Origin of the sequence: Streptomyces sp. NBC_00271, from assembly GCF_036178845.1 — a bacterium.
Lineage (GTDB): Bacteria > Actinomycetota > Actinomycetes > Streptomycetales > Streptomycetaceae > Streptomyces.
This window is the reverse complement of the sequence record NZ_CP108070.1, coordinates 5,511,432-5,569,102: the sequence shown is the minus strand read 5'-3', so window position 1 is coordinate 5,569,102 and position 57,671 is coordinate 5,511,432. Positions and strand designations below refer to the sequence as shown.

Sequence of the window (57,671 nt, the reverse complement as noted above, 5' to 3'; positions counted from 1 at the left end):
GGGCCACCAGCCCGGCCCGGTTCCGCGAGGACGCCAACGCCGAGGAGGACCTCGTCCTCGGCGGCTACCGGGACCGGCTCGTCGTCGAGCTCGCCCAGAACGCCGCCGACGCGGCAGCCCGCGCCGGCGTCCCCGGCCGTCTCCGCCTCACCCTCCGCGACGGAGTACTCCTCGCGGCCAACACCGGCGCCCCCCTCGACGCGGCCGGCGTCGAATCGCTCGCCACCCTCCGCGCCTCCGCGAAGCGGGACGCGCACGACACCGCCGTCGGCCGCTTCGGCGTCGGCTTCGCGGCCGTCCTCGCGGTGACCGACGAGCCCGCCGTGGTCGGCCGGCACGGCGGCGTGCGCTGGTCCCTCGCCGAGGCCCGCGAACTGGCGGCGGACACCGCCCGCCACAGCCCGGGCCTCGGGGACGAGATCCGTCGGCGCGACGGTCATGTGCCGCTGCTCCGGCTGCCGTTCGCGGCCGAGGGCACCGCCCCGGACCCGTACGACACCGTCGTGATCCTCCCGCTGCGCGACCCCGCCGCCGAGGGCCTCGCCGAGCGCCTCCTGCAGAACATCGACGACGCCCTCCTGCTCGCCCTCCCGGGCCTGGAGGAAGTGATCGTCGAGGTCGGGGAGGGCGGCGAGGACGTACGCACGCTGCGGCGCCGCGGCGACGAGCACGGCGTCACCATCGAGGACTCCCGCCACGGCACCACGCCGTACCGCACCGTCTCCCACCACGGCCCCCTCGACCCCGCCCTCCTCGCCGACCGCCCGGTCGAGGAGCGCCTGCGCCCGCACTGGTCGGTGACCTGGGCCGTCCCGGTGGACGAGGACGGCACGCCCGCCCGGCCCCGTACCAGCCCCGTCGTGCACGCGCCCACGCCCAGCGACGAGCCCCTCGGCGTGCCGGCCCTCCTCATCGCCTCCCTCCCGCTCGACACCACCCGGCGCCACGCCGCGCCCGGCCCGCTCACCGAGTTCCTGGTGGAGCGCGCCGCGGACGCCTACGCCGAACTCCTCGCCGCCTGGCGCCCGGTGGACACCGGGATCATCGACCTCGTGCCCGGCCCCCTCGGCAAGGGTGAGCTGGACGGCACCCTGCGTCAGGCGATCCTGGACCGGCTGCCGCGTACCGCCTTCCTGCCGCCCGCCGTCCCGCAGGCCAAGGACCAGGACGCTCCGGCGGACTGGCCCGAGGGCGAGAGCGACGCAGCCGGGGCCGGGATCGGTCTCGCGGAGATCGCGGAGAACCCGGACGCCCTGCGGCCGCGCGACGCCGAGGTCGTCGAGGGCGCCGGGGCCGACACCGTCCGCGTCCTCGCCGAGGTGATCCCCAGCCTGCTGCCCGCCGGGCTGGAACGCCGGGTGGAGCTGCGGACGCTGGGTGTCGCCCGCGTCCCGCTCACCGAGGCAGTGGACCGGCTGGCCGGCCTCGAGAAGGACCCGGGCTGGTGGCGGCGGCTGTACGACAGCCTCGCCGGCGTCGACCCGGACCGGCTCTCCGGCCTGCCCGTACCGCTCGCCGACGGCCGTACGACCATCGGTCCCCGCCAGGTCCTGCTGCCGCTCCCCGAAGGGCCCACTCCCGACGACACCTGGGCCGCCACCTCCGACGCCCTCGCCCGCATCGGCCTCAAGGTCGCCCACCCCGACGCCGCCCACCCCCTCCTGGAGAAGCTGGGCGCCCTCCCGGCCACCCCCCGCGCCGTCCTCACCACCCCGCAGGTGCGTGCCGCCGTCGCCGCCTCCCTCGACGACGAGGGCGCGGCCTGGGACCAGGAGACCCCGGACAGCGAGGAGTTGGCGGACCTCGTCCTCGCCCTCGTCCGCGACGCCGCCCTCGAACCGGGCGACGAACCCTGGCTCGGGGCCCTCGCCCTGCCCGACGAGGAGGGCGAACTCCTGCCCGCGGGCGAACTCGTACTGCCCGGCAGCCCCTTCGCCCAGGTCATGCGCGAGGACGAACTCGCCTTCGTCGACGGCGAGCTGGCCGACCGCTGGGGCGAACAGCCGCTCGCGGCCTGTGGTGTGCTCGCCAACTTCACCCTCGTCCGCGCCACCGACGTCGTCCTCGACCCGGACGAACTGGAGCCCCGCGACGCGGACTTCGCCGAACCCGACGACGCGGGTCTGCTGGACGCCGTCGACGTGTGGTGCGAGGACGTCCTCGACCGGCTGCCCGACACGCCGGTGCCGCCGGTCGCGACGGAGATCGTCGCCGTACGGGACCTGGACCTGGTCGACGACGACCGCTGGCCGCAGGCACTCGCCCTGCTCTCCCGGCCGCCCCTGCGGGACGCGCTCACCCAGCCGGTGCGGATCCTCCTCCCGGACGGCACGCACGAGATCGTCCGGCCGTACACGGCTTGGTGGCTGCGCGACCACCCCGTCCTCGACGGCCGCCGCCCGGCCGGTCTGCGGGCGGCAGGCGGCGACCCCCTCCTGCACGGCCTGTACGACGCCGCCGACGCCACCGGTTTCGACGACGAGCAGGTCCTGCGGGCGCTGGGCGTACGCACGTCCGTGGCCGCCCTCCTGGGCGAGCCCGGCGGCGCCGCCGAACTCCTCGACCGGCTCGCCGACCCCGACCGCGAGGTCTCCGGAGCGCAACTCCACGCCCTCTACGGGGCCTTGGCCGACCTCGAACCCGAACAGGTGACCCTGCCGGACGAGTTGCGGGCCGTGGTGGACGGCGAGGTGGTCGTGGTGGACGCCGCCGACGCCGTGGTCGTCGACTCGCCCGACCTGCTGCCCTTCACCGGCGGAATGCCGCTGCTCCCCGTACGGCCCGCGCGCGCCGCCGATCTCGCCGAACTGTTCCAGGTGCGGCGGCTCAGCGAGTCGGTGACCGGCGAGGTGACCTCGGAGGGCACCGAGCACGACGTACCGGAGTCCGTGCGGGTCCTGCTGGGCCACTCGACCCCCACCTCGTACGTCGAACACGAGGAACTCGTCGTCGACGGCACCGAATTGGACTGGCGCCGCACACCAGATGGGGTGCTGCACGCCGCCACCCTGGAGGGCGTGGCGGCCGGCCTCGCCTGGGCGGCCGGACAGTGGCCGCGCCGCTTCGAGGTCGCGGCCCTGCTGGAGGACCCGTCCCGCACGGAGGAACTGGCTCGGGACCGCTGGTTCGACTGAGACCTGAACCCGCGCAGGGCGCCACCGGATCCGTCGGTGGCGCCCTCGCGTTCGCCAGGCGGCGTCCCGTTCGGTCAGGAACGTGAGCAGCAGGGCAAAGAGGCGTTCCACCGCATGCTGTTGCTGTTCATGGCCGGTGACTTCGACGGGGACGGCAAGGGCGGACTGGCGGCCGGCAAGAGCATGTGGCCGACGGTCTAGGTGTTGTGTGACGCGAGGGCCGGTTCCGGACTTTCCGGGACCGGCGTTTCGTGTTGCGTCATGCGGAACCGAGGCGTGACGCACGCGTATCCCAAACATTGATCATGTACGGGTAAAATCCGCATCGCCCCTTACAACCCGCCGCGCCCGCCACGGATCAGAGCACGTGAGTCAACAGACTCCTCGATCACTTCTCCCTCTGGGGAACGCACATGCGCATACGCGCCACCGTGGCCGCCGTCTCCGGCGCCCTGGCCCTCTCCGCCTTTGCCGTACCGGCCGCGCACGCCGCCGCCGCGCCCAACGTCACCTTCTCCAACGTGAAGGTGAACAAGGCCAAGGCGATGGTCGTCGGCACCAAGAAGACCGTTGTCACGGTCACGTACACCCTGACGCACCCCGCCAACGTCAGCATCGCCCCCGACAAGCTCGGCACCGGGCCGATCCTCTACCGCGGCTCCTCGCTGACGGAGCGGACCGCGGCCTTCGGCAGTGACGAACCGGGGACCTGCAAGGCCGCTTCGACGACCGTGGCCAACTGCACGGCGACCATGTACTTCCGTCCCACCGTCGCCGACGAGATCGCGAACGCCGACGCCGGGACCTGGAACGTGGGCGGTGTCGCGGTCACGGCCGGCGGCGCCATCAAGTGGCAGGGCGGCCTCGGCACCACCAAGCTCCAGCGCGCCTCCAAGCTGACGGTCAACGCGGCCCCGGAGCCGGTCAAGAAGGGCAAGACCATCACGGTCACCGGTGCCCTGACCCGCGCCGACTGGCAGACCGGCAAGTACACGGGCTACACGGGTCAGTCGGTGAAGCTGCAGTTCAAGAAGAAGGGCGCCAGCGCCTACACCACGGTCAAGACGATCAAGACGACCACGGGTGGCGCGCTGAAGACGACGGTCACGGCGTCCGTCGACGGCACCTTCCGCTACTCCTTCGCGGGCACCACGACCACCCCGGCCGTCAGCGCCACGGGTGACTACGTCGACGTGCGCTGATCCTCGAGGGCCGTAACGCGAAGGCCGGGAGCCGCCCTGTTGACGGGCGGCACCCGGCCTTTTCTCTTCCCGGTGGGCGCCGACCCGTCCGCGTCCTTCTCGTAGCGGGCGACAACGAACCGCATGGCATCACTTTCCGCGTGGTGGGACGGCATGGTTACGCCGGGAATCGGCGGTCCACCCATCTCCACAGGAACTCCAGGGTGGCCGCCGCCACCACCGAGATGCCCACCGCGATCCACGGCATCTGCACGCCCACCAGCTTCAGGGCGAAGAAGTGCTGGAGCCACGGCACGATCAGTACGACGAGGAACGCCAGGCCCATCGAGGCCACCAGGGCGACGCGCCACCAGGTGTACGGGCGGGCGACGATCGCCAGCACCCACATCGAGATCAGGAACAGGGTCAGCGTGGCGGCGCTGGTCTCCGCGTCCAACTCACCCGGCCCGGTGTAGTGCTGACGGGCCACCATGTACGTGATGAAGGTGGCGACCGCCGCGACGACGCCCCCGGGGATCGAGTACCGCATGACCCGCTGGACGAAGTGCGGTCTCGCCCGCTCCGTGTTGGGGGCGAGCGCGAGGAAGAACGCCGGGATGCCGATGGTCAGCGTGGACAGCAGGGTCAGGTGCCGGGGCAGGAAGGGGTATTCGACCCGCCAGCACACCACCAGGATGGCCAGCAGCACCGAGTAGACCGTCTTCACCAGGAAGAGGGTCGCGACGCGGGTGATGTTGCCGATGACCCGGCGGCCCTCCGCGACCACCGAGGGCAGCGTCGAGAAGCTGTTGTTGAGCAGCACGATCTGGGCCACCGCCCGGGTCGCCTCCGAGCCCGAGCCCATGGACACGCCGATGTCGGCGTCCTTCAGGGCGAGCACGTCGTTCACGCCGTCGCCCGTCATCGCCACCGTGTGGCCGCGTGACTGGAGCGCGCCCACCATGTCCCGCTTCTGCTGCGGGGTGACCCGTCCGAACACCGTGCCCTTGTCCAGCGACTTCGCCATCTCCTCCTTCTCGTCGGGAAGGTGGCGCGCGTCCACGACAGTGCCGCTCAGGCCGAGCTTCCCGGCCACCGCGCCCACCGAGACCGCGTTGTCGCCGGAGATGACCTTCGCCTTGACGTCCTGCTCGGCGAAGTAGCGCAGGGTGTCCGCCGCGTCCGGGCGCAGCCGCTGCTCCAGGACCACCAGGGCGGTGGGGCGGGCGCCCTGCGTCACCTTGGGGTCGTCGAGGTCCTTCGAGGCCTTGGCGAGCAGCAGCACCCGCAGCCCGTCCTCGTTCAGCCGCGCGGTCTCGGCGAGCGCCGGGTCGTCGTCGGGCAGCAGGACGTCGGGGGCGCCGAGCAGCCACGTACTCGACTCTCCGTTGCCCTCGCTGAAGGACGCCCCACTGTACTTGCGGGCCGAGGAGAACGGCAGCGACTCGGTGCAGCGCCAGTCCTCGCTGTCCGGGTAGGAGTTGATGATCGCCTGGAGGGAGGCGTTCGGGCGCGGGTCGGACTCGCCGAGCGCCCCGAGGGCCTTGCGTATGTACGTCTCGTCGGCGCCCTGGATCGGCCGCAGCTCGGTGACGTCCATGCCGCCCTCGGTGAGGGTGCCGGTCTTGTCCAGGCAGACGGTGTCGATGCGGGCGAGGCCCTCGATGGCGGGAAGTTCCTGCACGAGGCACTGTTTCCGGCCAAGCCGGATGACGCCGATCGCGAAGGCGACGGAGGTGAGCAGGACCAGGCCCTCGGGGACCATCGGGACGATCCCGCCGACCGTACGGGCGATGGAGTCCTTGAAGCCGTGCTGCTTGACCACGAGCTGGCTGATGACCAGACCGATCGCGGTCGGGATCATCATCCACGTCACGTACTTGAGGATCGTGGAGATACCGCTGCGCAGCTCGGAGTGGACCAGCGTGAACCGGGACGCCTCCTCGGCGAGCTGCGCCGCGTACGCCTCCCGTCCCACCTTCGTCGCGGTGAACGCGCCGCCGCCCGCGACCACGAAGCTGCCGGACATCACCTCGTCGCCGGCGTGCTTGACCACCGGGTCCGCCTCACCGGTGAGCAGTGACTCGTCGATCTCCAGACCGTCGGCCTCGACGCACGAGCCGTCCACGACGATCTTGTCCCCGGGCCCGATCTCGATCATGTCGTCCAGCACGATCTCCGACGTACTGACCTCGCCCGCGACCCCGTCCCTGCGCACCGTCGGCTTCGCCTCGCCGATCACCGCGAGCGAGTCCAGGGTCTTCTTGGCCCGCCACTCCTGGATGATGCCGATCCCGGTGTTGGCGATGATCACGTACCCGAACAGGCTGTCCTGGAACGGCGCCACGAACAGCATGATCAGCCAGAGCACACCGATGATCGCGTTGAACCGGGTGAAGACGTTGGCGCGGACGATCTCGCTGATGGAGCGGCTGCTGCGCACGGGGACGTCGTTCACCTCGCCGCGGGCGACCCGTTCGGCCACTTCGGCGGCGGACAGCCCCGGGGCCCGCTTGGAGGCGGGCAGGGGCACGGGGTGAACAGGATCGAGTTCGGCGCCCGCGTCGATGTGCGTCATGCATCCGACGGTACGTGCGGAAATACGGCTTCACCCGCCGAGTGCCCCAAAGATCCGACCAGGGGAGGACCGGAGCGGCGGCCAGTGATGCCGTGGTTGTAGGGGGAACTGGTTGCTCCGCAGCAGCGGACGGTTACTCCGTAGTGGCGGAGGGCTGTTGCTCCGCTTCGGCGGCGGCCTTCTTGAGGGCGGCGTCGCGCCCACGGACGTACCAGATGCCGATCAGGCCGAGGCCCGCGCCGGCCAGGCAGGTCCACACCCACCACAGGTGCCCGTGGTCGTCGAACCAGCCGTAGAACGGCAGCTGCACCAGGAAGAGGACGAACCAGAGGATCGTGCCGCCCGTGATGGTGGCGACGACGGGCCCCTCCAGGGGCTCCGGCGCCTCGTGCTTGGGGGTCCACTTCGCCATGGACACAGCTTACGAGGCCGTCCGCCCCGGCTCCGCCGGACCCGTGCGGGCCCTTGTATACCAATGGTCTACGCGCGGAGATAGCGATTTCGAACTCATATGTTCATACTGAAACGGTCCGAGTCTGGCTCTTTCTGTTCGTACGAAACTCCAACAGAAACATCTGAGAAACCTGTTGGTGATCGCGCGGCGGCCAGACTCGATCATGTTTCCCCCAGCCCGGCGCCTGTCCCCGCCCGGCGCCAGTCCTGGCCCGCAAGGCCCCGCACGTATGAGGTCACCCATGTCCACCTCGGCCACCACCAAGGCCCCCGCCCCGGACCAGCCGGGACCCGGCCCCGCGCAGGGCGCGCTGGACCGCTACTTCAAGATCTCCGAGCGCGGCAGCTCCCTGCCCCGCGAGATCCGAGGCGGTCTCGCCACCTTCTTCGCGATGGCCTACATCATCGTGCTGAACCCGATCATCCTGGGCAGCGCGAAGGACATGTACGGGCACCACCTGGACAACGGCCAGCTGGTCACCGCGACCGCCCTGACCGCGGCCTTCACCACGCTGCTCATGGGTGTCATCGGCAACGTGCCGATCGCGCTGGCGGCGGGCCTCGGCGTGAACACGGTCGTCGCCCTCCAGCTCGCCCCGCGGATGTCCTGGCCGGACGCCATGGGCATGGTCGTCCTCGCGGGCTTCATCGTGATGCTGCTTGTCGCGACCGGTCTGCGCGAGCGCGTCATGAGCGCTGTGCCGCTGGGCCTGCGCAAGGGCATTGCGATCGGTATCGGGCTGTTCATCATGCTGATCGGCCTGGTCGACTCCGGCTTCGTCACGCGCATCCCGGACATCGCGCAGACGACCGTGCCGCTCCAGCTCGGCGCCGACGGCCACCTCAACGGCTGGCCCGTCCTGGTCTTCATCCTCGGCACGCTGTTCACCCTCGCGCTGATGGTGCGCAAGGTGCCCGGCGCGATCCTGATCTCGATCGTCACGATGACGGTCGTCGCGGTGATCATCAACGCCGTCGCCAAGGTCCCGTCCTGGGGTCTGACCACCCCGAAGTGGCCGGGCAACCCGGTCGCCACCCCGGACTTCGGGCTTGTCGGCAAGGTCAGTCTCTTCGGTGGCTTCGACAAGGTCGGCGTGCTGACCGGCATCCTCTTCGTGTTCACCGTGCTGCTGTCGACCTTCTTCGACGCGATGGGCACGATCATGGGCATCAGCGACGAGGCCAAGCTGACCGACGCGCAGGGCAACATGCCCGGCATCAACAAGGTCCTCTTCGTCGACGGCATCGCGGTTGCCGCGGGCGGCGCGACCTCCTCCTCCGCCACCACCTGCTTCGTGGAGTCCACGGCGGGCGTCGGCGAGGGCGCCCGCACCGGCTTCGCGAACGTCGTCACCGGTGCGCTCTTCGCCGTGGCGCTGTTCCTCACCCCGGTCGCCACGATGGTCCCGTCCCAGGCCGCCACGCCCGCGCTCATCGCGGTCGGTTTCCTGATCATGTCCCACTCGGTCAAGGAGATCGACTGGGCGGACCACACGATCGCCATCCCGGCCTTCGTGACGATGATGATGATGCCGTTCACCTACTCGATCACGAACGGCATCGGCATGGGCTTCATCACCTTCGTGGTACTGCGCCTGGCCGCCGGCCGCGCCCGGGAGATCCCGGTCGCGATGTACGTCGTCTCGGCGGTGTTCGCCTTCTACTATCTGATGCCGGCCCTGGGCCTGACGTAAGCGGCTCCGTGGGGGTCGCGCGAGCGGCCCCACGGGGTCTCACGTGACCCCGTAGAACTTCTCCGTCTCCTCGACCGCGGTCTGGAACCGCTCGTCGAAGTCATCGCGAATGAGCGTCCGGACGACATAGTCCTGGACGCTCATTCCGCGTTTGGCGGCATGGTGTCGGAGCCGGTCGAGCAGCTCCCCGTCTATCCGCAGGCTGAGCACGCTGGTCCCCATGCAGTCGAGGGTCGCGGGAGCAGGAGGGACGCGGGGTCACTTTCTGGCTGCGACTCACTCATATGGGTGACGTGACGGTTCAGTCACCCGTGTCACGGGCACCCCGTGGCTCTTTAGAGAGGGTAATGAGTTACTCTAAAGACATGGCTGACCTTACCCATGGCGACGACGCTGCCGCCGTGAACGCCCTGCGCTCCGCAGTAATGCGCCTGTCGCGTCGACTCAAGCACCAGCGGGTCGACGAGTCGCTGAGCCCGACCGAGATGTCGGTGCTCGGCACCCTCGCCCGCTGTGGCACCGCCACGCCCGGCGAGCTCGCCCGTAAGGAGCATGTGCAGCCACCGTCGATGACCCGCATCGTCGCGTTGCTGGAAGCCAAGGGCCTGGTCAGACTGGAGCCGCACCCCGAGGACCGGCGCCAGAAGGTCGTCACCCAGACCGACAAGGCCGAGGCGATGCTCGAGGAGAGCCGCCGCAAGCGCAACGCGTTCCTGGCCGGACTGGTCGAGGCCCTCGACGAGGACGAGTGGGCGAAGGTCCGCGAGGCCGCGCCCGTCCTCGAAAAGCTCGCGCAACTGTGACAGGGGCGCACACCCGGCCCGGGCCCGCACGCGACAGGCGCGGGTTCGGCGCGGGCGCCGCGCGGCGGTCGCAGCCGCGCACGGCGGACCGCCGGATGTGCGCCGGCCACGGTGCCCCCTGCACCGCCAGGGGCACGCCGTGACGGCCGTGCGCACTGCCCCGCACGCTCCGCCGTGCCCGAACCTCACCGTGACAGACGCGGCCGCGCCCGCGTGCAATGACGTCCCACGCTAGGAGGCGAATCCCTTTGAGTACGGGATCCGGAATACCTTCCGCCCCCGGACCAGCCACCCCCGACTCCCCGCCCACCTCCGAGAGTTCCTCCCGTTCCCCCCGCTCCTCGATGTTCAGCTCGCTGAGGATCAGGAACTACCGGCTGTTCTTCCTCGGCCAGGTTGTCTCCAACACCGGCACTTGGATGCAGCGCATCGCCCAGGACTGGCTGGTCCTGAGCCTCACCGGCTCCTCCGCCGCGGTCGGCATCACCACCGCGCTGCAGTTCCTGCCGATGCTGCTCTTCGGGCTGTACGGCGGCGTCCTCGTCGACCGCCTCCCCAAGCGCCCCACCCTGCTGGCCACCCAGACCGCCATGGGCGTCACCGGCCTCGCGCTCGCCTTCCTGACCCTCTCCGGACATGTCCAGGTCTGGCACGTCTACCTGGCGGCCTTCGCCGTCGGCCTCGCCACGGTCGTCGACAACCCGGCCCGCCAGTCCTTCGTCTCCGAGATGGTCGGCCCGGGCCAGCTGCAGAACGCGGTCAGCCTCAACTCCGCCAACTTCCAGTCCGCCCGCCTGGTCGGCCCCGCCGTCGCGGGCGTCCTGATCACCGGCGTGGGCACGGGCTGGGCGTTCCTCTTCAACGGCCTGTCCTTCGTGGCCCCCCTCGTCGGCCTGCTCCTGATGCGCGCCCGCGACCTGCACCCCATCGAGCGGGCGCCGCGCGGCAAGGGCCAGCTCCGCGAGGGCCTGCGCTATGTCGCCGGCCGCCCCGAGCTGATCTGGCCGATCGTCCTCGTCGGCTTCATCGGCACGTTCGGCTTCAACTTCCCGGTCTGGCTCTCGGCGTACGCGGACGACATCTTCCACGCGGGCGCCGGCGGGTACAGCCTCTTCAACACACTGATGGCGGTCGGCTCGGTGGCCGGCGCGCTGCTCGCCGCCCGCCGCGGCACGGCGAGACTGCGCGTCCTGATCGCGGCGGCCGTGGCCTTCGGCATCCTGGAAGTGGCGGCGGCCCTGGCCCCGTCCTTCTGGCTCTTCGCCCTCCTCATGGTCCCCATCGGGATCTTCGGTCTCACCGTCAACGTCACGGCGAACACCGCGGTCCAGATGGGCACCGACCCGGCCATGCGCGGCCGGGTGATGGCGCTGTTCATGATGGTCTTCATGGGCGGTACGCCCCTGGGGGCGCCCCTGGTCGGCTGGGTCACGGACGCCTACGGCGCCCGGGTCGGCTTCGCCCTCGGCGGCCTGGTCTCGGCCGTCGCCGCGATCACCGTCGGCCTGGTCCTGGCCCGCGTCGGCGGCCTGCGTCTGTCGGTGGGCTGGCATCGCGGCCACCCGCAGGTCAGCTTCGTACCGAGAGAAGCCGGGGAGCAGAAGGAGCGGATGGCCACGGCGGTGTGACGACGACCGCCGTACGGTTGCCCGGCCGACCGCCGTACGGTGGTCGGCCGTCGGCACGGCTCGAGGGTGGCCCGGTGATCCATTCCCTGGAAGGGTGATGGGCATGAGACTCTTTGCGGCCGTGCTGCCACCTCAGGCCGCGGTGCGTGAACTCGGCACGATGGTGGACGAGTTGCACCGCCTGCCGGGCGCGGACGGACTGCGCTGGACGGGCCGCCTCGGCTGGCACTTCACCCTCGCCTTCTACGGCGAGGTGGCGGAAGAGCTCGTCCAGCCCCTGTCGGACCGCCTGGCCCGCGCGGCCCACCGCACGCCCTCCTTTCCCCTCGCCCTCCGCGGCGGCGGCCACTTCGGGGGCCGGGCGCTGTGGACCGGGGTGTCGGGAGACGTCCCTACGATGCGGCTGCTGGCCGACCGGGCGGAGGCGGCGGCGCGCAAGGCGGGCGTCGGGACGGGCGAGCACCGTCGCTACCGCCCGCACCTGACGCTGGCCCGCAGCCGCGACACCGCGGACTTCGCCCCGTACGTGACCGCCCTGGACGCCTTCGCCGGGCGGGACTGGACGGTCCGGGAGCTGTGTCTCGTACGCAGCAATCTGCCGAGGTCAGGACTCTCGGGGGAGCAGCCGCGCTACGAGACGGTGGCGCGCTGGCCGCTGGACGGGGCGGGCGGCTGAAGGTCCTCGGGGGCGGCCGGTTAACCTCGATGGCGTGAACCCGAAGACCCGAAACCAAATCATGGCCGGTGTGCTCGTGCTGATGTTCGTCGTGGTGGCGCTGGCGGCGGCGGTCAAGTAGGGCCGGCCAGGCCGCTTTGCCGGTTCGGCCGGAACTCCGCGCCGCTCGTCCGCCTGCGGGCGGTCGTGGCCGGTCGCGCGGTTCCTCACGCCCCTTGAGGGGCGCCCGGGCGGGCGCCCCCTGGGGAGCGTTACCAGGCGAAGGCCTCCGGGGACGGGCCCGGACCCGGGAAGATCTCGTCCAGGCCGGTCAGCAGCTCGTCCGACAGCTCCAGCTCGACCGCGCGCAGGGCCGAGTCGAGCTGTGCGGCGGTACGGGGGCCGACGATGGGGCCGGTGACGCCGGGGCGGGTCAGCAGCCAGGCCAGGGCGGCCTCGCCGGGCTCGATCCCGTGCTTGTCGAGCAGATCCTCGTACGACTGGACCTGCGCGCGGATGGTGGTGTTCGCGAGGGAGTCGGCGGCCCGGCCGCTCGCCCTGCGCCCGCCCTCGACCTCCTTCTTGATGACACCGCCGAGCAGCCCGCCCTGCAGCGGAGACCAGGGGATGACCCCGAGGCCGTACTCCTGCGCGGCCGGGATGACCTCCATCTCCGCGCGCCGCTCGGCGAGGTTGTAGAGGCACTGCTCGCTGACGAGACCGATGGTGCCGTGGCGCCGGGCGGCGATCTCGTTGGCCTGGGCGATCTTGTACCCGGGGAAGTTGCTGGACCCCACGTAGAGGATCTTGCCCTGCTGCACCAGTACGTCGACGGCCTGCCAGATCTCCTCGAAGGGAGTGCGGCGGTCGACGTGGTGGAACTGGTAGACGTCGATGTAGTCGGTCCGGAGCCGCTTGAGGGAGGCGTCCACGGCCCGTCGGATGTTGAGGGCCGAAAGCTTGTCGTGGTTGGGCCAGGCGTCGCCGTCGGCGGCCATGTTCCCGTACACCTTGGTGGCGAGCACGACCTTGTCGCGCCGCTCACCGCCCTTCGCGAACCAGTTCCCGATGATCTCTTCCGTACGGCCCTTGTTCTCGCCCCAGCCGTACACGTTCGCGGTGTCGAAGTAGTTGATTCCTGCGTCCAGCGCCGCGTCCATGATGGCGTGGCTGTCGGCTTCGTCGGTCTGCGGACCGAAGTTCATGGTGCCGAGGACGAGTCGGCTGACCTTGAGTCCCGTGCGTCCGAGCTGCGTGTACTTCATGACTCCCTAGCCAACGGGGTGGAGTGCGCTCTAGGCAAGGGAGGTGTCCGCGTGGCGGGTCAGTCGCGGGGGAACTCGTCCGTTTTGAGGGTGAGTCCGACGGGGGTGGTGGTGAGGTCGATGTCCACCCCGAAGGCGACGGACAACTCACTGACGTACTCGCCGTCTTTGGGCTGGGTGAAGAGGTGGCACCTGCCCTGGTAGGGGTCGGCGATGAGGTAGACGGGGACCTCCGCGAGTGCGTACGCGGTCTTTTTGGGGCCGTAGTCGTTGGAACCCGTACTCTGCGAGATGACCTCGGCGATGAACTCGACGTTCTTGTAATGCCAGCGGCCCTCGTCGTCCTTCTCGGCGGAGTCGCTGAGTTTGGCCACATCAGGGCAGAAGCCGTTCTCGCGGCCCGGGAAGTCGATGCGGACGTCCGAGAAGACTTTGACGTCCATCCCGAACCTGTCTTCGACGGACCGCACAATCCTGCGGATGATCTCCCAGTGGGTGTCACGCTGCGGCGTCATATGAACGGTGCCCCCGACGATCTCAACCCTGAATCCTTCGGGGACGGGCATACGCTCAAGCCGCTGGAACCATTCGTCCAAGCGCTTGGTGTTGGCGTCGGCCATCTCGATCCTGTCTTCAAGGACGGTCATCGTGGCGCTCCTCCCCGGCCGCAACCCGGTCGAGTGCAGCCGCGCGGTACAACGATACGCACGGTGACGTGGTCACGTGGGGATCAGTTCCCGGCGGTCGCTTGAGTCTCCCGTAGGGGGAGGCGGCAGGGTGGGGGCATGGACGGCGGCATGAATGACCCCCTTGGTCCGCTCTGCTCGATCGGTGAGCTGGCGCGGCGGACCGGGCTGACGGTCAAGGCGATTCGGTTCTACTCCGATCGGGGCATCGTGCCGCCGACCGGTCGAAGCCCGGCCGGCTACCGCCTCTACGGCGCCGACGCCCTCGCGCGTCTGGATCTCGTGCGGACCCTGCGTGAGCTGGGAGTGGGACTTGCGGACATCCGGAAGGTCGTGGCACGCGAGCTCTCGCTCTCCGAGGTCGCGGCAGCGCACGCGGACGCGCTCGCCGTGCAGATCCGTACCCTTCGGCTGCGGCACGCGGTGCTGACGGCGGTGGCCCGGCGCGACTCCAGCCCTGAGGAGATGGATCTCATGCACCGGTTGGCAAGGCTCTCCGCGGACGAACGCCGACGTCTGATCGACGACTTCCTCGACTCCGTCTTCGCCGGGTCGGCCGGGTCCGGCGCGTTCGTCGGGATCCGGCGCTCGTTCACCCCCGAACTGCCCGACAACCCCGAACCCGAACAGATCGCGGCCTGGGTGGAGTTGGCCGAGCTGTCCCAGGACGGGGAGTTCCGGGCCGTCGTGAGGCGGTTGGTCGAGCATCTGGAGGCGGAGCAGGCGGGTGCCCGGGGCGGCGGGCCCCGCCCCGGACTGGTCCCGGCCGTTCGTGAGCTGGTCGGCCCGGTCCTCGCGGCGGGGATCGAGCCGGGAGACGGTGCCGCCGCGCCGGTCGTCGAGGCGCTCCTCGCTCACGACGTACACGTCCTGACCCGGCTCGAAGCCGTCAACGACCCGCGCAGGGAGCGGTACACGGAGCTGCTCGCCGTCATCAACGGCTGGCCGGCCCCGGAGAGTCTGGCGCCCGTGCTGGACTGGGCCGTCGAGGCGCTGCGCGTCCGGGGTTGATGACTCACGTACGCCACGACGACACCGCCGAAGCCGCCGGCCGGCGTCGGCGGTCAGGCCGAGTAGGGCTCGCCCAGGTCCCAGGCCTGGTACATCGCCTCCGCGAAGGCCTCCGCGATCTTGTGCTCGCCGGACGCGTTGGGATGCGTGCCGTCGTACGTGTCGTGGTGGACGTCGTAGCCGGGGGGCGGGGAGGCGAGGAGGACGGGGGAGCGGGGCTCGTCCAGGTCGGCCACCGCCTTCGCCAGGAGTTCGTTGAAGGCGGCGACCTCGGCGGCGAAGGGCGCGTCGGACTCCGCGCGGACGTTCGGTATCACCGGGAGGAGGACCAGGTGGATGCGCGGGTTCGCCGCACGGGCCTCGGCGACGAAGGCGCGGGCGTTCGCCGCCGTCTGTACGGCGTTCGTGTAGAAGCCCAGGTCGATCAGGCCGAGGGAGACCAGGAGCACGTCCGCGCGCTGGGTGCGGACCGCCTCACCGATCAGGGGCACCATGTGCTGCCAGCCCTCGCCCCAGCCCGCGAGGTGGGCGCGCGGGAAGTCCGGGTCCGCGTACTCGTGCGAGTCGGGGGACTCCGTCGCCTTGTCGTACAGCGTCTCGCGCGGGCCGACGATCCGGAACGGGCCCCCGTACGTCGCGCGCAGGTGCTGCCACATTCGGTAACGCCATGTGTGTTCGCCCGCGCTTCCGATCGTCATGGAGTCGCCGACGGGCATGAACCTGAGCATCCGCTCATCATGGATGATCGGGCGGGCGATCAGTAAGGGCCGTGTGGGGTGTGAGGTGTGAGGATGGACACGCCGGGGGCGGCGGCTCCCCGTGGGCTCGCCGGGTCCCGGCGGCCTGGGGATGGCAGGCTTGGGCCATGCGCCGATCGCCCTCGTTCCTCGCCGGAGCCGCCTCCGCCGCTGCCGTTCTCGCCCTAGCGCTGCCGGCACCGGCCCTCGCCGCCGACGGGGACGGGGGGTTCACGATCAAGGATCCCCGGATCACCGAGTCGAGCGGGCTCGCCGCCTCGCACCTCCACCCCGGCATCTACTGGACCCACAACGACAGCGACGACGGTCCCTACCTCTACGCCGTCGACAGCAGGACCGGCGAGACCGTCGCCACCATCACCATGAAGGGGGTGGGCGCGCCGCGTGACGTCGAGGCCATCTCCCTCGGGCCCGACGGCGACCTCTACGTCGGCGACATCGGCGACAACCTCGGCGGCAAGTGGTCCTACGTGTGGATCTACAAGCTGCCCGAGCCGAAGGTGCTCAAGGACCAGACGATCCGGGCGACGCAGTACGTCGTGAAGTACGCGGACGGGCCCCGCAACGCCGAGGCGCTGATGGTCCACCCGAAGACCGGACGGGTCTACATCGCCGACAAGAACGAGGACGGCGGCCACCTGTACGAGGGTCCGGCCCGGCTCTCCACGTCGGGCGCCAACATCTTCCGGTCCGTCGCCACCATCGACCTCTGGGTCACCGACGGCGCCTTCTCGCCGAACGGCGAACAGCTCGTCGTACGCGGGTACTTCGGCGGGATCGCGTACGCCTGGAACGACGGGAAGCTCAAGCGCCAGGGGCGGTTGGACGTGCCGCTCCAGCGGCAGGGGGAGTCGGTCACGTACACCCCCGACGGGTCCAAGCTCATGTACGGCAGCGAGGGCAAGGACAGTCCGGTCCAGACCGGCTCGGTTCCCGGGGGCGGGTCCGACTCCAAGTCGCCTTCGGAGGGCGGGGGTTCGGCGTCGGCCGGCGGGAGCGGCGGCGGCATGAGCTCCGCTGCCAAGGGGGCGCTCGCCCTCGCGGCGGTTCTGGTGGCCGGGTTCGGGCTGAAGAGGGTGTTGCGCAAGTCGTAGTCGCCCCATGGTGACGTGCGCGGCGACGTGAGGATGCGTACGGCATGAGAAAGGGGCGCCCGGCGCGCATGTCCGCGCCGGGCGCCCCCTCTGCGTACGAGTGAGGACTACAGCTTTTCGATCACGTAGTCGATGCACTTCGTGAGCGCCTCGACGTCCGCCGGGGCGATCGCCGGGAACATCGCGACACGGAGCTGGTTGCGGCCGAGCTTGCGGTAGGGCTCGGTGTCGACGATGCCGTTGGCACGCAGGACCTTGGCGACGGCGGCGGCGTCGATCTCGTCGGCGAAGTCGATCGTGCCGATGACCTGCGAGCGCTTGGCGGGGTCGGCGACGAACGGGGTCGCGTACTTGCTCTCCTCGGCCCAGGTGTACAGGCGGGTCGAGGAGTCCTTCGTACGGCCCGTGGACCACTCCAGACCGCCCTGGCCGTTGATCCACTCCAGCTGCTCGTTGAGCAGGAACAGGGTGGCGAGGGCCGGGGTGTTGTACGTCTGGTTCTTGCGGGAGTTGTCGATCGCCGTGGGGAGCGAGAAGAACTCCGGCACGTGACGCCCGCTCGCGTGGATGCGTTCGGCGCGCTCGATGGCGGCGGGGGAGAAGACGCCGATCCACAGGCCGCCGTCGGAGGCGAAGGACTTCTGCGGGGCGAAGTAGTAGACGTCCGTCTCGGTGATGTCGACCGGGAGGCCGCCGGCGCCGGAGGTGGCGTCCACCAGAACGAGGGAACCCTCGTCGGCGCCGTTGACGCGCTTGAGGGGGGCGGCGACGCCGGTGGAGGTCTCGTTGTGGGTGTAGGCGTAGACGTCCACGCCCGCCTCGGCCGCCGGCTCGGGGTGCGTGCCCGGGTCGGAGGAGATGACGGTGGGTTCGGCGAGCCAGGGGGCGAGCTTGGCGGCCTTCGCGAACTTGGAGCTGAACTCGCCGAAGGTGAGGTGCTGGGACTTGTTGTCGATCAGGCCGTGGGTCGCGACGTCCCAGAAGGCGGTGGAGCCGCCGTTGCCGAGGACGACCTCGTAGCCGTCGGGGAGCGAGAACAGGTCGCGCACGCCCTCGCGGACCTTGCCGACCAGGTTCTTGACCGGGGCCTGGCGGTGGGAGGTGCCGAGCAGGGAGGTACCGGTCGCGGCCAGCGCGTCCAGCGCCTCCGTGCGCACCTTGGAGGGGCCCGCGCCGAAACGTCCGTCGGCGGGCTTGATGTCAGCGGGGATCTGGATATCAGCCACGGTGGGAGCGTATCCGTTCTGCGAAACGCGGTGGAAACTTCGTCCGGCCGGTGAGACGGGACGGCGGCCACTTTTCCTCGCCCCCGCCGCCCCTACCCGTCCCATCCCCGGGGGCTGCGCCCCCGGACCCCGTAGGCCGTCTTTTCGGCTGCGGGTGGGTGGGGGCTGGTCGCGCAGCTCCCCGCGCCCCTCAAGGCCTTCAGCCCGTCCGGCGTTTGAGGACGAGGCCGTTCAGGCCGATGCGGGGGTCTGGGGCGGAGCCCCTGGGATGGGACGGGTAGGGGCGACGGGGGCGAGGGAAGACCGGGGCTAGTCGGCGGTCAGGTGTACGGGGAGTTCGTGGAGGTCGTTCTGGGTTACTACCGGCTTGTTGCGGAGTTCCGAGGCGGGGATCGCCAGGTCCAGGGACGGGAAGCGGGCGTACAGGGCCGGGAGGGCGACGGCCGCCTCCAGGCGGGAGAGGGCGGCGCCGGGGCAGACGTGGGGGCCGTGGCCGAAGGAGATGTGGCGGTTCTTGGTGGTGCGGGTGATGTCGAAGTCGCCCGCGCTCGGACCGTGGGCGTTCTCGTCCCGGCCGATCGCACCGTACGAGACGATCAGGGCGTCGCCCGCGGGGATCACCTTGTCCCCGACGGGTACGTCCTCCGTCGCGAAGCGGATCAGGACGTGTGAGGTCGGGGTGGAGTACCGGAGGGTCTCCTCGACGACCGCCGACCAGTCCGCCTCGCCGGAGAGGACGAGGGCGCGCTGCTCGGGGTGGGCGGAGAGGTTGACCACCGCGTTGACGATCAGGGAGATCGTGGTCTCGTGGCCCGCCGCGACCATCAACTGGAGGGTGGAGACGATCTCCTCGTCGGTGAGGTGGTCGCCGTCCTCGGAGGCCAGGATCAGGGCGGAGGTCAGGTCGTCGCCGGGCTCCGCCCGCTTCGCGGCGACCGTCGCCGCCATGATCCCGGCCAGCTCCGTCAGCGTGGCGATGACCTCCGCGGGCGGGGTCTGCGTCGAGAAGAACTTCTCGAAGAGCTCCTTGAGGCGGGGGAGCCGGGACTCCTCGATGCCCATGAGGTCGGCGACGACGTACATGGGGAGGGGGTAGGCGAAGGCGGCCTTCAGGTCGACGACCCCGCCCGGGCCCGGCACGAGGGCGTCCAGCAGACCCTCCGTCAGTTTGGTGATGCGCTCCCGCATCTGCTCCACCCGGCGCGGGGTGAGCGCCTGCGCGACCAGCGTGCGCATCCGGCGGTGGTCCGCGCCGTCCACCGTGAGCATGGACCGGCCGGGGTTGGCGAGCCCGATCAGCGGCCAGTCGGGGGCTATCTCGCCGCGCTGCCAGGCACCCCAGACGTTGATGTCCTTGACCAGCCGGGGGTCGGTGAGCAGGGCGCGTGCCTCGGCGTGGTGGGTGACGGCCCACACCGGGACGCCGCCGGGCAGTTCGACGGCGGCGAGCGGGCCCGCCTCCCTGAGCCGGGCGCTCTCGCCGTCCAGGTCGGACACGAACGGGTCCAGGGCGATACGACTGGTCATGCGGGGGTGCCTCCGAGGGCCGGGGTCGGGGTGAAGCGCACGGGCAGTTCGGTCAGGCCCCGCAGCCACGGTGAGGGGCGCCGGGTCAGGGAGTCGGCCGGGACCGCCAGGTCGATGTCCGGCAGGCGGTCCAGTACGACCTCGATCCCCGTCCGCGCGATGACCTCCGCCACCTCCTGCGCCGGGAACGGGCAGCGGTGCTCCCCGTGACCGAAGGAGAAGTGGGCGTTGTTGCCGCCGGTGAGGGCGGAGCCGTCGGTGCGGACCTGCGGGTCGGAGTTGGCGCCCTGGAGGCCGAGGAGGAGGAGATCGCCCGCGCGGACGCGGTGACCGCCGAGCTGGGCGTCGCGGGAGGCCCAGCGGCCGGCCACGTTCTGGGTGGGGGTGTCCTCCCAGAGGACCTCGTTCATGGCCTCGGCGACGCTGTTGCGGCCGCCGAAGAGCGAGGCGGCGAAGCGTTCGTCGGTCAGCATCAGGCGCAGCGAGTTGCCGATCCAGTCCGCGGTCGGCTGGTGGCCGGCGGCCATCATGACCATCAGGTCCTGGATGATCTCCTCGTCCGTGAAGCCGGCCGTGTTCGCGAGCATGCGGGACACGACATCGCTTGCGGGCGCGGCCTTCCGGTCGGCGATCAACTGGGCCATGGAGCCGGCCAGGTGCTGCTGTCCGGCCAGCGCGTTCTCACGGCCGTTGACCATGTCGTTGAGGGCGGTGACGAGGCCAGGACCCTGTTCCTCGGAGAAGCCGTAGAGCATGGCGAGGACACGGACGGGCAGCAGGGCGGCGTAGCCCCCGATGAGGTCCGCCTCGCCCTTGGCGCACGCCGCGTCGATGAGTTCGTCGGCGAACCTCTCAGCTTGGGCGCGCAGTTCGAAGGGGTCCACGGCTTCGAGGGCGTCGCTGATCATCGCGGCGCGCTCGCGGTGGCGTTCGCCGACGGTGTAGAGGATCGAGGGCTGTTTGCGGCCGATCATCGGCAGCAGTGGCCAGTCGTCGGGGATGCGGTCCCACTGGTTCCACAGCTCGGAGTCGCGGCTGAACAGCACGGGGTCGCCGGTGACCTGGTGCAGTTCGCGGTAGCCGAGCACCAGCCACGCCGGGATGTCGCCGTCCAGGACGACGGGCGTCACGGCACCGTGGTCGCGCCGCATCTCCCGGTACAGCTCGGCGGGTTCGGTCTGGAACCGGGGCCCGCTGAGGGGCACGGGGGCGGGGGTCACAGGGCCAACTCCGGTGTTGTGAGGGCGCTTTCGGCGGCGTGCAAGGTCTTGAGGTGCTCCACCAGCGTGATCAGCACGCGTTTGCTGGACTCCCGCGAACGCGCGTCGCAGTCGATCAGCGGGACCTGCGGATCGAGGTCGAGGGCCTCGCGGATCTGGGCGGGGGTGTGCGCGGAGCCCCCGAAGTCGTTGCAGGCCACGATGAACGGCGTCCCGTGGTGCTCCAGCCGGTCGATCGCGTACCAGGAGTCGTCGATACGGCGGGTGTCGACGAGGACGACGGCCCCGAGCGTGCCGGAGAACAGCCGGTCCCACAGGAACCAGAAACGCTCCTGGCCCGGCGCGCCGAACAGGTACAGCACATTGCGGGCGTCCAGCGTGATGCGCCCGAAGTCGAAGGCGACCGTGGTCGCGGACTTGCCGCGCACCTCGCTGATGTCGTCGACCGCCGCACCGGCCTGCGTCATCGTCTCCTCGGTGTTGAGGGGACGTATCTCGCTCACGGAGCGGACCAGGGTGGTCTTGCCGACGCCGAAGCCGCCCACGACGACGATCTTCAGACCGTTGTCGGCCTGTGCCCCCAGAGGCGTACGGGCGTCGGCCTCCTGGGACGTACGGGCATCAGAGGTTACGGAGTCCAACGAGCACCTGCTCCAGGATGTCGGGATCGGGAAGAGCGGCTTTTTGGGGGTGGCGGGCACTGACGCGGCCCGCGGCGAGCAGGTCGGAGAGCAGGATGCGGGTGATGGACACCGGCAGCTTCAGCACGGCGGCGATCTCCACGACCGCCGTCGGGCGCTCGCACAGCCGCAGGATCGCCGCGTGCTCCGACTGCATGCCCACCGCCGGATCGCACTCGGCGACCACGAGTGTCACCAGGTCGAACGGGGTGTCGGGCGCGGACCGGCTGCGCCCTCCGGTGAGGGTGTAGAGCCGGTCGGGCGCGTCGTCCCTGCCCGGACGGCTCATGACGTCCGGGGCTGCGCGCTCAGGTGTTCGCCGAGTTGTTCCACGAGCTCGCTCATGTTGTGCCCGACCAGACCGGCGTCCGCGTCCTCGGCGGTGACCACGGCGAGGTGGGCACCGTCGCCCGCCTCCACGATGAACAGGACCCCGCCGTAGAACTCGGTCATCGCCGAGCGCACGCCCCCCGTGCCGTCGCCGAACTCCACGGACGCCCCGTGGGACAGCGACTGGATGCCGGCGGCGATCGCGGCGAGCTGGTCGGCGCGGTCGACGGTGAGCTCCGGCGTGCGGCACAGCTTCAGGCCGTCCCGGGAGAGCACGAGCGCGTGCCGGGCGCCCGGGGTGCGCTCGAGGAGGCTCTCGATGAGCCAGGAGAGCTTCTCGTCGGCGGTGGTGGTGCCGGTCATGAAGTGGTGTCGCCTTCCGGATGCGAAGAGGTGTGCGAGGTGGCGTGCGAGGGATGCGCGGGGGCGGGCTCCCGTACGGCTTCTTCGCCGCGTACGGCGTTCCCGGATTCGGCCTGTACGGATTCGACCCGTACGGCGTCGTCCTCGGGCACCGTTCCCTGGACCGCCGCCTGGTCCGGCGCGGTGCCCCGGACGGCCTGGCGGAAGCTGCTGAAGCGGGCGGCGGTGGCCTTGGAGTCGGTCGTACGGGGCTCGGGGTCGGCCTGGTTCGTGAGGTGGGCGCGGCTGCGCTCGGCGTGCGCGAGGGTCCGGCCGCGGCGGCGCTTGGGGAGGCCGCCGGTCGCGGGAGCGCCCGCCGTGGGGGTGCCGTTCGGCGGGGTGTCGGTGTCGGTGGCGTGCCGGGGCGACTCGTGGGTGGGGACCGGGTCCGGGTCGAGGTCCTCGGGGGCGCGGGCGGCGGCGTACGACGCCTGCGGACGTGGCTCGGCGAGCGAGCCGTCCTCGGCGGGCGGGGTCGCCATGGCGGGCTTGACCTGGGGTTCCGTCGCCGCCGGGGCGGCCGGGGCCGGTGCGGAGGGCAGGCTCAGGATGTCCTGGGGGATGAGCACCAGGACGCCCGTGCCGCCGCGCGCGGAGGGCCGGAAGGACACCTTCAGGCCGTGCTTGCGCGCGAGCCGGCCGACCACCGCGAGGCCGAGCCGGGTGCCGGTGAGGCCGCCGAGGTCGGCGGCGTTCTCGGCGTCCGCGGAGACGGCGCGTTCGGCGCGGCGCAGCTGGACGTCGCCCATGACGAGGCCGCTGTCCTCGACGGAGACGATGACACCGGCCGGGACCTCCTCGACGTAGACGTGGACCTCGGCGGTCGGCGGCGAGAAGTTCGCGGCGTTGTCGAGGAGTTCGGCGAGCGCGTGCATCACGCCCTCGGCGGCGTGCCCGGCGACGGCGGCGTCGCTCGCGGAGTGGACGCGCACCCGCTGGTAGCCGCCGATGCGGCCCATGGCGCCGCGCAGGATCGACTCCATGACGATGGGGCGCGCCCAGCGGCGGCCGGACCGGGCGCCCGCGAGGACGGCGACGGAGTCGGCGAGGCGGCCCGCCTGCGCGGTGCGGTGGTCGAGGTGGAGGAGATCGGCGAGGACCTCCTCGTCCGAGTGCTTGTCCTCCATGGCGCGCAGGTCGGCGAGCATGCCGGTGGACAGTGCCTGCATCCGGCCGGCCGCGTTGGCGGTGGCCGAGATCGCGGCGGCCCGGTCACTGCCCGCCCGCCGCATGCGCTCGGTCAGCCGGGTGTTCTCCTCGGCGAGTTCGGCGAACCGCCGCTGCTCCTCGGCGATCTCGGCGGTGAGGCGCTGCCGCTCCTCCTCGAACCCCTTCGTGAGCAGGGCGCGTTCGCGGGCGTCGGCGTCGGCCAGGCGCGCGCGGTCGCGGGCGGACTCCTCCGCGAGCCGGGACCGCTCCTGGTTGAACTCCTCCGCCATGCGGGCCCGTTCCTGCAGGAGCCGTCCGGCGTCCTGGGCCACGGCGTCGAGGCGGCGGCGCGCGAGCTTCGCGGTCTGCAAGGCGCGTGCGGCGACCGCGACGGCGACGCACAGCAGCACGGCGGCGGCGCCCGTGCCCCAGGCGAGGGGGACGCGTGCCGAGTCGGGTGCCAGGGAGACGGCGACGACGACCGCCACCGCCGCCGCGACGGCGGTGAGCAGGGGCGCGGGGGCGCTCGCGCGGAGGGTGGGTCGTTCGCCGGAGGGGATGGGCGCGGTCATGAATCGTGTCCTCGGTCGTGTCCTGGACGAATTTCCTGGGGCGAGGTTCCTGGGAGGAGGTTCCTGGGCGAGAGCCGACACCGATTGCTCAATTTGCCGTCACTATATGAGAGTTCGTGTTCGCATTGGGAAGGTTCCGGATCCGCGCTCCTAATCCGCTGGTGATCGGTCTGTGATCGGTCTGTGATCGCGCCGGTGATCGGTCAGGGATCGGTCAGGGATCGGTCGGCGATCGGCCAGTGATCGGTCGGTGATCGATGCGTCACGGTTACGGACCGTTGTCGGTGCGCGGGGTCATCCTGGAGACATGACGGATCTTGGCGCGAAGGACGGCACCAGCGACGCGGCGGACCCGCCCGACGTGGACGGGCTGCGGGCCGCCCTCGCGGCGGAGATGCGCGGCGAGGTCGCCTTCGACGTGACCGCGCGGGCGCTGACCACCATGGACGCGTCCAACTACCGCCGGGTCCCGCTCGGGGTGGTCCGCCCGCGCGACGCCGACGACGTGGCGGCCGCCCTGTCCGTGTGCCGGACCCACGGGGTGCCGGTCGTGCCGCGCGGCGGCGGCACCTCGATCGCCGGACAGGCGACCGGCACCGGAGTCGTCCTCGACCTCACCCGCCACATGAACCGGATCGTCGCGCTCGACCCCGAGGCACGCACGGCCGTTGTCCAGCCCGGTGTCGTCCTCGACCGCCTCCAGGAGGCCGCGGCCCCGCACGGCCTGCGTTTCGGACCCGACCCCTCCACCCACAGCCGCTGCACCCTCGGCGGCATGATCGGGAACAACTCGTGCGGCTCGCACTCGGTGGCCTGGGGCACGACGGCGGACAGCGTGCGCGAACTGTCGGTGGTCAAGGGAAACGGCTCCGTCGTACGGCTGGGACAGAGCTGGCAGGGCGCCCCGGACGGCCTGCGGACGATGGTCGAGGGGGAGCTGGCCCGCCTGCGCACGGGCTTCCCGCAGCTGCCCCGCCGCATCTCCGGCTACGCGCTCGACGCGCTGCTGCCCGAGAAGGGCGCCGACGTCGCCCGCTCCTTCTGCGGCTCCGAGGGCACGCTCGGGGTGCTCACGGAGGCGGTCGTACGACTGGTCGAGGCACCGCGCGCGCGGGCGCTGGCCGTGCTGGCGTACGCGGACGAGAGCGCGGCGGCCGAGGCGGCGGCCGGGCTGCTGCCGCTGGGGCCGCTCACCGTGGAGGGGATGGCCGCGGACCTCGTACCGCCGGACGCGGGGCTGCCGCGCGGCGGCGCATGGCTGTTCGTGGAGACGGGGGGCGCGGACCCGGCGGAAGCACGCGCGCGTGCGGACGCGATCGTCCGGGCCGCCGACGTCCTCGACGCCCTCGTGGTCACCGATCCGGCCGGACAGCGCGCCCTGTGGCGGCTGCGCGAGGACGCGAGCGGCACGGCGACCCGGATGCCGGACGGGAGCGAGGCATGGCCGGGCTGGGAGGACTGCGCGGTGCCGCCGGCCCGGCTCGGCGCGTACCTGCGCGACTTCCGGCGCCTGCTGAGCGCCCACGCCCTGCGCGGCACCCCGTACGGGCACTTCGGCGACGGCTGCATCCACGTCCGCATCGACTTCGACCTGCTGACCGGTGCGGGCATCGGCCGCTTCCGCCGCTTCTCCGAGGAACTGGCCGAACTGGTGGTCTCCCACGGAGGCTCCCTCTCGGGCGAGCACGGGGACGGGCAGGCACGGGCCGAACTGCTGCCCAGGATGTACGGCACGGAGCTGGTCGGCCTCTTCGAGCGGGCCAAGGACCTCTGGGACCCCGACGACCTGCTCAACCCCGGGATGCTGGTGCGCCCGCACCGGCTGGACGAGAACCTGCGGTTCGCGGTGCTGCCGCGCGAGCCGGTGGACGTGGCGTTCGGATATCCGGCGGACGGCGGGGACTTCTCGGCGGCGGTGCGCAGATGCGTGGGGGTCGCCAAGTGCCGTACGACGGCCGCCGACGCGGGCGTCATGTGCCCGTCGTTCCGGGCGACGGGCGAGGAGGAGCACTCCACGCGGGGGCGGGCCCGGCTGCTGCACGAGATGCTCGCGGGCGAGGTGGTCACCGACGGCTGGCGCTCGACCGAGGTCCGGGACGCGCTCGACCTGTGCCTGTCCTGCAAGGGCTGCCGGTCCGACTGCCCGGTGGGCGTCGACATGGCCACGTACAAGGCGGAGTTCCTGCACCACCACTACGAAGGTAGGAGGCGCCCCGCCGCGCACTGCACGATGGGCCGACTGCCGGCGTGGCTGCGCCTGGTCGACCGCACGGGAACGGCGCCGCTGCTCAACTCCCTGGCGTCCGTAAGGCCGTTCGCGGCGCTCGGCAAACGGCTCGGCGGGATCGCACCCGAGCGGGAGATCCCGCGCCTGGCGCAGGAGACGTTCAGCCGGTGGTGGGGGCGGCGGTTCAAGGAGCGGGTGCGGCGGATGATGCGGGAGGGGGTGTACGACCCCGAGGTGGAGCTCGACGGGTCCCCGAGGGAGGTGGCGATCCTCTGGCCGGACACCTTCACCGAGTACCTGTCGCCCTCCGTCGGGCAGGCGGCCGTACGGGTGTTGGAGGCGGCCGGGGTGGACGTGATGCTCCCGCCGACGGTGGTGATGCGCAAGCGGACGCCGCGGGCCGGGGAGAGCGTGTCCCTCTCGCACCACCCCTGGTCGGTGGGCGCGCGGGGCCACGTCTGCTGCGGACTGACGTACGTCTCCACGGGCCAACTCGACCGCGCCCGCGCGGTGATGCGCCGCACGCTCGACCTGATGGGCGTGTTCCTGGACCCGGACGTCCACCCGCGGCCACCCGCCGTCGTCGTCCTGGAACCGAGCTGCGCCGCCGCCCTGCGCACGGACCTCCCTGAGCTCCTGCACGACGACCCGCGCGCGGCGCGCCTCGCCTCGGCGGTGCTGACGTTCGCCGAGGCCCTGGAGCGCCTCGCCCCGGACTGGTCGCCCCCGCACCTCGACCGTCCGGTGACCGGCCAGACCCACTGCCACCAGCACGCCGTCCTCGGCGACGGCGCAGACCGCCGGCTGCGCGAGGCAGCGGGCCTCACCGGCTCCCTCGCGGGCGGCTGCTGCGGACTCGCGGGCAACTTCGGCTTCGAGAAGGGCCATTACGAGGTGTCGAAGACCTGCGCGGAGGAACAGCTGCTCCCGGCCGTGCGGGCCGCCACGCCCGACACCCTGCTTCTCGCGGACGGTTTCTCCTGCCGTACGCAGCTGGAACAGCTGGCGGGGCGCAAGGGGCGGCATCTGGCGGAGGCGCTGGCCGAGGCGCTGGACCAAGGGGTGGACCCGGAGGTCGACCAGGGGTCGGACTGACGGCGTGGATATCCAATACCCAGGTTTTTTAGGCAACTCTCAGGTTTCATAAGGGGATTCACAGTCGTCATGTGCTGCATTTTGCTGTGCCTTGAGGTGCGGGGCGTGTAGGTTCCTTGATGTCGGGCGGCAGGGAAAACCGAGGTGACGACCAGGAATTCCCGCCCGTTTCCGTAGAGAATTCTCGCACCATCGCACTATTGCGCTCGCTATTGCGTAGCCAGAAACCTCAAGGAGTTGGCATGAGCTTCAAGAAGCTTGCCCCCCTGCCCCCCAAGCCCAAGTCGAAGCAGCTCCCGCCCCCGCCGGCGCCGAAGCCGCGCAAGAAGGCGCACAAGCCGCTCCCCAAGCCGTTCCCCAACGACGAACGCTGATCGAGCGGCTGATCGAGCGGTAGCAGAGAGGCCGACGGTGCGCCGTCGGCCTCTCTCTTTTGAATTCCTCGGCACGGCCTGCAATTCAAATGAGGAGGGCCATGACCCGGCAAAGGCAGAATCAGGGGTACGAGAAACACAAGGAATACGCGGAAACCGGCGCCGGCGCGGTCGCGGACGATCGGTACGAGGATCATGAGTACGAGGACGACGCGTACGAGGACGACGATGAACTCGACCACGACACGCCGACCATCCCCGCCCGTACGGCGTTCCGGCGCTTCTGGCCGCTGACCAAGGGACTGCGGAGCTGGCTGCTGGCCATCTGGCTGTGCACGGTTCTGGCCGCCCTCGCCGAGACCGCCGCCATCCTCCTCTTCAGCGACCTGACCGACCACGCCCTGCAACAGGGCTCACTGGCCGCGTTCTGGGCCCCGGCCGCCGAATGGCTGGCCGTCGCCGTGCTCGGCGCCGCCGTCGCCTACGCGGGCAACTCCCTCGCCACCTGGGTCACCGAGCGCTTCGTGATGCGGCTGCGCGAGCATGTCTTCGACCACGTACAGCAGTTGCCGCCGCACTTCTTCCAACGCCACCGTCAGGGCGACCTGTTGTCCCGGCTGACCAGCGACGTCGAGTCGATCGAGACGATGGTCGTGTCCGGGCTCGTCGGCGCGGCGTCGGCGGCGTTCAGCGCGCTGTTCTACGCGGCCGCCGCCTTCTGGCTGCGCTGGGACCTGGCCGCGGCGACCTTCGTGCTCGCCCCTCTGTTCTGGCCGGCCGCCCGCCGCTTCTCCGGCTCCATCAAGTCCGTCTCGCGCGACGGCCGGGTCGCCGACGGCGCGATCACCTCCGTCGTCGAGGAGTCCCTCGGCAACATCGTCCTCACCCAGGCGTACGACCGCCGCGACGCCGAGCGGCGGCGGCTGAACCAGGAGGCGAACGCCTGGTTCAGGGCCTCCGTACGCTCCGGGCGCCTCAACGAGCTGTACGAGCAGCTCGTCCAGGTCATCGAGACGATCTGCGTGCTCGCGGTCATCGGCCTCGGCGTGTGGGAGATCTCCGGCGGCCGGATGACCCTCGGCCAGCTGCTCGCCTTCGCCGCGTTCCTCGGCTACCTCTACCCGCCCGTGCGCGGCCTGGCCCAGCTCGGTCTGACCATCGCCGCCGCCACCGCCGGCGCCGAACGGCTGATCGAGATTCTCGATGTGCCGCCCGCGGTCGCCGATCCGACGCGTTCGGCGGAGAGCCGGCTCGGCCGCCCCGACGGCGCCGTGGAGGTCCGCGACGCCACCTTCCGCTACCCCGGTGCGGAGAGCGACGCCCTGCGCGGTCTGTCCTTCACGGTCAACCCCGGCGAGCTCGTGATCGTCACCGGCCCGAGCGGCGCGGGCAAGTCCACCGTGTCCAAGCTCCTCCTGCGCTTCTACGACCCGGACGCCGGCTCCGTGCTCCTCGACGGCATCCCGGTGGGCGACTTCCCGCTGGCCCGGCTGCGCGAGTACGTCACGCTGCTGCCGCAGGAGACCCTCGTCCTGCACGACACCGTCCGCGCCAACATCGGCTGCGGTCGCCCCGGCGCGAGCGACGAGGCGCTGGTGGAGGCCGCGCGCGCCGCCGACGCGCACGACTTCATCATGAAGCTGCCGGACGGATACGACACCAAGATCGACCCCAACTCGGCCCGCCTCTCCGGCGGCCAGCTCCAGCGGCTCGCCATCGCCCGCGCCATCCTGCGCGACGCCCCCGTCCTCGTCCTCGACGAGCCGACCACCGGCCTGGACGCGATGGCCGCGCGCCGCGTGATCAAGCCGCTGCGACGTCTGATGCAGGGCCGTACGACGATCATGATCACCCACGACCTCAACCTCGCGCCCGACGCCGACCGCATCCTCGTCGTCGACCGCGGCCGCGTGGTCGAAACCGGCCGCCACGACGAACTCCTGGCCCGCGGCGGCGCGTACGCCCGTCTGCACGGATCGCAGAACAACGCGGTGATGGACACCGGAGAGCTGCGGCTGCCGCTGTTCACGGAGGCGGAGGTTCCGGTGGGTGGCGCGGTGCCGGTGGGGATGCCGACCGGGGTGCCGGTGGGGGTGCCGGCCGGAGACCCGGTGGGGGTGCCGGCCGGGGTGCCGATGGATTACGCGAGGGGCTTCGTGGCGGAAGCGGCTCCGCAGTACGCGTACTACGGGGCCGCCGGGCAGTCCGGGGCCGAGGGAGCCTGGTACCCCGGTGCGTTTCCCGGCCCTTACCCCCTCCCCGACCCCTACCCTCTCCCCGTTCCCGATCCTCTGCGGGACCCCCTTGACGGCTATCTGCCCGACGGCCGGCCCCTCTTCCGCGACGAGACACCCTGGACAGGCGCATAAAGGGTTCACGTGCCTGACTTAGTCCATTACTGTGGACTGAGAAGTGCACCTTGATGCACGACTCCTGAGTCGAGCCCCTGGAAGGCCCCGTGAACACCCCCAGCGCCGCCCCGTCTTCCCCGGCGTCTCCGTCCTCCCCGGCCTCGGCCGCCCCGGCGATGGCGCCCGCGCCCACCCCGGGCGAGGGCGCCCCGAACCGGTGGGGTGCCCTCGGCCCCGTGGGACTGGTCCTGGCCGGAGGCGTCTCGGTGCAGTTCGGCGGCGCGCTGGCGGTCACCCTCATCCCGCGCGCGGGCGCGCTCGGGGTCGTCACCCTGCGCCTCCTGGTGGCCGCGATCGTGCTGATGGCCGTCTGCCGGCCCAAGGTGCGCGGGCACTCGCGGGCGGACTGGCGCACGGTCGTGATCTTCGGTCTCACCATGGCCGCGATGAACGGCCTCTTCTACCAGTCGGTCGCCCGTATCCCGCTGGGCCCCGCCGTCACCCTCGAGGTCCTCGGCCCGCTCGTCCTCTCGGTCCTGACCTCCCGCCGTGTCCTGAACCTCCTCTGGGCGGGCCTCGCCCTCGGCGGCGTCTTCCTGCTCGGCGGCGGAGGCTTCAGCTCCCTCGACCCGGTCGGCGTCGCCTTCGCCCTGTCCGCGGGCGCGATGTGGGCGGCGTACATCGTCTTCAGCGCGCGTACGGGCCGACGCTTCCCGCAGGCGGACGGGCTCGCGCTCGCCATGGTGGTCGCGGCGGTGGCGTTCCTGCCGCTGGGGATCGCCGAGTCCGGGACCCGGCTGATCAACCCGACGACCGTGGCCCTGGGCGGCGCGGTCGCCGTGATGTCGTCCGTGCTGCCATACACCCTCGAACTGCTCGCACTGCGCCGCCTGCCCGCCGCGACCTTCGCCATCCTGATGAGCCTGGAGCCCGCCGTCGCCGCGACCGCCGGCTTCCTCGTCCTGGACCAGGCACTCTCCGCCACCGAGGCCCTCGCGATCGCCCTGGTCATCGCCGCGAGCATGGGGGCGGTACGGACACAGGTGGGGCGGGGCAGGGCGAAGAACGTCGGTTCGGGCGGGTCGGCTGCTTCGGCTGGTTCGGCTGCTCCGGCTGGTTCAGAGGGGTCGTAGCAGCCGGAGGATCATCTCGACCGTCCGCTCGACGGGGCGGGCGCGTGCCGTGGCGCTGAACAGCAGTGTGCGGGTCAGGACGGCGCCCAGCAGCATGTCGAACACGTCGTCCGGGTCCATGGTGGGGTCGACGGTTCCGGGTGGCGCGGCGCGCAGGATGTCCTGGAAGAGCGGTCGCGCCGACATGCGGACGTACACCTCCGGCGGGCCGGTCCGGTCCGACGTCCGGTGGTGCGCGAGCAGCCCCGCGGCGGCCGCGCGGGCCGCGGGAGTGCTGAAGGCCCGTCCCTGCCCCACTCCGTCGCGTCGAACGCGGCTTGTCGGTGCCCTCGTTTAGTGTGCGTGCCGCACATGCAGACGGTGATCCGAGCGGGGGAGTGGGGCTGCGTCATGAGTGATCGAACCGGGCAAGGGGTGGCGGACCGCGACGAGTTCGCGGCGCTGGTCATCAGGACCGACTTCGGCGACGAAGGGGCGTGGACGGCGCTGAGACGCGCGCTGTCCCTGCCCTGGGGCCCCGGAGACTTCGAGCCACGCCTCCATGTTGTCGACGACCCCTCCTGGGCGGGGTTCACGACAGCCGACGTACTCGCCGCGGTCTCCGCCGACGACGAACTGGCCGTCGTCTTCCTCGCGGACGGGGGCGCCCTGCGCACCGGCCAGGGAGCTCTGCTGGCGGTGTCCACGCTGACCAGGGAAGAGTGCGAGAGCGACGAGGAGTTCGAGGCCGAAGGCGGCGAGTTCCGCACGGTCCCGGCCGGGGTCCACGAGATTCACGCCAACCTGATGATCGCCAACCTCGACTTCGCCGATTTCGCCGACGCGGCCGAGGCGGCGCCCGACGGCGTCTTCCGTTCCCTGTAGTCCGCGCGGGACGTCTCTTCCTGCAACCCGCTCGGGGCGTCTCCCTGTAGCCCGCGCGGCACATCAATTAATGCAAGCATGCTTGCTTGTTTCTGTGCCCGCTGCCATGCTCCAGAGCGCACCGCGAAAGACTCCGCACGCCCGCCGCGCATCGCGGCGCATCGCCGCGCGCCGCCGCACACCGTCGTGCCCCGAGGGGAGCTCCATCGTGTCCGACCCGTCGTCAGTGATCGACGATCTGCACCAGGAGAGCGAAGAACTCGACCTGCTGGTAAGGGACTTGGCGGAGAGCCGCTGGGCACTCGCCACCCCCGCCGCCGACTGGACCGTCGCTCACCAGATCGCCCACCTGGCCTGGACGGACCGTTCCGCCCTGCTCGCCGTGACGGACGCCGAGGCCTTCGCCAAGGAGGTCGAGAAGGCGATGGCCTCGCCCGGCGGATTCGTGGACGAGGGCGCGGAGGAGGGGGCCGGGCTGCCGCCCGCCACGCTGCTCGGCGACTGGCGGGCGGGGCGAACGGCGCTGGAAGAGGCCCTCCGCGCGGCCCCCGCCGGCACCCGTTTCCCCTGGTACGGCCCGCCCATGTCGGTCGCCTCCATGGCCACCGGCCGCCTGATGGAGACCTGGGCCCACGGCCAGGACGTGGCGGACGCGCTGGGCGTGGCACGCACTCCCACCGACCGCCTGCGCCACGTCGCACGCATCGGCGTACGGGCCCGGGACTTCGCCTTCCACGTACGGGGGCTCACTCCGCCCGCCACCGAGTTCCGCGTCGAACTGGTCGGCCCCAAGGGCGAGGTGTGGACGTACGGGCCCGAAGAGGCCCCCCAGCGCGTCACCGGCCCCGCCTTCGACTTCTGCCTCCTGGTCACCCAACGGGCCCACCGCGGCGACCTCGCCGTACGGGCGGACGGCCCCGACGCCGACCGCTGGCTGGACATCGCACAGGCCTTCGCGGGTCCACCCGGACAGGGGCGCGCGTCCAAGGGAGACGCCAGGTGAGCGTCGCGCCCCTCCGGATAGGCAACGCCTCAGGCTTCTACGGCGACCGCTTCGACGCGATGCGCGAGATGCTCACCGGCGGCCCCCTGGACGTCCTCACCGGCGACTACCTCGCCGAACTCACCATGCTCATCCTCGGCCGCGACCGCCTCAAGAACCCCTCCGGCGGCTACGCCCGCACCTTCCTGGGCCAGTTGGAGGAGTGCCTCGGCCTCGCGCACGAGCGGGGCGTGCGGATCGTGGCGAACGCGGGCGGCCTCAACCCCGCCGGACTCGCCGACGCCGTACGGCAGTTGGCCGACCGCCTCGGCATACCGGTACGCGTCGCCCACGTCGAGGGCGACGACCTGACCGCCGGCCACCCCAGGAGCCTCGCCGCGCACGCCTACCTCGGCGGTGCCGGGATCGCCGCCTGTCTGCGCGAGGGCGCGGACATCGTGTTGAGCGGGCGGGTCACGGACGCGGCGCTGGTCACCGGGCCCGCCGTCGCCCACTTCGGCTGGGCGCCGGACGCGTACGACCGCCTCGCCGGCGCCGTCGTCGCCGGTCACGTCCTGGAATGCGGCACCCAGGCCACCGGCGGCAACTACGCCTTCTTCACCGACCACGACCCGGCGCGCCTTCGCCGCCCGGGATTCCCGCTCGCCGAACTCCACGAGGACGGCACCAGCGTCATCACCAAGCACGACGGCACCGGCGGCCTCGTGGACCTCGGCACCGTCACCGCGCAACTCCTCTACGAGACCTCCGGCGCCCGGTACGCGGGCCCCGACGTCACCGCCCGCCTCGACTCGGTCCGCCTCACCCAGGAGGCCCCCGACCGTGTCCGCATCTCGGGCGTACGCGGCGAGGCCCCGCCCCCCACTCTCAAGGTCGGTCTCAACCGCCTCGGCGGCTACCGCAACGAAGTCGCCTTCGTCCTCACCGGCCTCGACATCGAGGCGAAGGCCGCCCTCGTCCGGGACCAGATGGAGGCGGCCCTCGACGCGGCCAAGTCGCGCCCCACGGAGGTCCGCTGGGACCTCGCCCGCACCGACCACCCCGACGCCCCCACGGAGGAGACCGCGAGCGCCCTCCTGCGCCTCGTCGTACGTGACCCCGACCAGGACGCGGTGGGCCGCACCCTCAGCGGCGCCGCCATCGAACTGGCCCTGGCCAGCTACCCCGGCTTCCACGTGATCGCGCCCCCGGGAAAGGGCTCCCCGTACGGGGTCTTCGAGGACGTGTACGTCCCCCAGGGCGCCGTGGAGCACGTGGCGGTCCTCCATGACGGGCGGCGGGTGCCGGTCGCTCCGGCCACCGACACCCTCGTACTCGAACCGGCGCTCGAGCCCGCCCTGCCCGAACCGCTCCCTCCGGGGCCGACGCGACGCGCTCCTCTGGGTGTGGTCGCGGGTGCGCGCAGTGGGGACAAGGGAGGGAACGCGAATGTCGGGGTGTGGGTGCGATCGGACGACGCGTGGCGCTGGTTGGTTCATCAACTGACAGATGACAGATTTCAGAATCTGATAACTGAAAGCCGTCATCTGAAAGTTGTCCGTCACACTCTGCCGAACCTCCGCGCCCTCAACTTCGTCGTCGAAGGAATCCTCGGCGAAGGCGTCGCCGCCCAGCACCGCTTCGACCCCCAGGCCAAGGCCCTGGGCGAATGGCTCCGCTCCCGCCACCTCGACATCCCGGAGGCACTGCTGTGACGGTCCTGGCGTCCGCCCTGGACACCGCCGCCCCCGACTACACCACCCACCGCGAGGCCATGCTCGCCAAGCTCGCCGAGCTGGACACCGAGCACGCCAAGGCGCTCGCGGGCGGCGGCGAGAAGTACGTGGCCCGGCACCAAAAGCGCGGCAAGCTGCTCGCCCGTGAGCGCATCGAGCTGCTGCTCGACCCCGACACACCGTTCCTGGAGCTGTCGCCGCTCGCGGCCTGGGGGAGCGAGTACGCGGTCGGCGCGTCGCTGGTGACCGGGATCGGGGTCGTCGAGGGCGTGGAGTGCCTGATCACCGCGAACGACCCGACGGTGCGGGGCGGCGCCAGCAACCCCTGGAGCCTGAAGAAGGCCCTGCGGGCCAACGACATCGCCCTCGCCAACCGGCTGCCCTGCATCAGCTTGGTGGAATCGGGCGGTGCCGATCTGCCGTCGCAGAAGGAGATCTTCATCCCCGGGGGAGCGATTTTCCGCGACCTCACCAGGTTGTCCGCGGCGGGGATCCCGACCGTCGCCGTCGTCTTCGGGAACTCCACCGCCGGAGGCGCGTACATCCCCGGCATGTCCGACCACGTGATCATGGTCAAGGAGCGGGCGAAGGTCTTCCTGGGCGGGCCGCCGCTGGTGAAGATGGCAACCGGGGAGGAGAGCGACGACGAGTCCCTGGGCGGCGCCGAGATGCACGCGCGCGTGTCGGGTCTCGCGGACTACTTCGCCGTCGACGAACAGGACGCCCTCCGCCAGGCCAGGCGCGTCGTCGCCCGGCTCAACCACCGCAAGGCGTTCGGCGATCCCGGTCCGGCCGAGCCCCCCAAGTACGACGAGGACGAGCTCCTGGGGATCGTCCCCGGCGACCTCCGACACCCCTTCGACCCGCGCGAGGTCATCGCCCGTGTGGTCGACGGCTCCGACTTCGACGAGTTCAAGCCCCTCTACGGGACGAGCCTGACGACCGGCTGGGCAACCCTCCACGGCTATCCCGTCGGCATCCTGGCCAACGCCCAGGGAGTGCTGTTCAGCGCCGAGTCCCAGAAGGCCGCCCAGTTCATCCAGCTCGCCAACCAGCGCGACATCCCCCTCCTCTTCCTGCACAACACCACCGGCTACATGGTCGGCAAGGAGTACGAGCAGGGCGGGATCATCAAGCACGGCGCGATGATGATCAACGCCGTCTCCAATTCGAAGGTCCCCCACCTGTCCGTCCTCATGGGGGCCTCCTACGGAGCCGGCCACTACGGCATGTGCGGGCGCGCCTACGACCCGCGCTTCCTGTTCGCCTGGCCCAGCGCCAAGTCCGCCGTCATGGGCCCCCAGCAGCTCGCGGGCGTCCTCTCGATCGTCGCCCGGCAGTCGGCCGCGGCCAAGGGGCAGCCCTACGACGAGGACGCCGACGCGGCCCTGCGCGCCATGGTGGAGCAGCAGATCGAGTCGGAGTCCCTGCCGATGTTCCTGTCCGGGCGGCTGTACGACGACGGGGTCATCGACCCCCGCGACACCCGCACCGTCCTCGGCCTGTGCCTGTCCGCGATCCACACGGCCCCCTATGAGGGGGCGCGCGGTGGCTTCGGCGTCTTCCGGATGTGAGGTCCCATTGATTACTTCTGTCCTCGTGGCCAATCGGGGCGAGATCGCCTGCCGGGTCTTCCGCACCTGTGGTGAGTTGGGGATCCGGACCGTCGCCGTGTACTCGGACGCCGACGAGAACGCCCTCCACACGCGTGTGGCCGACGAGGCGGTACGGCTGCCGGGGGCGGCGCCCTCGGACACGTATCTGCGCGGCGACCTGATCGTGAAGGCCGCCCTGAGCGCCGGCGCGGACGCCGTGCACCCCGGGTACGGCTTCCTCTCCGAGAACGCCGGCTTCGCGCGGGCCGTCCTCGACGCGGGCCTCGTCTGGATCGGGCCGCCGCCCGAGGCCATCGAGGCGATGGCCTCCAAGACGCGCGCCAAGAAACTGATGGGGCTCGAACCGCTGGAGACGGTCACCGCCGCCGATCTCCCGGTGCTCGTCAAGGCGGCCGCGGGTGGCGGCGGACGCGGTATGCGTGTCGTACGCGAGCTCGACGCCCTCGACGCCGAGCTGACCGCCGCCCGCGCCGAGGCCCTCAGCGCCTTCGGTGACGGCGAGGTCTTCGTCGAGCCCTACGTAGAGGGCGGTCGGCATGTGGAAGTGCAGATCCTCGCCGACGCGCACGGCACGGTCTGGGCGCTCGGCACCCGCGACTGCTCCCTCCAGCGCCGCCATCAGAAGGTCGTCGAGGAGGCCCCGGCCCCCGATCTCGGAGACCTCACGGAAACCCTCTACGACCTGTCCGTGCGGGCCGCCCGAGCCGTCGACTACGTGGGCGCGGGAACGGTCGAGTTCCTGGTCGCCGACGGCAAGGCCCACTTCCTGGAGATGAACACCCGCCTCCAGGTCGAACACCCGGTGACGGAGGCGGTCTTCGGCGTCGATCTCGTCGCGCTCCAGATCCAGGTGGCGGAAGGCGCGGCGCTCGCGAACGACCCGCCACGCGCGCGGGGGCACGCCATCGAGGCCCGCCTGTACGCCGAGGACCCGGCACGGTCCTGGGCCCCGCAGACCGGCACCCTGCACCGCCTCGCCGTCGCGGAGGGCGTCCGCCTGGACACCGGATACACCGACGGGGACCCGATCGGCGTCCACTACGACCCGATGCTGGCGAAGGCGATCGCCTACGCGCCCACACGTGCGGAGGCCCTGCGCAAGCTGTCCGGTGCCCTGGAACGTGCCGACATCCACGGCCCGGCGACCAACAGGGATCTGCTCGTACGCTCCTTGCGGCACCCGGAGTTCGCCGAGGCCCGCATGGACACCGGGTTCTACGAGCGCCACCTCGCCGCCCTCACGACGCCGGCCCCGGACCCGTACGCGCCCCTGGCGGCGGCCCTGGCGGACGCGCGGGGCCACGCCCGCTCCCGGTTCGGCGGCTGGCGCAACCTCCCCTCGCAGCCCCAGACCAAGCGCTACGACCTGGCCGGCACCGAGCACGAGGTGCGCTACCGGCACACCCGTGCGGGCCTCACGGCCGACGGGGTGCGCGTGGTGCACGCCGACGCCCGTCTCGTCGTACTCGAAGTGGACGGCGTACGGAGGAAGTTCGAGGTGACGCGGTACGGCGACCAGGTGTTCGTGAACGCCACCGCCCTCACCGCCCTGCCCCGCTTCCCCGACCCCACCGCCCAGCAGGCCCCCGGCTCCCTCCTGGCCCCCATGCCCGGAACCGTCGTCCGCGTCGCCGAGGGACTGGCCACGGGAGCCGCCGTACGGGCCGGAGAGCCCCTCCTGTGGCTGGAGGCGATGAAGATGGAACACAAGATCTCCGCGCCGACGGCAGGCACGCTCAGCGCCCTGCACGCCATCCCCGGCCAGCAGGTAGAAGTCGGGACTCTCCTGGCAGTAGTAGATCCAACTCCGTGAGAAGAGCGCCCCGAAAGGGGCGCGGGGCTGTCACATCATGCGGCTCCGCCGCGTGGGCGCGACCAGCCACAAACAACCCGCACTCTTCGTACTCAGCAGGAGCCCCCATGAGCCCCGCAACAGAAACCGAAGAACACAAGGCCCTCCGATCCGCCGTGGCCGCCCTCGGCAAACGCCACGGCCGCGACTACGACATCAACACCCTCTGGTCCGAGGCCGCCAAGCTCGGCTACCTCGGCGTCAACCTGCCAGAGGCATACGGCGGCGGGGGCGGCGGCATAGCCGAACTCTCCATCGTCCTGGAAGAACTCGGCGCCGCGGGCTGCCCCCTCCTGATGATGGTCGTGTCGCCGGCGATCTGCGGCACGGTGATCGCCCGCTTCGGCACGGAAGCCCAGAAACAGGAGTGGCTCCCGGGCCTGGCCGACGGCACCCGCACCATGGCCTTCGGCATCACCGAACCCGACGCGGGTTCCAACTCGCACCGCATCACCACCACCGCGCGCCGGGACGGTGCCGACTGGCTCCTGAGCGGCCGCAAGGTGTTCATCTCCGGCGTCGACATCGCGGACGCCACCCTCATCGTGGGGCGCACGGAGGACGCGCGCACGGGCAGCCTCAAGCCCTGCCTGTTCATCGTCCCGCGCGACGCCGACGGCTTCGGACGGCGGCGCATCGACATGGAACTCCACAGCGCGGAGAAGCAGTTCGAGCTGACCCTCGACGACGTGCGGCTGCCCGCCGACGCGCTCGTCGGCGACGAGGACGCGGGCCTGCTCCAGCTCTTCGCCGGGCTGAACCCCGAGCGGGTGATGACGGCCGCGTTCGCGATCGGCATGGGCCGCTACGCGCTCTCCAGGGCCGTCGAGTACGCCCGCGAGCGCACCGTCTGGAAGCAGCCCATCGGCGCCCACCAGGCCGTGGCGCATCCCCTCGCGCAGGCCCACATCGACCTCGAACTCGCCCGCCTGATGATGCAGAAGGCGGCGTACCTGTACGACTCCGGGGACGACGTCGCCGCAGGTGAGGCCGCCAACATGGCCAAGTACGCGGCGGGCGAGGCCTGTGTGAGGGCGGTCGACCAGTCCGTGCACACCCTCGGCGGCAACGGCCTCACCCGCGAATTCGGCCTCGCTTCGTTGATAACAGCCTCGCGCGTGGCTCGTATTGCTCCGGTGAGCCGGGAGATGATTCTCAACTACGTCTCCCACCAGACCCTGGGCCTGCCCAAGTCGTACTAGCCCGCCGCTCCACGAGCCGCTCCAGGAGGAACCGTGTTCCGCAGCGAGTACGCCGAAGTCCCGGCCGTAGAGGAACCCATTCACGAGGCGGTCCTCGGCCGCGCCGCCGAGCGCGGCGACACGCCCGCGCTGATCGACGGAGTCGACGGCAGCACGCTCACCTACGGGCAACTGGACCGGTTCCACCGCCGGCTGGCCGCCGCGTTCGCCGACGCGGGTGTCCGCAAGGGTGACGTCCTCGCCCTGCACAGCCCGAACACCATCGCCTTCCCGACGGCGTTCTACGCCGCCACGCGCGCGGGGGCGTCGGTCACGACCGTGCACCCGCTCGCCACGCCCGAGGAGTTCGCCAAGCAGCTGCGGGACAGCGCCGCGAACTGGATCGTGACCGTGTCGCCCCTCCTGGGGGCGGCGCGGCAGGCCGCCGAGCTCGCCGGCGGGGTGCGGGAGATCTTCGTGTGCGACAGCGCGCCGGGGCATCGCTCGCTGATCGACCTGCTCGGTTCGACCGCGCCCGAACCGGAGATCGACATCGACCCGGTGACGGACGTCGCGGCCCTGCCGTACTCCTCCGGGACGACCGGCATACCCAAGGGGGTGATGCTCACCCACCGGTCCATCGCCACCAACCTGGCGCAACTGGTGCCCTTCTTGCCGATGGGCGAGGGCGAGCGCATCCTCGCGGTGCTGCCCTTCTTCCACATCTACGGGCTGACGGCCCTCATGAACGCGCCCCTGAGGCAGGGCGCCACCGTCGTCGTACTGCCCCGCTTCGACCTCGACACCTTCCTCGCGGCCATCGAGAAGCACCGCATCAGCGGCCTCTTCGTGGCGCCCCCGATCGTGCTGGCCCTGGCCAAGCACCCGGCCGTCGCGCGGTACGACCTGTCGTCCCTGAAGTACATCGTCTCCTCCGCCGCGCCCCTGGACGCCAAGCTCGCGCTGGCCTGCGCCGAGCGGCTCGGGCTGCCGCCCATCGGCCAGGGCTACGGGATGACGGAACTGTCTCCCTGCACGCACCTGGTCCCCCTGGACGCCGCCCAGGACGCGCCCCCGGGAACGGTCGGCAGGCTCGTCCCGGGCACCGAGATGCGCATCGTCTCCCTCGACGACCCCGACAAGGACCTCGGCGTCGGGGAGGCGGGCGAGATCGTCATCCGCGGTCCCCAGGTCATGAAGGGCTATCTGGGGCAGCCCGACGCCACCGCCGCGATGATCGACCCGGACGGCTGGCTGCACACCGGAGACGTCGGCCATGTGGACACCGCGGGCTGGCTGTTCGTCGTCGACCGCGTCAAGGAGCTCATCAAGTACAAGGGCTTCCAGGTCGCGCCCGCCGAACTGGAGGCACTGCTCCTCACCCACCCCGGTATCGCGGACGCCGCGGTCATCGGGGTCTACAACGAGGACAACAACGAAGTCCCGCACGCCTTCGTGGTGCGCCAGCCGTCCGCGGCCGGTCCGGCTGGTCCGGCCGGTCCGGCGGCGGACCTCTCCGACGTCCCCGTCCTCTCCGAAGGAGAGGTGATGATGTACGTCGCCGAGCGCGTCGCCCCGTACAAGAGGGTCCGCGGCGTCACCTTCATCGACGCCGTCCCACGGGCGGCCTCAGGAAAGATCCTGCGCCGGGAACTGCGAGGCCTGTCATGACCGTTGAACCGGTTGTCCGCGTGGCGCACGACCGCGCCGTCACCACCCTCACCCTCGACTCGCCCGCCAACCGCAACGCCCTCTCCGCCGCCCTCGTGGGCGAGCTCGCGGACGGGCTCACCCGGTGCGGCAAGGACCGTGACGTCCGCGCGGTCGTCCTCGCCCACACGGGGAACACGTTCTGCGCGGGCGCCGACCTGCGCGATCCCCCGCACCCGGACGCGCTCGTCGCCCTGCTGCGGCAGATCGTCGAGCTGCACAAGCCCGTGGTGGCCCGGGTGACGGGCCATGTGCGGGCGGGCGGACTGGGGCTCCTCGGAGCCTGCGATCTGGCGATCGCCTCCAAGGAGGCCACGTTCGCCTTCACGGAGGTACGCATCGGCGTCGCACCCGCCGTGATCTCCCTTCCCCTGCTGCCCCGTACGGACCCCCGCGCCCTCGCCCGCTACTACCTCACGGGCGAACGTTTCGACGCGGCGGAGGCGGTACGGACGGGACTCCTGACGGCGACCGGCGACGACGTCGACATCACCCTGGAACCCGTCCTGGACGGCCTGCGCCGCGCCTCCCCCCAAGGCCTGGCCGAGACGAAACGGCTGCTCACGGCTAGGGTGCTGGAGGCCTTCGACCGGGACGCGGACGCCCTGACCGCGCTCTCGGCCGAACTGTTCTCCTCCGCGCAGGCCCGCGAGGGGATGACGGCCTTCCTCGAACGACGGGATCCCGCATGGGTGGTGTGAGCACGACGGAAGCCGCGGAGCGCGCGGAGCCCACGGACGCTGCAGACGCGACCACGGACGCCACGGACGCGACCACGGACGCGACAGAGCCCGCCGAAATCGCCCCCCGCAGTCCCCGGCTTCCGCACGTCCCCAAGCAGGACCGCAGCCGCGCCACCCGGCAGCGGCTGCTCGCGGCCGCCGTGGCCTGTCTCGCCGAGCACGGCTGGGCGGGCTCCACGGTCTCCGTCGTCGCCGAGCGCGCGGGAGTGTCCCGGGGGGCCGCCCAGCACCACTTCCGCACCCGCGAGGACCTGTTCACCGCCGCGGTGGAGTACGTCGCCGAGGAGCGCTCCACCGCCCTGCGCGCCCTGTTCCCGGAGGGTGCCGCAGACCGCCGCGAGGTGGTCGCGGCCCTGGTCGACCTCTACACCGGCCCCCTCTTCCGCGCCGCCCTCCACCTCTGGGTCGCCGCCTCCAACGAGGAGCAGCTCCGCCCCAGGGTCACCGAGCTGGAGGCCCGTGTGGGCCGCGAGACCCACCGGATCGCCGTGGAACTCCTCGCCGCCGACGAATCCCGCCCGGGCGTTCGCGAAACGGTCCAGGGCCTGCTGGACATGTCCCGCGGCCTCGGCCTCGCCAACCTCCTCACGAACGACGGGGGGCGACGGGAACGGGTGGTGGCGCAGTGGGGCGCACTGCTGGACGAGGCGCTGGGCTGAGCCCCGCCGAGTCACGGACCGAGCCCCGCCGACGTCACGGACTGAGGCGCTCCGCCCGCCAGCTGCCGTCCGGCTCCACCACGTACAGCAGCCGGTCGTGGAGGCGGTTCTCGCGGCCCTGCCAGAACTCGACCGTCCGTGGGGCGACGCGGAAGCCGCCCCAGTGCGGGGGCACGGGGACCTGCTCGCCCTCCGGGTAGCGGGCGCTCAACTCCTCGTAGGCGGCGTCGAGCTCGTCCCGGGAGGAGATGACCGAGGACTGGGCGCTGGCCCAGGCGCCGAGCTGGGAGCCGTGCGGGCGGGTGCGGAAGTACGCGGCGGTCTCGTCGCGTCCGGTGCGCCGTGCCGTTCCGGTGACGATGACCTGGCGGGCCATCGGGTGCCAGGGGAAGAGCAGCGAGACGTACGGGTTCTCGGACAGCTCGCGGGCCTTGCGGGAGTCGTAGTTGGTGTAGAAGACGAAGCCCTGCTCGTCGTACTGCTTGAGCAGCACCGTGCGTGAGCTGGGCCGGCCCTCCGCGTCCGCCGTGGAGACGACCATCGCGTTCGGCTCGTACACCATGCCCTGCACGGAGGCCTGCGCGGCCTGCTTGAACCAGCGGGCGAACTGGTCCATGGGATGTGCGGCGAGATCGGCCTCGACGAGCCCCTCGGCGCGGTAGTGGGCGCGCATCGCGGCGGGGTCGGCGGCGAGTTCTTCGGCGTCGCCCGTGGCTTCTGCGGCGGCGGCTTCCGCAGCGCGCAGGACGAGGGGCTCGTCGGCGGATTCATCCGGGAGGCGGTCGCGGTCGGTCACGCGGTCATCTTGCCGTATCCCGGTACGGCATTGAGTGTCAGTGGGTGGCACTGAGTGCCGCAGGGCCTCCCCAAAGGTGGCACTCGGAGATATGGTGCTGCCACCGTTCCGGTGGGATGACCGCCGGCCGCACGGGGCATCACCGGGAAGACGTACCGGACCGCGAGTCCAAGAGCCGACCGTGGAGCCGGACGTCGACCACCCATCACCGACGCACGGATTCCCCCTTCCAACCGCAAGACGCGCCCCCCATCGTCACCCCCACCATCACCCCCATAAATCCCCCGTCGTACACATCACGAGGAGCCGCCTGATGTCCGACTTCGTACCCGGACTCGAAGGAGTCGTCGCGTTCGAGACGGAGATCGCCGAACCGGACAAGGAGGGCGGCGCACTCCGGTACCGGGGCGTCGACATCGAGGATCTGGTCGGCCACGTCTCCTTCGGAAACGTGTGGGGCCTTCTCGTGGACGGCGCCTTCAACCCCGGTCTGCCGCCCGCCGAGCCGTTCCCGATCCCCGTCCACTCCGGCGACATCCGCGTCGACGTCCAGTCCGCGCTCGCCATGCTCGCCCCCGTCTGGGGCCTCAAACCCCTCCTCGACATCGACGAGGCCCAGGCCCGCGAGGACCTCGCCCGCGCCGCCGTCATGGCCCTCTCGTACGTCGCCCAGTCCGCCCGCGGCCAGGGCCGGCCCATGGTTCCGCAGAGCGAGATCGACAAGGCGCACTCCGTCGTCGAACGCTTCATGATCCGCTGGCGCGGCGAGCCGGACCCCAAGCACGTCGCGGCCGTGGACGCCTACTGGACGTCCGCCGCCGAGCACGGCATGAACGCGTCCACCTTCACCGCCCGCGTCATCGCCTCGACGGGCGCGGATGTCGCCGCCGCCCTCTCCGGCGCCGTCGGGGCCATGTCCGGGCCGCTGCACGGCGGCGCGCCCTCCCGCGTCCTCGGCATGATCGAGGAGATCGAGCGCACGGGCGACGCGGAGGCCTACGTCAAGAAGGCCCTCGACAAGGGCGAACGCCTGATGGGCTTCGGCCACCGGGTCTACCGCGCCGAGGACCCGCGCGCGCGTGTCCTGCGCCGCACCGCCCGCGAGCTCGGCGCCCCCCGCTTCGAGATCGCCGAGGCGCTGGAGAAGGCGGCCCTGGAGGAGCTCCACGCGCGCCGTCCGGACCGTGTCCTGGCGACGAACGTCGAGTTCTGGGCCGCGATCATGCTCGACTTCGCCGAGGTCCCGGCGCACATGTTCACGTCGATGTTCACCTGCGCCCGTACGGCGGGGTGGTCGGCGCACATCCTGGAGCAGAAGCGCACGGGACGGCTCGTACGGCCGTCCGCGCTCTATGTGGGCCCCGGTCCGCGCAGCCCCCAGGAGATCAAGGGCTACGAGGACATCGCGCACTGAGTCACCGTCGAGCCCAGGAGTGGCCGGTCATCACGCGGGGGTGAGCAGCTCCGCGTGATGACGGGTGGCGACCAGCGGGTGGGCCCGCAGTTTGCCCTTCAGCTCGTTGAAGCCGTACTCCGCGAACAGCGGGTTCGCCGGGTCGTCGGTGACGCCGGGCGCGGCGGAGGCGTGCGGGAAGGGCAACGGCTCCACGCGCGCGTCCAGGCGCGGGTTGTAGAAGAAGGGCACGGAGAACCGCTCGGTGGCCCCGGGCGGACTGACGACCCGGTGGTTGGTGGCGACGAGGTACCCGTTGGTGGCCACTTCCAGCAGCTCGCCCAGGTTGACCACGAAGGCTCCCGGCAGCGGCGGCACCTCGTGGAAGAGGCCGTCCTCGCGCTGCACCTGAAGGCCGCCGACCTGGTCCTGGAGCAGCAGCGTCAGGAATCCGTAGTCCTTGTGCGCGCCCACGCCCTGGTCGGCGCCGTCGCCCGCGCTGCCCGGGTAGCGCACGAGCTTCAGATGCGGATGGGCCCGCTCGCCGAAGATCGGCTCATAGAAGTCGGCGGGCGCCCCGATCGCGGTGAGCAGCTCGCGCAGCAGGCGGGCCGCGACCGAGCTGAGCCGGTCGATCCAGGCCAGTGCGGCGGTCCGCAGCTCCGGCAGCGCGGTCGGCCACTGGTTGGGCCCTTCCAGCCACCAGTAGGCGGGCTCGCCGGGACCGGGCCTGCGCGCGGGCCGCTCGGCCCCTATGTCGAGCTGGTCCCGCCAGTCCCGGCTGCCGCCCGTGCGCTCGTCGCCGGTGCGCGTGTACCCGCGGAAGTGCGGCGAGTTGACGTTGTCGAGGGCGAGCCGCTCGGCCTCGGGCAGCGCGAAGAACCGGTGCATGGCGTCGAGCAGGGCGGCGGTCTCGCCCTCGGTCACCCCGTGCCCGACGAGCTGGAAGAAGCCCACGTCGTGGGCGGCGCTGTGCAACTGCGCGTGCAGCAGGGCGCGGGCCTGGGGGCCGCGGTCGGCCGCGGAGAGATCGATGATCGGAAGCTGCTGGTAGGGCCGGTGCTGTCGGCTCGGCAGGCTCGGCAGGCTCTGAGCAGAAGACGTGTTCGTCGTCATGAGGTGCGTCCGCAGGGTGTACGGGTGCCCGGGCGGCCGCCGGGGATGGGGCGGGGGCCACGGGTGCCAAGGGGAAGAAAGGGGGCCGAGGTCAGGAGGAAGCCCGACAGCCCATGCTCGTGACGCGCAGGAAGTCCACGTGTCGGCGTCGAACGAGCATCGGAAGCATGGTCCAAGAGTACTGCGGACCCCGTGAAATGCATGTGCCCCACCTCACATGCCCTGCGAAACGCAGACGACCCGCGAGCTCGGGTTCCTCCGCCTCACGGCGGAGGAGCCGGCCGGACGTACCGGCGAGCTCGCGGGTCGGGTGACTGCTTGGGATTGGGGCCGGCTGCACGCTCATTTCACGCGCTGGTCCGGCACCGCACTGGATGTGGTGACGGGCCGCTAGCCCGCAGCCACCTCACGCGTCCGGTTCTTATACATCTGCCGAACCACCTCCCTTCTCGTGTAAACCACACCTTAGGAACCGATCGCCGACAGCTCAACCACTTTTTTTCGATCCCTGCGATTCCTGGGGCTGACGGGGCGGAATCCCTGCGTACAACGATTTCGTCCAATCTTTGGGGAACACGATGTGGGCTGGGTCACGTTCGAGTTGAATGAAGGCGAGTGAGCGAACTGTCTCGCCGTACGTGCGGACGCAGCCTGCAGGGGGTCCAGGTGAGTGCTTCCCGGCGTAGTGGGACCACCGACGAGCTGGGGCCGGACGAGCCCGAGCCGGCTGGTTCCGATCTGCTTGCCGCGCTGCTGGACGGGATGGACGCGGCGCTGTGCGCGTTCGACGCCGATGGGGTCGTCACCCATTGGAACCGCGAGGCCGAGCGGATTCTCGGCTGGACCGCGGCCGAGGCCGTGGGGCGGCGCGGGTTCGCCGGATGGGCCGTGCGGACCGCGGACGCCGAGGAGGTCGAGGCGCGGCTGCTGTCCGCCATGGAGGCCCCCGGGCGTCAGGTGCACGAGTTCGCGCTGCTGACCAAGGACGGCGGGCGCGTGCTGGTGCGGACCCAGTCCGCCGCCGTGCGCGGAGCCGACGGGAAGCCCGCCGGGGTGTACTGCGCCTTCAGTGAGGTGCACGCGCAGATCGATCTCGAGCGGTCCATCGCTCTGAGCGAGGCGTTGTTCGAGGACGCCAGCTGGGGCGTGGTCCTGGTCGACGCGGACCTGCGGCCCGCCGTCGTCAACGCGCACGCGGCCCGGGCCCTGGGGACCGGGCGTACGGCGGTGCTCGGACGGCCGCTCGGTGAGCTGCTCTCCCAAGGGGTCGAGGAGCTGGAGAGCGCGCTCACGCACGTGCTCGCCGAGGGCGCGCCGCCCGCGCCCGCCGAGATGTGGGTGAGCGTGCGGTCGGCCGAGGGCGAGAAGCGGCGGTGCTGGCGCAGCGGGTTCCTGCGGCTCGCCTCGCCGCTTGCGGAAGAACCGGTTCCGCTCGGGGTCGGGTGGCTCTTCCAGGACGTGACCGAGGCCAAGCACACCGAGCAGGAGGCGAACCTGCTGCGGTTCCGGGCCAACCAGCTGCACCGGGCGGCACGGGCGGCGGCCGAGTGCGAGGACCCCGGGGAGGCCGCCACCGTCCACCTCGACTTCGCGCTCGCCGGGTTCGCCGACCACGCGCTGATCGACCGGGTCGCGACCGGGTGGCCGGCGGGGGACGACGAAGGGCCCGTACGGCTGGTACGCGCCGTCACCACGCCCGCCGGGGCGCCCGGGCCGAGTCTGCTCACCGGGAAGGCCGGACTGCCCGTGCGGTACGCCGAGGGGCATCCCGCGCTTCAGTGCGTGGAGCGGGCCGGGTCCGTGCGGGCCAGCTCCGGTGAGACCACCCCCGAGCGGAAGCGGGAGTGGGCCACGGCCCGCCAGTGGCCGCCGGACTCGGTGCACGCCTTGTGCGCGGTCCTGCGCAGCCGGGGGCGCACGCTGGGCGTCGTGACGTTTCTGCGCGGGGCGGGGCGCAGCCAGTTCGAGCGCACGGACGCGACATACGCGGAGGACGTGGCGGTACGGATCGCCACGGCGCTGGATCTGGAGGGGCTGGCGGCCCACCCGTAGCACCACCGCACGCACCCACTCCCCACCCGATCGGCTCAGCGGCGGTAGAAGATTCGGTCGCCGTACTCCGTCATCACTCGGCCGTTCCACTCGTGGCCGCCGTCGACGTTGCCCGAGCGGAGCAGGGGCGGCTCGATGCCCCGGTCGGCCAGCGCGCCCGCGGCCGTGGCCATGACGGCCTGGAGGAGGGCCGTCGTGACCACCGTGGAGGCGGGAGCGAAGGGCGCCTCGATCGTCTCCAGGGTCAGTTCCGCGTCGCCGACCGCGATCTTCGAGTCGAGGACGATGTCGCAGTGGTCCTTCAGATACGTCCCCGAGACGTGCCGGGACTTCGTCTCCGAGGCGTAGGCGACCGAGGTGACGCCGATGACCTTCACGCCCAGGGCCCGCGCCTTCGTGGCCATCTCGACCGGGAGCGCGTTGCGGCCGGACAGGGAGATGATCACGAGTACGTCGCCGGCGCGCACCGGGCTGGAGTCCAGGACCGCGCTCGCGAGGCCGTCGACCCGCTCCAGGGCCGAGCCCAGCGTCGCCGGCATGACGTCGACGCCGACCACGCCCGGCACGGCGAGCAGGTTCATCAGGGCGAGGCCACCCGCACGGTAGACGACGTCCTGCGCGGCGAGCGAGGAGTGCCCGGCGCCGAAGGCGAAGAGCCGGCCGCCGTTTGCGACGGTGTCGGCGATCAGGGTGCCGGCCGCCTCGATGTCTCCCGCGTCCTCGTCCCGCACCCGCTGGAGCAGGCCGATCGCCGCGTCGAAGAACTGCCCGGCCAGCTTGCGGTCGCTCATCGGCGAAGCCCCTTAGAAGTCTCGTCGGCGTCGGGTGGGCGCTGGGTCACGCTTTGTGCCGCGGATCACGTTGCGGTCTGGACCAGTGCGCTGTCAATACGGCCTGCGGAGGTGGCCGCGGAGGCACCCGGTGGGGCGTCCACAGGGGCACTCGTAACCCTGCGGTTTCAACGGCGAGGCACGCTTGTCAGTGGTATGCGTCAGAATTGGGTTCAGGGCCAGCGCACACGCCGGTGAGCCACCGAGCCTTCGGCAGAGCTAATCAAGGGGCACGTATGTCCGGACTGATCGACACCACGGAGATGTATCTCCGCACCATCCTCGAGCTGGAGGAGGAAGGCGTGGTCCCCATGCGCGCCCGGATCGCGGAGCGGCTCGATCAGAGCGGTCCGACGGTCAGCCAGACGGTGGCGCGCATGGAGCGCGACGGTCTGGTGGCGGTCGCCACCGACCGGCACCTGGAGCTGACCGAGGAGGGCCGTCGTCTCGCCACCCGAGTGATGCGCAAGCACCGCCTCGCGGAGTGCCTGCTCGTCGACGTGATCGGTCTGGAGTGGGAGCAGGTGCACGCCGAGGCGTGTCGCTGGGAGCACGTGATGAGCGAGGCGGTGGAGCGGCGCGTGCTGGAGCTGCTGCGCCACCCGACCGAGTCGCCGTACGGCAACCCGATCCCCGGCCTGGAGGAGCTCGGCGAGAAGGACGGCGCCGACCCGTTCCTGGACGAGAGCATGGTGTCCCTGGCCGAGCTCGACCCCGGCCTGGACGGCAAGACGGTCGTCGTGCGCCGGATCGGCGAGCCCATCCAGACGGACGCGCAGCTGATGTACACGCTGCGGCGCGCGGGCGTGCAGCCCGGCTCCGTGGTGAGCGTGACGGAGTCGGCGGGCGGCGTGCTCGTCGGCAGCGGTGGTGAGGCGGCGGAGCTGGAGTCGGACGTCGCGTCCCACGTGTTCGTCGCCAAGCGCTGACATCCGGTGATCGTGGGAGGCCTCGCACCCCGGTGCGGGCTTCCCGGCCCTGAGCCCGCGAGGGGCAGCTCCCGGGGGTGGGCCACGGGGTCCGGCATCCGCCGAACCCCGGGTCGGCCTCCGGGCGCCCGCCGACCGTCGTGGGCAGGCGTCGACCCGGCCCGCCCACTGCGCGTCGGTGGCGATCGAGCCCGCGCACGGTGACACCGCCCGTCGGGGCCGACCCGGCGCTCCGTTCAACGCGCCGGGCGCGGGCGTGGGCGCCATGGCGCAGGTCGCTCGCCGTGGAGCGTGTCGTCCGCCCGCGGTGACCCAACGCTCCATCCCCTTCCCGCACCTCCGTCGACTCACCTCGGTCATGTCAACTCCCGCGACCACAGGGGCAGTTGTGATGTTTTCGATAGATGGCCGAAACCAAGATTCAGTGTGCGGAATCGCAGCGCCGCGACCGTTTGCGTGCGAGGCTGACCCGTGAGGCATATGACCTGAGGGCTCTTGACCGTGTCCAAGAGGGATGTCGCACGGTTGGGGAGGGGGCGGGAAGGATGTGCCGTAGATGTGGAGAGGGCCCCGGCACCTTACGGCGCCGGGGCCTGTCCTCCCCTGTGCTGACCCGGAGCCCCGAGCTCCCAGGGTCATCCCCTTCGGACCAATTTCCCCGAGCGGTCCGCCTCCCGCTGAAGATCTCCCCTCGGCGACGGCGGTCAATCCCCGAGGGTGGTCACTCGAACGAGGGGTATTGCCGCCGAGAGGAGTATTTTCGAATGCTCATTCGATAGCCTGGCGGCGTTTCACAGGCAAATCGGGTACATGTAGAGCAATGCATCAGCAGACTCAACGGCACGAAAGCGGCACGAAAGCGGCACGACAGCAGCAGGAAGCGCGGCAGGAAGCGGTACGAGTGGACCGGCCGACTCGAGCGGGAGCGAGCGGTCCGAGCGAGCTAGGGGGGTGCCAGACCTATGGTGCGGCGCATCGACGTGACGGGCGCGGGCGGCCTACGCCTCGCTGCCTGGGAGTTCGCCGATCCTCCCAAGACCGACCCGCCCAGGACCCCGCCGGCCCCCGGCGTGCTGCTTCTGCACGGCCTCATGGGCCGCGCCTCCCACTGGGCGTCCACCGCCCGCTGGCTCTCCGAGCGGCATCGCGCGGTCGCCCTCGACCAGCGCGGCCACGGCCAGAGCGACAAGGCGCCGGAGGGGCAGTACACGCGGGAGGCGTACGTCGAGGACGTCGAGGCCGCTCTCGAGCAGCTGGGTCTCGCCCCGACCGTCCTCATCGGGCACGCGATGGGCGCGCTGACCGGCTGGCAGCTCGCCGCCAAGCGCCCCGACCTCGTCCGCGGGCTGATCATCTGCGACATGCGGGCCTCGGCGTTGGGGGCCGCGTCGCAGCGTGAGTGGGAGGACTGGTTCAAGGCCTGGCCCATGCCCTTCGCCACGCTCGCCGACGTACGGAAGTGGTTCGGCGAGGACGACCCCTGGGTGGAGCGCCCGAACCCCTCCCGCGGCGAGTTCTACGCCGAGGTGATGCACGAGTCCGCCGACGGCTGGCGCCCGGTCTTCGAACCCGAGCAGATGCTCAAGTCCCGCCAGACCTGGGTGTACGACGCCCACTGGGAGGAGCTCGCCCAGGTCCAGTGCCCCGCGCTGGTCGTACGGGGCCTGGACGGCGAGCTCGGCCGGGCCGAGGCCCAGGAGATGGTCCGCGTCCTGCCGCACGGCCAGTACGCGGAGGTGGCCGACGCCGGTCACCTCGTGCACTACGACCAGCCGGAGGCGTGGCGAGCGGCGATCGAGCCCTTCCTCGACGGCGTACTCACCGGCCAGGACCGCTAGGGCCCGTCGTTTGAACCGGACCTGGGCCGCGGGACGCCGACCGGACAGCTCGCCCTCCCCGTCGCCCTGCTCATCGGCCTCCCCGTCGGCTCAGCCCTTGCTGACCGCCGCCAGGATCTCCGGCAGCCGTCGGGCCGTCCGCGGCGCCGCCATCCGCAGCCCGAACGCCGTGATCAGCGCCCCGTATCCGGCCCCCAGCGGCAGCAGCAGCCAGCTCCACCGGTCCCCGTCCGCCGTCACGTTCAGCCAGATCGTGAGGGCGATGACGGGAGCGGTCAGCAGCGCCGCCGAGACCATCCCGCCGAAGATGGCGATCCAGGCGAGGCCCGCCTGCCCGGGGGCCACGTTCTTGTAGCCCTCCTGCGGGATCGAGTACGGGAAGCGGGCCGAGGACCAGGCGCCGGTGGCCAGCATCGCGCCGAGCAGCGCGAAGGACAGGCCGAGCACCTCGGGCAGCTTGGACCAGTCGTCGAGCATCGCCGTCGTCAGCACGGTCACGAGGGTCGCGTACGGCAGGGTGATCACCAGCAGCGCCAGCGCACGCCCGCGCAGTTCGACGTACGCGTCGTGCGGGGACGCGATGGCCATCGCGACCATCCAGAACGCGGAGGTGTCCTGACCGAACTGGTTGTACATCTGGATGCCGAGCATTCCGGTCGCGAAGCACGCGAAGTAGATCGAGCCGGTGCCCTGCAGGGCGTTGAACACGGGCACGATCAGCCCGATCGCCAGCGAGGTCACCCACGCGGCCTTCGTCTTCGGGTCGCGCCACACGTACCGCAGGCTGCGCTCCATCACGGTCCCGGTGCGCCCCGAGGGCAGCAGCCGGCGCAGCCCGCCCGTCGGGATCCGCTCCCGCGCCGCACTTTCGCCCGCCTGCAACGTCGACCCGTCCGGGGAGGTCATCAGCAGGGTCAGGTGCCTCGACCAGAGCGCCAGCAGCCCCACCAGCGCCGCCGCGCTCAGGACGAGTTGGGCGACCCCCACCCCGTACGAGCCCCTGCTCATCGAGTCCACCGCGCCGATCGCCGACCCGGGCGGCACCCAGCGCAGCACGTCCGCCGCCGGGTCGAGCCGGGACAGTCCACCCGCCGAACCGAGCTGCTGTGCGCCGAAGTTGACGAGCTGTGCGCCGATCGCGATGACGAGGCCGCTCAGTACGGCCAGGTCGCGGCCCTTGCGGCTGGACAGCAGCCGGATGTTGGCGGCGGCCACGGCCCGCGCGAGGGCCACACAGACGAGCAGCGCCAACGGCACGGCCACGACACCGGTGACGTATGCCGCCGTGCCGTGCGCCACGGAGATCACGGAACCGACCAGCAGGCACAGGGTGAACAGCGGTCCGATACCGACCAGCGAGGCCACGAGCAGCGCCCGGACCAGCGGGTGCGGTCGCAACGGCAGCATGACGAGCCGGGTCGGGTCGAGGGTCTCGTCGCCGCTGGGGAAGAACAGCGGCATCACGGCCCAGCCGAGCGCCATGACCGCGATCAGCAGGACGGTGACGGACGCGGCGTGCGCGTTGCCGCGCAGGGCGATGAGGCCGAGCAGTTGGAGGGCGGCGAAGAGGAGGACGACGACGACCGAGGTGATGTACGCGGCCCGCCGCCCGGCCGACTGTCGCAGCCCGTTGCGCAGCAGCGACAGCTTCAGCCGTACGACGACGGGGGTGATCGAGGCCTCGGAGGAGACTCCGGAGGTGCTCGTGCTCATCGCGTCGCCCCGCCGCCCAGCCAGTCCAGGTCGGACCCGCGGTCGCGGCCCTGTGCGCCGACCAGTTCAAGGAACGCCTGCTGGAGGGAGGGCGCGTCGCCGCGGACCTCCGCGAGCGGGCCGTGCGCGCGGATGCGCCCCGCGACCATGACGGCCACCCAGTCGCACAGCGATTCGACGAGTTCCATGACGTGGGAGGAGAAGACGACCGTGGCGCCCGATGCCGTGTAGCGCTCCAGGACGCCGCGGATGGTCTGCGCGGAGACGGGGTCGACGCCCTCGAACGGCTCGTCGAGGAAGAGGACCTCGGGGTTGTGGAGGAGAGCGGCGGCGAGGCCGATCTTCTTGCGCATGCCCGTCGAGTAGTCGACGACGAGTTTGTGCTGGGCGCCCGCGAGGTCGAGGACGTCGAGGAGCTGGGTGGTGCGCTTGTCGACCTCGGCGCCGGGCAGGCCGCGCAACCGGCCGGTGTAGGCGAGGAGCTCACGCCCGGAGAGCCGTTCGAAGAGCCGCAGGCCCTCGGGGAGTATGCCGATCCGGGCCTTCACCGCCGCCGGGTCGCGCCAGACGTCATGGCCGACGACCTCGACGCCGCCCTGGTCGGGCCTGAGCAGCCCGGTCACCATTGAGAGAGTGGTCGTCTTGCCCGCGCCGTTGGGCCCTACGAGCCCGATGAACCGCCCCGCCGGCAACTCCAGATCGATCCCGGCGACCGCGACCTGCTCCCCGAACCGCTTCCAGAGCCCTTGCACACGTACGGCGGGAGCGTCTGCCCCTGTTTGCTCGGCCATGTGAGCACCCTAAGGGCGAGTGCCCTGCTTTTAGGCTTTTAGGGGCGCGAGGAACTGCGCGACCAGCCACAGCGAACCCGCAGACGAATACGGCGCAGACCGGCGTCAGCGATCCCGCCCGCACGCGTAGGCGAGCGGCGAGATCAATTCCTCCGCATCCGGCAGCCACCGATTCGCCGGCGTCGGCCGGCAGGCCCACTGCACCGCACCCCGTGAACCGAACCGGGTGGGCGGAGCCGCCACGTACGAGCCTTCGCCCAGGGTGACCAGGTCGAGGGAGGCGGGCGGCCAGCCCAGTCGGCGTACCAGGTCGGGGACCTTCACCGCCGCGCCGGGAAGGACGAAGAAGTGCATGCGCCGGTCCGGCGTGCACGTCACCGGCCCCAGCGTCAGTTCCATCCGCTCCATGCGGGCGAGCGCGAGGAACCCGGCTGTCTCCGGCACATCGATCGCATCGAACGTACGCCCGGTGGGCAGCAGGATCGACGCGTTCGGCTGCTTCGACCACATCCGGCGCGCGGCGGTCGCACTGCCCGTCGCCTGCGTCGCCCAGTCCTCGCGCGTCGCGTGTGCGCCCGGCGTGGGGCAGGTGGCCTCGCCGCAGGAGCAGCGTTGCATCCCTTCGACGGCCTCGAGCCACGTGCCCGGGAACACGTCCCAATGGCGCTCTTCGGCATATCGCACGGCGGTGTCAAGCAGTGATTCGCCACGCTGCTTCGGGATTTGGACGGCCTCGGGCCCCGCGATGGTCTCTTCCACGATGAACACAACTCTAGTCGCCACAGGGGGTTACGGGGGGCCCGTGCGCGGGGGAGGGGCATCGTTCCCGCGTGTGGGGCGCATGGATGCACGGGTGGGGGCGCGCAGGGGGAACGGCAGCGGGTCGTGGGTAACCAGGGGTGGGGTCGAGGCAACCGCCTGTACCCCGGCAATCCTCACATGTCTCGCATCTTCGGTATATCGGCGGGGCATTGATCTTCATGGCCGACTTCCTTCGCTGTGGTTGGCCGATGAGGACACGTCAACTCGGTGCGTGGGCAGGCACCGCAGCCACAGGGGGTACGCCATGGCCGCAAGGCCTCTCGTCGCCAGGCAGCCGAACGAACGGCTGCAGGCGCTCATCCAGGAAGCGGGCTGTTCCAACGCCGGCCTGGCCCGCCGGGTCAACATGTGCGGCGCCGAGCACGGCCTCGATCTGCGCTACGACAAGACCTCGGTGGCGCGCTGGCTGCGCGGTCAGCAGCCGAGGGGGCGCGCTCCCGCGATCATCGCCGAGGCGCTCGGCCGCAAGCTGGGCCGTACGGTCACGATCGACGAGATCGGCATGGCCAACGGCAAGAACCTCGCGTCGGGCGTGGGGTTGCAGTTCTCGCCGACCGTCCTCGGCGCCATCGAGCAGGTGTGCGAGCTGTGGCGCAGTGACGTCGGGCGCAGGGACTTCCTGTCCGGCTCGTCCGTCGCCGCCTCCGCGCTCGTCGAGCCGAGCCGCGACTGGCTGATCTCCGCGCCGGACTCGCAGGTGGCGCGCGCGGCGGGTCCACGGGTCGGGCTCTCGGACGTGGCGGCGGTCCGCGCGATGACCCAGGCGCTCACGGACCTGGACCACCAGTACGGCAGCGGGCACGTGCGCCCGGTCGTCGTGCACTACCTCAACAGCGTGGTCTCCGGCCTGCTCGCGGGTTCGTACCGGGAGGGCGTCGGACGTGAACTCTTCTCGGCGGTCTCGCGGTTGACGGAACTCGCGGGCTACATGGCCATCGACACCGGTCAACCGGGCCTCGCCCAGCGGTACTACATCCAGGCGCTGCGGCTCGCCCAGGCGGCCGGCGACCGTGGATACGGCGGGTACGTGCTGGCCGCGTCCATGAGCCACCTGGCGGCGCAGCTCGGCAACCCGCGGGAGATCGCGCAGTTGGCGCGCGCGGCGCAGGAGGGGGCGCGGGGGCGGGTGACACCCCGCGCGGAGTCGATGTTCCACGCCGCGGAGGCGCGCGGGCACGCCCTGATGGGCGACGCGCGCGCCGCTCAGGTGGCGTCCGGGCGTGCGATCACCGCGCTCGAGGGCGCCGACGATGCCTCGGGGGACGACCCGACGTGGATCGCGCACTTCGACGAGGCCTATCTCGCCGACGAGTTGGCGCACTGCCACCGTGACCTGGGTCAGGCGGAGGCCGCCGCGCGCTGCGCCGAGGAGTCCCTCGCCGGGCATCCGGAGTCGCGGGCCCGCCGCCGGGCCATCGGTTACGTCCTGCTGGCCACCGCGCAGGTCCAGCAGCGCGAGGTGGAACAGGCGTGCCACACGGGTCTGCGCGCGGTCGAACTCCTCGGCACGCTCCGCTCCAACCGCGGCGCCGAGTACCTGGACGACTTCCAGCAGCGCCTGGAGCCGTACCGGGACGAGGCGGTGGTACGGGAGTTCGGGGCGCGGCTGGAGTTGCAGGCGGCGGCGTGAGTGGATCGTGTGCGCGCCGGTGAACACGCGGTGTGCATGGGTGTGAACGCCGGGCTAACGAAGGCGCTGGGAGTGGGAGGAGTCAGATACAGCGCACGGCGGGGCGTATTCGTTACCCCGGTCACAGGGGGCGGGGGTAACGCCCTGTGCTGCGTGGCACGGGTGCGTGGAGACCCGGTAGCGTGAGCCGACGATTCCGAAGGTCCCCCATTAGTAGGAGTCCCGGTGACGCAGAGTGGACAGGGCGAGCAGCCCTCGGCGCGCACGGCGCGCGAAGGCATCGTGCTGCCCTCCGACGGCGGCGAACCGCTGTTGCCGGGCATGACGGGCGACCGGGCCGTTCCGGCGGCCCCGGCCATCCCGGCGGGCGGTCAGACCTGGGACCAGCCGTGGGGACCGGACCCGTCGGCGGCACCGGCCCCGCAGCCGGCCGACGGCTGGGGGGCGCCCGTGAACGGCACCCAGACGTGGAGTGGCTCCGAGCCGCCCCAGTCCGGCGCCCCCACCCCGGACTGGGGCGGCCACGACCCGTCCACCCAGACCTGGGCCGCGCCCGAGCAGCCGGCGCAGGGCTGGGGCGCCGCCCCCGCCCAGCAGCAGGGCTTCCCGGCCCAGCAGGCCCCCGGCGGCCCGCTGCCGGCCGAGGGCACCCAGCCGCCTTCGTACGGGGAGCAGCAGCCGCCGGCGTACGGCGGCCAGGAGACGTCCTCCTACGGCGGCCGGCAGGATCCGGCGTACGGCGGCCACCAGGGTGGTGCCGTACCCCAGCAGCAGCAGCAGCAGCCGCAGGGCGGGCATGCGCACGCCGCCGCGCTGCCGCCCGCCGTCGACGAGGGCGCCACGCAGTACATCCCGCCGGTTCCGGCCGCGGCCGAGGGCGCGACCCAGTTCCTGCCGCCCGTCCCCGCCACGTCCGCCGAGGGCGCCACGCAGTACATCCCGCCGGTGGGCCCGGGTGCGCTGCCGCCCGAGGTGCCTTCGGGGCCGCTGCCCCAGGCCGCGCATCCCGACGCCGAGGCCACGCAGTACATCGCCCCCGTGCCCGCCGAGCATGGTGCGGCGCAGTACGGGATACGTCCGGGCGGGCCGGAGGACCGGCAGCCGCCCGCGGAGTTCGACAGCCTGTTCCGCAGTGCGCCCGGCGCGCCGAGTGCGTCGGAGGGGCCCGCGTCCACGCAGCAGCTGCCGCGGT

At 71.5% G+C, this 57,671-nt stretch carries 48 protein-coding genes (2 of these 48 cut by a window edge); 28 read left to right on the top strand and 20 right to left on the bottom strand.

Going from position 1 to position 57,671, the window contains the following annotated elements; translation table 11 throughout:
- The 3 genes from OG798_RS25415 to OG798_RS25405 all read left to right on the top strand — a co-directional run.
- Positions 1–3,134, top strand: the 3' portion of a protein-coding gene (locus OG798_RS25415; RefSeq protein ID WP_328757724.1) for a sacsin N-terminal ATP-binding-like domain-containing protein. 82 nt of this gene lie to the left of the window's left edge; only the last 3,134 of its 3,216 coding nucleotides appear in the window; its start codon lies off the left edge, out of view; it ends in the stop codon at positions 3,132–3,134.
- Positions 3,135–3,170: 36 nt separating this feature from the next.
- Positions 3,171–3,335, top strand: coding sequence for a hypothetical protein (locus OG798_RS25410; protein ID WP_267062184.1), 165 nt, complete (start codon positions 3,171–3,173; stop codon positions 3,333–3,335).
- 212 nt (positions 3,336–3,547) lie between these two features.
- Positions 3,548–4,336, top strand: a complete 789-nt coding sequence (locus OG798_RS25405) for a hypothetical protein (protein WP_328757723.1) — start codon at positions 3,548–3,550, stop codon at positions 4,334–4,336.
- A 157-nt stretch (positions 4,337–4,493) separates the two neighbouring features.
- On the opposite strand, the gene OG798_RS25400 is transcribed toward OG798_RS25405, so the two are convergent.
- On the bottom strand, positions 4,494–6,893 hold the full coding sequence (locus OG798_RS25400; RefSeq protein ID WP_095853996.1) for a cation-translocating P-type ATPase: 2,400 nt from the start codon (positions 6,891–6,893) through the stop codon (positions 4,494–4,496).
- 133 nt (positions 6,894–7,026) lie between these two features.
- Positions 7,027–7,305, bottom strand: coding sequence for a DUF2530 domain-containing protein (locus OG798_RS25395; protein ID WP_095853997.1), 279 nt, complete (start codon positions 7,303–7,305; stop codon positions 7,027–7,029).
- A 283-nt stretch (positions 7,306–7,588) separates the two neighbouring features.
- Here OG798_RS25395 and OG798_RS25390 point away from each other — a divergent pair, with 283 nt between their 5' ends.
- The gene (locus OG798_RS25390; RefSeq protein ID WP_095853998.1) at positions 7,589–9,040 is read left to right on the top strand and encodes an NCS2 family permease; all 1,452 of its coding nucleotides are present in this window, start codon (positions 7,589–7,591) and stop codon (positions 9,038–9,040) included.
- Between the two features lie 39 nt (positions 9,041–9,079).
- On the opposite strand, the gene OG798_RS25385 is transcribed toward OG798_RS25390, so the two are convergent.
- A complete protein-coding gene (locus OG798_RS25385; protein WP_054235178.1) occupies positions 9,080–9,262 on the bottom strand; it encodes a hypothetical protein in 183 nt (60 codons plus the stop codon).
- A 143-nt stretch (positions 9,263–9,405) separates the two neighbouring features.
- Here OG798_RS25385 and OG798_RS25380 point away from each other — a divergent pair, with 143 nt between their 5' ends.
- From OG798_RS25380 to thpR, 3 genes are all read left to right on the top strand, one after another.
- A complete protein-coding gene (locus OG798_RS25380; RefSeq protein WP_054235179.1) occupies positions 9,406–9,843 on the top strand; it encodes a MarR family winged helix-turn-helix transcriptional regulator in 438 nt (145 codons plus the stop codon).
- Positions 9,844–10,187: 344 nt separating this feature from the next.
- Positions 10,188–11,471, top strand: a complete 1,284-nt coding sequence (locus tag OG798_RS25375; RefSeq protein WP_267062182.1) for an MFS transporter — start codon at positions 10,188–10,190, stop codon at positions 11,469–11,471.
- Positions 11,472–11,574: 103 nt separating this feature from the next.
- Positions 11,575–12,147 carry an RNA 2',3'-cyclic phosphodiesterase gene (gene thpR / locus OG798_RS25370; protein ID WP_267062181.1) on the top strand — a complete coding sequence of 191 codons (573 nt, stop codon included), beginning with the start codon at positions 11,575–11,577 and terminating at the stop codon, positions 12,145–12,147.
- Positions 12,148–12,398: 251 nt separating this feature from the next.
- Here the strand turns inward: thpR and OG798_RS25365 are convergent, their stop codons facing one another.
- A complete protein-coding gene (locus OG798_RS25365) occupies positions 12,399–13,391 on the bottom strand; it encodes an aldo/keto reductase (RefSeq protein WP_121415765.1) in 993 nt (330 codons plus the stop codon).
- 59 nt (positions 13,392–13,450) lie between these two features.
- Positions 13,451–14,038, bottom strand: a complete 588-nt coding sequence (locus OG798_RS25360) for a Uma2 family endonuclease (RefSeq protein ID WP_067371896.1) — start codon at positions 14,036–14,038, stop codon at positions 13,451–13,453.
- A gap of 150 nt (positions 14,039–14,188) precedes the next feature.
- On the opposite strand from OG798_RS25360, the gene OG798_RS25355 reads away from it, so the two are divergent.
- The gene (locus tag OG798_RS25355; protein WP_121418430.1) at positions 14,189–15,088 is read left to right on the top strand and encodes a MerR family transcriptional regulator; all 900 of its coding nucleotides are present in this window, start codon (positions 14,189–14,191) and stop codon (positions 15,086–15,088) included.
- A gap of 53 nt (positions 15,089–15,141) precedes the next feature.
- Here OG798_RS25355 and OG798_RS25350 read toward each other — a convergent pair whose 3' ends face one another.
- On the bottom strand, positions 15,142–15,816 hold the full coding sequence (locus OG798_RS25350) for an SGNH/GDSL hydrolase family protein (RefSeq protein ID WP_095854003.1): 675 nt from the start codon (positions 15,814–15,816) through the stop codon (positions 15,142–15,144).
- Between the two features lie 137 nt (positions 15,817–15,953).
- Between OG798_RS25350 and OG798_RS25345 the strand changes: the two genes are divergently transcribed.
- Positions 15,954–16,940, top strand: a complete 987-nt coding sequence (locus OG798_RS25345) for a WD40 repeat domain-containing protein (protein WP_121415766.1) — start codon at positions 15,954–15,956, stop codon at positions 16,938–16,940.
- Positions 16,941–17,047: 107 nt separating this feature from the next.
- Here OG798_RS25345 and serC read toward each other — a convergent pair whose 3' ends face one another.
- The 7 genes from serC to OG798_RS25310 form a co-directional block, all read right to left on the bottom strand.
- The gene (gene serC / locus OG798_RS25340; protein WP_095854005.1) at positions 17,048–18,166 is read right to left on the bottom strand and encodes a phosphoserine transaminase; all 1,119 of its coding nucleotides are present in this window, start codon (positions 18,164–18,166) and stop codon (positions 17,048–17,050) included.
- Between the two features lie 309 nt (positions 18,167–18,475).
- On the bottom strand, positions 18,476–19,693 hold the full coding sequence (locus tag OG798_RS25335) for a cytochrome P450 family protein (RefSeq protein WP_097225534.1): 1,218 nt from the start codon (positions 19,691–19,693) through the stop codon (positions 18,476–18,478).
- Positions 19,690–20,913 (bottom strand): cytochrome P450, encoded by a 1,224-nt coding sequence (locus OG798_RS25330; RefSeq protein WP_095854007.1) that lies wholly within the window; start codon positions 20,911–20,913, stop codon positions 19,690–19,692. The genes OG798_RS25335 and OG798_RS25330 overlap by 4 nt, the downstream gene beginning before the upstream one ends.
- Positions 20,910–21,554 carry a GTP-binding protein gene (locus OG798_RS25325; protein ID WP_097225535.1) on the bottom strand — a complete coding sequence of 215 codons (645 nt, stop codon included), beginning with the start codon at positions 21,552–21,554 and terminating at the stop codon, positions 20,910–20,912. The genes OG798_RS25330 and OG798_RS25325 overlap by 4 nt, the downstream gene beginning before the upstream one ends.
- On the bottom strand, positions 21,535–21,882 hold the full coding sequence (locus OG798_RS25320; RefSeq protein WP_067371922.1) for a DUF742 domain-containing protein: 348 nt from the start codon (positions 21,880–21,882) through the stop codon (positions 21,535–21,537). Before OG798_RS25320 ends, OG798_RS25325 begins: the two co-directional genes overlap by 20 nt.
- Positions 21,879–22,286, bottom strand: a complete 408-nt coding sequence (locus OG798_RS25315) for a roadblock/LC7 domain-containing protein (protein WP_095854010.1) — start codon at positions 22,284–22,286, stop codon at positions 21,879–21,881. Before OG798_RS25315 ends, OG798_RS25320 begins: the two co-directional genes overlap by 4 nt.
- Positions 22,283–24,046: a sensor histidine kinase gene (locus OG798_RS25310; RefSeq protein ID WP_267062180.1), complete on the bottom strand. Its 1,764-nt coding sequence runs from the start codon at positions 24,044–24,046 to the stop codon at positions 22,283–22,285. The genes OG798_RS25315 and OG798_RS25310 overlap by 4 nt, the downstream gene beginning before the upstream one ends.
- A gap of 307 nt (positions 24,047–24,353) precedes the next feature.
- Between OG798_RS25310 and OG798_RS25305 the strand changes: the two genes are divergently transcribed.
- The 4 genes from OG798_RS25305 to OG798_RS25290 all read left to right on the top strand — a co-directional run bounded on the left by OG798_RS25305 (position 24,354) and on the right by OG798_RS25290 (position 31,226).
- A complete protein-coding gene (locus tag OG798_RS25305; RefSeq protein WP_413253554.1) occupies positions 24,354–27,368 on the top strand; it encodes an FAD-binding and (Fe-S)-binding domain-containing protein in 3,015 nt (1,004 codons plus the stop codon).
- A gap of 242 nt (positions 27,369–27,610) precedes the next feature.
- Complete coding sequence (locus OG798_RS25300; RefSeq protein ID WP_256258009.1) at positions 27,611–27,742, top strand: hypothetical protein; 132 nt, start codon at positions 27,611–27,613, stop codon at positions 27,740–27,742.
- A 101-nt stretch (positions 27,743–27,843) separates the two neighbouring features.
- Positions 27,844–30,111 carry an ABC transporter ATP-binding protein gene (locus OG798_RS25295; RefSeq protein WP_328757722.1) on the top strand — a complete coding sequence of 756 codons (2,268 nt, stop codon included), beginning with the start codon at positions 27,844–27,846 and terminating at the stop codon, positions 30,109–30,111.
- A gap of 89 nt (positions 30,112–30,200) precedes the next feature.
- A complete protein-coding gene (locus OG798_RS25290) occupies positions 30,201–31,226 on the top strand; it encodes an EamA family transporter (protein WP_121415772.1) in 1,026 nt (341 codons plus the stop codon).
- Here OG798_RS25290 and OG798_RS25285 read toward each other — a convergent pair.
- Positions 31,212–31,523 carry a hypothetical protein gene (locus OG798_RS25285; protein ID WP_220788863.1) on the bottom strand — a complete coding sequence of 104 codons (312 nt, stop codon included), beginning with the start codon at positions 31,521–31,523 and terminating at the stop codon, positions 31,212–31,214. The genes OG798_RS25290 and OG798_RS25285 overlap by 15 nt on opposite strands.
- A 93-nt stretch (positions 31,524–31,616) precedes the next feature.
- Here OG798_RS25285 and OG798_RS25280 point away from each other — a divergent pair, with 93 nt between their 5' ends.
- From OG798_RS25280 to OG798_RS25240, 9 genes are all read left to right on the top strand, one after another.
- Positions 31,617–32,090: a DUF6924 domain-containing protein gene (locus OG798_RS25280; protein ID WP_328757721.1), complete on the top strand. Its 474-nt coding sequence runs from the start codon at positions 31,617–31,619 to the stop codon at positions 32,088–32,090.
- A 208-nt stretch (positions 32,091–32,298) separates the two neighbouring features.
- The gene (locus tag OG798_RS25275) at positions 32,299–33,093 is read left to right on the top strand and encodes a TIGR03084 family metal-binding protein (RefSeq protein WP_328757720.1); all 795 of its coding nucleotides are present in this window, start codon (positions 32,299–32,301) and stop codon (positions 33,091–33,093) included.
- On the top strand, positions 33,090–34,787 hold the full coding sequence (locus tag OG798_RS25270) for an acyclic terpene utilization AtuA family protein (RefSeq protein WP_267062178.1): 1,698 nt from the start codon (positions 33,090–33,092) through the stop codon (positions 34,785–34,787). The genes OG798_RS25275 and OG798_RS25270 overlap by 4 nt, the downstream gene beginning before the upstream one ends.
- Entirely contained in the window at positions 34,784–36,382 is a 1,599-nt protein-coding gene (locus OG798_RS25265; RefSeq protein WP_095854018.1) for an acyl-CoA carboxylase subunit beta, read from the top strand. Before OG798_RS25270 ends, OG798_RS25265 begins: the two co-directional genes overlap by 4 nt.
- 7 nt (positions 36,383–36,389) lie before the next feature.
- Positions 36,390–38,237, top strand: coding sequence for an acetyl/propionyl/methylcrotonyl-CoA carboxylase subunit alpha (locus tag OG798_RS25260; protein WP_121415775.1), 1,848 nt, complete (start codon positions 36,390–36,392; stop codon positions 38,235–38,237).
- 107 nt (positions 38,238–38,344) lie between these two features.
- Positions 38,345–39,478, top strand: a complete 1,134-nt coding sequence (locus tag OG798_RS25255; protein ID WP_095854020.1) for an acyl-CoA dehydrogenase family protein — start codon at positions 38,345–38,347, stop codon at positions 39,476–39,478.
- Between the two features lie 33 nt (positions 39,479–39,511).
- Positions 39,512–41,128 (top strand): 4-coumarate--CoA ligase family protein, encoded by a 1,617-nt coding sequence (locus OG798_RS25250; RefSeq protein WP_121415777.1) that lies wholly within the window; start codon positions 39,512–39,514, stop codon positions 41,126–41,128.
- Positions 41,125–41,868, top strand: a complete 744-nt coding sequence (locus tag OG798_RS25245; protein WP_054235649.1) for an enoyl-CoA hydratase family protein — start codon at positions 41,125–41,127, stop codon at positions 41,866–41,868. Before OG798_RS25250 ends, OG798_RS25245 begins: the two co-directional genes overlap by 4 nt.
- Positions 41,856–42,569, top strand: a complete 714-nt coding sequence (locus tag OG798_RS25240) for a TetR/AcrR family transcriptional regulator (RefSeq protein WP_373561053.1) — start codon at positions 41,856–41,858, stop codon at positions 42,567–42,569. Before OG798_RS25245 ends, OG798_RS25240 begins: the two co-directional genes overlap by 13 nt.
- Before the next feature lie 34 nt (positions 42,570–42,603).
- Here the strand turns inward: OG798_RS25240 and pdxH are convergent, their stop codons facing one another.
- Positions 42,604–43,242, bottom strand: a complete 639-nt coding sequence (gene pdxH / locus OG798_RS25235; protein ID WP_095857978.1) for a pyridoxamine 5'-phosphate oxidase — start codon at positions 43,240–43,242, stop codon at positions 42,604–42,606.
- A gap of 436 nt (positions 43,243–43,678) precedes the next feature.
- Between pdxH and OG798_RS25230 the strand changes: the two genes are divergently transcribed.
- Positions 43,679–44,779, top strand: a complete 1,101-nt coding sequence (locus OG798_RS25230; RefSeq protein ID WP_097225546.1) for a citrate synthase 2 — start codon at positions 43,679–43,681, stop codon at positions 44,777–44,779.
- 30 nt (positions 44,780–44,809) lie between these two features.
- Here OG798_RS25230 and OG798_RS25225 read toward each other — a convergent pair whose 3' ends face one another.
- Positions 44,810–45,874 (bottom strand): 2-oxoglutarate and iron-dependent oxygenase domain-containing protein, encoded by a 1,065-nt coding sequence (locus tag OG798_RS25225; protein ID WP_328757719.1) that lies wholly within the window; start codon positions 45,872–45,874, stop codon positions 44,810–44,812.
- Between the two features lie 666 nt (positions 45,875–46,540).
- Between OG798_RS25225 and OG798_RS25220 the strand changes: the two genes are divergently transcribed.
- A complete protein-coding gene (locus OG798_RS25220; protein WP_121418432.1) occupies positions 46,541–47,926 on the top strand; it encodes a PAS domain-containing protein in 1,386 nt (461 codons plus the stop codon).
- Between the two features lie 35 nt (positions 47,927–47,961).
- Here the strand turns inward: OG798_RS25220 and OG798_RS25215 are convergent, their stop codons facing one another.
- The gene (locus OG798_RS25215; protein ID WP_095854023.1) at positions 47,962–48,717 is read right to left on the bottom strand and encodes an SIS domain-containing protein; all 756 of its coding nucleotides are present in this window, start codon (positions 48,715–48,717) and stop codon (positions 47,962–47,964) included.
- A 275-nt stretch (positions 48,718–48,992) separates the two neighbouring features.
- On the opposite strand from OG798_RS25215, the gene OG798_RS25210 reads away from it, so the two are divergent.
- Both OG798_RS25210 and OG798_RS25205 read left to right on the top strand, forming a co-directional pair.
- Positions 48,993–49,685, top strand: a complete 693-nt coding sequence (locus tag OG798_RS25210; RefSeq protein WP_054235646.1) for a metal-dependent transcriptional regulator — start codon at positions 48,993–48,995, stop codon at positions 49,683–49,685.
- A 962-nt stretch (positions 49,686–50,647) separates the two neighbouring features.
- Positions 50,648–51,523 (top strand): alpha/beta fold hydrolase, encoded by an 876-nt coding sequence (locus tag OG798_RS25205; RefSeq protein ID WP_121415778.1) that lies wholly within the window; start codon positions 50,648–50,650, stop codon positions 51,521–51,523.
- Positions 51,524–51,613: 90 nt separating this feature from the next.
- Here the strand turns inward: OG798_RS25205 and OG798_RS25200 are convergent, their stop codons facing one another.
- The 3 genes from OG798_RS25200 to OG798_RS25190 all read right to left on the bottom strand — a co-directional run bounded on the left by OG798_RS25200 (position 51,614) and on the right by OG798_RS25190 (position 54,795).
- A complete protein-coding gene (locus tag OG798_RS25200) occupies positions 51,614–53,236 on the bottom strand; it encodes a transporter (RefSeq protein ID WP_328757718.1) in 1,623 nt (540 codons plus the stop codon).
- Positions 53,233–54,027: an ABC transporter ATP-binding protein gene (locus tag OG798_RS25195; RefSeq protein WP_095854026.1), complete on the bottom strand. Its 795-nt coding sequence runs from the start codon at positions 54,025–54,027 to the stop codon at positions 53,233–53,235. The genes OG798_RS25200 and OG798_RS25195 overlap by 4 nt, the downstream gene beginning before the upstream one ends.
- A 105-nt stretch (positions 54,028–54,132) precedes the next feature.
- Entirely contained in the window at positions 54,133–54,795 is a 663-nt protein-coding gene (locus tag OG798_RS25190; protein WP_095854027.1) for a bifunctional DNA primase/polymerase, read from the bottom strand.
- Between the two features lie 298 nt (positions 54,796–55,093).
- On the opposite strand from OG798_RS25190, the gene OG798_RS25185 reads away from it, so the two are divergent.
- Positions 55,094–56,479, top strand: coding sequence for a transcriptional regulator (locus OG798_RS25185; RefSeq protein WP_095854028.1), 1,386 nt, complete (start codon positions 55,094–55,096; stop codon positions 56,477–56,479).
- A gap of 225 nt (positions 56,480–56,704) precedes the next feature.
- Positions 56,705–57,671, top strand: the 5' portion of a protein-coding gene (locus tag OG798_RS25180; protein ID WP_328757717.1) for a hypothetical protein. Its footprint extends 773 nt past the window's final position; 967 of the gene's 1,740 nt are visible here — the first part of the coding sequence; its start codon is at positions 56,705–56,707; the stop codon falls past the right edge of the window.

Excerpts from the sequence above, each read along its gene's own strand:
- OG798_RS25390 (WP_095853998.1), top strand. The coding sequence starts at position 7,589 with ATGTCCACCTCGGCCACCACCAAGGCCCCCGCCCCGGACCAGCCGGGA.
- OG798_RS25355 (WP_121418430.1), top strand. The coding sequence starts at position 14,189 with ATGAATGACCCCCTTGGTCCGCTCTGCTCGATCGGTGAGCTGGCGCGG.
- pdxH (WP_095857978.1), bottom strand. The coding sequence starts at position 43,242 with ATGCGCGCCCACTACCGCGCCGAGGGGCTCGTCGAGGCCGATCTCGCC.
- OG798_RS25360 (WP_067371896.1), bottom strand. The coding sequence starts at position 14,038 with ATGACCGTCCTTGAAGACAGGATCGAGATGGCCGACGCCAACACCAAG.
- thpR (WP_267062181.1), top strand. The coding sequence starts at position 11,575 with ATGAGACTCTTTGCGGCCGTGCTGCCACCTCAGGCCGCGGTGCGTGAA.
- OG798_RS25245 (WP_054235649.1), top strand. The coding sequence starts at position 41,125 with ATGACCGTTGAACCGGTTGTCCGCGTGGCGCACGACCGCGCCGTCACC.
- OG798_RS25215 (WP_095854023.1), bottom strand. The coding sequence starts at position 48,717 with ATGAGCGACCGCAAGCTGGCCGGGCAGTTCTTCGACGCGGCGATCGGC.
- OG798_RS25205 (WP_121415778.1), top strand. The coding sequence starts at position 50,648 with ATGGTGCGGCGCATCGACGTGACGGGCGCGGGCGGCCTACGCCTCGCT.
- OG798_RS25350 (WP_095854003.1), bottom strand. The coding sequence starts at position 15,816 with ATGCTCAGGTTCATGCCCGTCGGCGACTCCATGACGATCGGAAGCGCG.
- OG798_RS25315 (WP_095854010.1), bottom strand. The coding sequence starts at position 22,286 with ATGACCGGCACCACCACCGCCGACGAGAAGCTCTCCTGGCTCATCGAG.
- OG798_RS25400 (WP_095853996.1), bottom strand. The coding sequence starts at position 6,893 with ATGACGCACATCGACGCGGGCGCCGAACTCGATCCTGTTCACCCCGTG.
- OG798_RS25395 (WP_095853997.1), bottom strand. The coding sequence starts at position 7,305 with ATGGCGAAGTGGACCCCCAAGCACGAGGCGCCGGAGCCCCTGGAGGGG.
- OG798_RS25225 (WP_328757719.1), bottom strand. The coding sequence starts at position 45,874 with ATGACGACGAACACGTCTTCTGCTCAGAGCCTGCCGAGCCTGCCGAGC.
- OG798_RS25405 (WP_328757723.1), top strand. The coding sequence starts at position 3,548 with ATGCGCATACGCGCCACCGTGGCCGCCGTCTCCGGCGCCCTGGCCCTC.
- OG798_RS25385 (WP_054235178.1), bottom strand. The coding sequence starts at position 9,262 with ATGGGGACCAGCGTGCTCAGCCTGCGGATAGACGGGGAGCTGCTCGAC.
- OG798_RS25345 (WP_121415766.1), top strand. The coding sequence starts at position 15,954 with ATGCGCCGATCGCCCTCGTTCCTCGCCGGAGCCGCCTCCGCCGCTGCC.
- OG798_RS25300 (WP_256258009.1), top strand. The coding sequence starts at position 27,611 with ATGAGCTTCAAGAAGCTTGCCCCCCTGCCCCCCAAGCCCAAGTCGAAG.
- OG798_RS25335 (WP_097225534.1), bottom strand. The coding sequence starts at position 19,693 with ATGACCAGTCGTATCGCCCTGGACCCGTTCGTGTCCGACCTGGACGGC.
- OG798_RS25375 (WP_267062182.1), top strand. The coding sequence starts at position 10,188 with ATGTTCAGCTCGCTGAGGATCAGGAACTACCGGCTGTTCTTCCTCGGC.
- OG798_RS25210 (WP_054235646.1), top strand. The coding sequence starts at position 48,993 with ATGTCCGGACTGATCGACACCACGGAGATGTATCTCCGCACCATCCTC.
- OG798_RS25195 (WP_095854026.1), bottom strand. The coding sequence starts at position 54,027 with ATGGCCGAGCAAACAGGGGCAGACGCTCCCGCCGTACGTGTGCAAGGG.
- OG798_RS25185 (WP_095854028.1), top strand. The coding sequence starts at position 55,094 with ATGGCCGCAAGGCCTCTCGTCGCCAGGCAGCCGAACGAACGGCTGCAG.
- OG798_RS25295 (WP_328757722.1), top strand. The coding sequence starts at position 27,844 with ATGACCCGGCAAAGGCAGAATCAGGGGTACGAGAAACACAAGGAATAC.
- OG798_RS25365 (WP_121415765.1), bottom strand. The coding sequence starts at position 13,391 with ATGAAGTACACGCAGCTCGGACGCACGGGACTCAAGGTCAGCCGACTC.
- OG798_RS25320 (WP_067371922.1), bottom strand. The coding sequence starts at position 21,882 with ATGAGCCGTCCGGGCAGGGACGACGCGCCCGACCGGCTCTACACCCTC.
- OG798_RS25280 (WP_328757721.1), top strand. The coding sequence starts at position 31,617 with ATGAGTGATCGAACCGGGCAAGGGGTGGCGGACCGCGACGAGTTCGCG.
- OG798_RS25380 (WP_054235179.1), top strand. The coding sequence starts at position 9,406 with ATGGCTGACCTTACCCATGGCGACGACGCTGCCGCCGTGAACGCCCTG.
- OG798_RS25200 (WP_328757718.1), bottom strand. The coding sequence starts at position 53,236 with ATGAGCACGAGCACCTCCGGAGTCTCCTCCGAGGCCTCGATCACCCCC.
- OG798_RS25305 (WP_413253554.1), top strand. The coding sequence starts at position 24,354 with ATGACGGATCTTGGCGCGAAGGACGGCACCAGCGACGCGGCGGACCCG.
- OG798_RS25240 (WP_373561053.1), top strand. The coding sequence starts at position 41,856 with ATGGGTGGTGTGAGCACGACGGAAGCCGCGGAGCGCGCGGAGCCCACG.
- OG798_RS25255 (WP_095854020.1), top strand. The coding sequence starts at position 38,345 with ATGAGCCCCGCAACAGAAACCGAAGAACACAAGGCCCTCCGATCCGCC.
- OG798_RS25310 (WP_267062180.1), bottom strand. The coding sequence starts at position 24,046 with ATGACCGCGCCCATCCCCTCCGGCGAACGACCCACCCTCCGCGCGAGC.
- OG798_RS25230 (WP_097225546.1), top strand. The coding sequence starts at position 43,679 with ATGTCCGACTTCGTACCCGGACTCGAAGGAGTCGTCGCGTTCGAGACG.